Below are 56,771 nucleotides of genomic sequence, written 5' to 3' on the forward strand. Positions count from 1 at the left end.
CGTCCGCTCACGCGTGCCGCGGCGCGGGAGCGCGGAGAGTCCTGCCGCCCAGGGTACGCGCCCGTCTCCCCTCACCGGCGTCCCGTCCCGGGTCAGGCGGTCGGCACCCAGTACCGCAGCTTGTCCCCGCGCCGGTCCTCGAAGACCCCTCCGCCGCCCTCGATGACCTTCCGGGAGGCGGTGTTGTCGTGCTCGCACGTGATCAGCGCCGGGTCGACGCCGAGGGCGCGGGCGTGCACGAGCCCTTCCCGCAGCATGGCCGTGGCGTGCCCGCGCCGCCGCGCGGAGGCGCGCACGTCGTAGCCGATGTGCCCGCCCTGTTCCAGGAGAAAGTCGTTGAGCCGGTGCCGGATCGCGAAGCGGCCGAGGAAGGCGTCACCGTCGACGTACCACAACGTCGTGCACGCCACGTGTCCCGCGGTCCGCACGGTCTCCTCGTGTTCGTCGGCCCGCAGCGCCACGACGTACGCGGCGAACCCGTCCGGCTCGTGCCAGCGAGCGCCGAACTCGTCGATCTCCTGCCCGATGGAGCTGCCGTCCCCGGCGCGTCCTTCGGCCTCGAACTCCTTCATGGCGGCGACGAACGACGCGTGGACGGCGGTGGTGGGAAAGACGAGTTTCGGCATGACGGAAGTCTGCCGACCGTCAGGCGGCGGCACCAACGCTTTTCCGGCTGACGCCGCACGACCGCCCGGGCGGCCCGGCGCCCGGAGGGGCGGGCCGTCTGTCCGTCGCCCGGCCTACCTGTCGACGACGCTCAGCGGCAGCAGTTTCTTGCCGGTGGGCCCGATCTGGATCTCGGTGTCCAGCTGAGGACACACGCCACAGTCGAAGCAGGGGGTCCAGCGGCAGTCCTCGACCTCGGTCTCGTCGAGGGCGTCCTGCCAGTCCTCCCAGAGCCAGTCCTTGTCGAGGCCGGAGTCGAGGTGGTCCCAGGGCAGGACCTCCTCGTAGGTGCGCTCGCGGGTGGTGTACCAGTCGACGTCCACGCCGTACTCCGGCAGCGTCGCGGCGGCGGAGTCCATCCACAGGTCGTAGCTGAAGTACTCGCGCCAGCCGTCGAAGCGGCCGCCGCGGCGGTGGACCTCGCGGATGACGGAGCCGAGGCGCCGGTCGCCCCGGGAGAGCAGGCCTTCGACGATGCCGGGCTTGCCGTCGTGGTAGCGGAAGCCGATGGAGCGGCCGTACTTCTTGTCGCCGCGGATCTTGTCGCGGAGCTTGCCGAGCCGGGCGTCGGTCTCCTCGGCGGAGAGCTGCGGCGCCCACTGGAAGGGCGTGTGCGGCTTGGGCACGAAGCCGCCGATGGAAACGGTGCAGCGGATGTCGTTCGACCGGGACACCTCGCGGCCCTTGGCGATGACGCTGGTCGCCATGTCGGCGATCTGGAGGACGTCGTCGTCGGTCTCGGTCGGGAGGCCGCACATGAAGTACAGCTTCACCTGACGCCAGCCGTTGCCGTACGCGGTGGCGACGGTGCGGATCAGGTCCTCCTCGGAGACCATCTTGTTGATGACCTTGCGGATACGCTCGCTGCCGCCCTCGGGGGCGAACGTGAGGCCGGACCGGCGGCCGTTCCGGGTCAGTTCGTTGGCCAGGTCGATGTTGAACGCGTCGACGCGGGTGGAAGGCAGCGAGAGGCCGATCTTGTCCTCTTCGTACCGGTCGGCGAGGCCCTTGGCGACGTCGCCGATCTCGGTGTGGTCGGCGGAGGACAGCGACAGCAGGCCGACCTCCTCGAAGCCGGTGCTCTTCAGCCCCTTCTCGACCATGTCGCCGATGCCGGTGATGGAGCGTTCGCGGACGGGCCGGGTGATCATGCCGGCCTGGCAGAAGCGGCAGCCGCGGGTGCAGCCGCGGAAGATCTCCACCGACATGCGCTCGTGCACGGTCTCGGCGAGCGGCACCAGTGGCTGCTTGGGGTACGGCCACTCGTCGAGGTCCATCACGGTGTGCTTGGACACGCGCCACGGCACGCCGGAGCGGTTGGGGACGACGCGGGAGATGCGGCCGTCGGCCAGGTACTCCACGTCGTAGAACTTCGGCACGTACACCGACCCGGTCTTGGCCAGCCGGAACAGCAGCTCGTCGCGTCCGCCGGGGCGGCCCTCGTTCTTCCACGCGCGGATGATCTCGGTGATCTCCAGCACGGCCTGTTCGCCGTCGCCGACGACCGCGCAGTCGAGGAAGTCCGCGATGGGCTCGGGGTTGAAGGCGGCGTGCCCGCCCGCGAGGACGATCGGGTGGTCCTCGGTGCGGTCGGCGGCCTCCAGCGGGACATCGGAGAGTTCCAGCGCCGTGAGCAGGTTGGTGTAGCCCAGCTCGGTCGCGAAGGAGACGCCGAGCACGTCGAAGGCGCCGACGGGGCGGTGCGCGTCGACGGTGAACTGCGGGACGTCGTGCTCGCGCATGAGCTTCTCGAGGTCCGGCCACACGCTGTAGGTGCGCTCGGCGAGGACGCCCTCGCGCTCGTTGAGCACCTCGTAGAGGATCATGACGCCCTGGTTGGGCAGGCCGACCTCGTACGCGTCGGGGTACATCAGCGCCCAGCGGACGTCGGTGGCGTCCCAGTCCTTGACGGTGGAGTTCAGCTCGCCGCCGACGTACTGGATCGGCTTCTGGACGTGCGGGAGAAGGGCCTCCAGGCGCGGGAAGACCGACTCGACTGGCATGGGTGGTGTCCTCGGGGCAGGGTGCGGCGTACTCGATGCGGTGACCCCTCAGCGTAACGCGAACGGCGGACCGCTCCTCCGCGCCCGTGGACGGCCAGGAGGGTCCGCGTTCGGTCACCGAGCGCCACAGCTTCGGAAGCCGCTGCTCGTACGTCGCGGCGAGTCCGCTCTCCCGGGCGTGCAGCACCCCATGGGTGAAGGACGGCTCACCGGCATCGTGCGCGGTGAGCCGTCGTGCCGTTCGGCTTCGCTCTCGGTCCAGGTGGCGGTGCCGTTCTCCCATGTCCGGACCGGGTCGCGGTGACCAGGGCCCGTGCGACCTCCGCGAGTACGGTCCTTTCTGCGTCGCCCAGCCGGTGGACGCGGCGCCGAGGGGTCAGCTCCATCACGGGCATCAGGGCCGCGGTCCGCACGCGGGAGCGGACGGGCCTGGTGAGGGCGCGCGGCGGGGCGTCGGCGAGGGGTGCGCGGACCTCGTCGCGTAGTGGCGCCCGACCGGGAGTTTGAGGTGCCAGCCCTCGTCGTCGCCGCCGGTGCGGCGGCGCAGCGTCATGCCGTCGGCGACCAGCCGGCCGTCCTCCGGCACGGGCAACCGGTGCCGGGGAGGGGAGGTGCCCGTGGGCTCGCTAGGCGGACACCGGACGTTGCACCTTGATCGACTGGAGGAGGCCGACGGCGATCCAGACGGCGAACATCGAGGTGCCGCCGTAGGAGACGAACGGCAGCGGCAGGCCGGCGACGGGCATGATGCCGAGGGTCATGCCGATGTTCTCGAAGGTCTGGAAGGCGAACCAGGCGATGATGCCGGCGGCGACGATGGTGCCGTACAGCTCGGTGGTGTTGCGGGCGATGCGGCAGGCGCGCCAGAGGAGCACGCCCATGAGGGCGATGATGGCCGCGCCCCCGGCGAAGCCGAGTTCCTCTCCCGCGACGGTGAAGATGAAGTCGGTCTGCTGCTCGGGCACGAACTGGCCGGTGGTCTGGGTGCCGTCGAAGAGGCCCTTGCCCCACAGGCCGCCGGAGCCGATGGCGATACGGGCCTGGTTGGTGTTGTAGCCGACCCCGCGGGGGTCGAGGGAGGGGTTGGCGAAGGCGGCGAACCGGTTGATCTGGTACTCGTCGAGCAGGCCGAGCATCCAGACCGCGACGGCGCCGCCGATCCCGGTGACGACGAGGCCGACGACCCAGCGGTTGGAGGCGCCGGAGGCCAGGAGCACGCCGAGCACGATGACGACGATGACCATGGTGGAGCCCAGGTCGGGCATCAGCATGATCACGACGATGGGCAGCGCGGCCATGCCGAGGGCCTGGAGCACGGTGCGGTGGTCGGGGTGTTCCCGGTCGCCCGCGTCGACGCGGGCGGCCAGCAGCATCGCCATGACCAGTATCACGGTGATCTTGATGAACTCGGCGGGCTGAAGGGAGAGGCCGCCTCCGAAGTCGAGCCAGGCGCGGGAGCCGTTGATGGTCGCGCCGAGCGGGGTGAGGACCAGCAGGGCGAGGACGACGGAGATGCCGTAGAGCACGGGTACCGCGCCGCGCAGGCGCCGGTGGCCGAGCCACACGGTACCGGCCATCAGGGCGAGGCCGATGAGGAGGCTGAGCAGGTGCCGCCAGAGGAAGTGCTGCGGGTCGCCGTGGTTGAGGGAGTCCCGGGTGCGGGTGGCGGACCACACGAGGAGGGAGCCCAGCAGGGACAGCGCGACGGCGGCCACGAGCATGGGCCAGTCCAGACGCCGCACGAGGCTGTCGCGGGCGGTGGCCCGGCGCCACGCGGACTTCTGCTGCGGCCCGTAGCCGTCGAGGGAGTAGGAGCGGGTGCTCACTCGGTGCCCCCGTCGTCCGTCGGGTCGCCCTCGGCCTTCGCCGCCGCCTTCTGTTCCCGGGCCTCGAACTCCTCGGAGAATCCGGACGCGATCTGGCCGTGCTCGTTGATCTCGGGGAGGGACTTCTGCGGGTCGGGTAGCAGCGCCTTCTTCTTGTCGATCGAGCCGTCCTCCTGGACGCCGTAGATGGCGTCGTAGACGTTGCGGACGGCCGGGCCGGAGGCGCCGGAACCTGTACCACCCTGGGAGATCGTCATCACGATCGTGTAGTCCTCGGTGTAGGTGGCGAACCAGGAGGTGGTCTGCTTTCCGTAGACCTCGGCGGTACCGGTCTTGGCGTGCATCGGGATCTTCTTCTGGGGCCAGCCGACCTGGGTGAAGCGCCAGGCGGCGGTGCCGCGCGTGGCCACGCCTTCGAGGGCGTCGTCCATCTGCTTGAGCGTCTTCTTGCTCAGTGGCAGCTTGCCGTGCGCCTTCGGTTCGATCATCTCGACCTGGGAGCCGTCGGGGCTCACGACGGCCTTGCCGAGAGTGGGGTCGTAGAGGGTGCCGCCGTTGGAGATGGCGGCGTAGATGGTCGCCATCTGGATCGGGGTGACGAGCGTGTCGCCCTGTCCGATCGAGTAGTTGATCGTGTCGTAGGCGTGCAGCTTGAAACCCTCGAGGCAGCCCTCACGCGCCAGCGTGATCTGGTAGCTCTTCTTCTCGGGCCACTTCTCGGCGGTCTTGCACCAGGAGTCCTTGTTGGCCTTCCAGTAGTCCTTCTTCCACTGGCGGTCGGGGACGCGGCCGGTGACCTCGTTGGGCAGGTCGATGCCCGTCTCCTCGCCGAGGCCGAAGTCGTGAGCGGTGCGGTAGAACCAGTCGTCCGTCTTCTTCTTCGGGTCGATCCCGCCGTCCTTCTTCCACTCCTGGTGCGACAGGCGGTAGAAGACGGTGTCGCAGGAGACCTCGAGCGCCCGGGCGAGGTTGATGCTGCCGTGGCTCTGGGACTCGTAGTTCTTGAAGGTGTTGTTGCCGACGGTGTAGGAGCTGGTGCAGGGGTAGCTGCCGTTCCAGTCGTAGCCGGCGCGGACGGCGGCGGCGGAGGAGATGACCTTGAAGATCGAGCCGGGCGCCGCCTGCCCCTGGATGGCGCGGTTCAGCAGCGGGTAGTTGGACTTCTTGCTGGTGAGCCGCGTGTAGTCGTCGGCGGAGATGCCGCCGACCCAGGCGTTCGGGTCGTACTGCGGGTTGGACGCCATGGCGACGACACGGCCGGTCTTGGACTCCATGACCACCATGGCGCCGGCGTCGGCCTCGTAGTTGCGGCCGGTGTTGTGGTCGTGCTGCTTGCGGGCTTCCTTCATGGCCGCCAGAAGCTCGCGCTCGGCGACGGCCTGGATGCGGGAGTCGACACTGGTGATGAGGGTGGACCCGGGTTCGGCCTTCTCGCTGAGCTTCTGTCCCATCACCCGGCCGAGCTTGTCGACCTCGTACTCGGTGACGCCCGCGTCGCCGCGCAGGGCCTTGTTGTAGCTGCGCTCCAGCCCGGAGCGGCCGATCTGGTCGGAGGGGAGGAACGGCGAGTCGGAGTTCTCGGCCTCCTTGATCTCCTCGTCGGTCACCGGGGAGAGGTAGCCGAGGACCTGGGAGGTGTCGGCTCCGTACGGGCTGGGGTAGCGGCGTACGGCCTTGGGCTCGGCGAGGATGCCGGGGAAGTCCTCGGAGCGCTCGCGGATCGTCAGCGCCTGCTGGGCGGTCGCCTCGTCGGTGATGGGGATCGGCTGGTAGGGCGAGCCGTTCCAGCAGGGCTTGGGGGTCTCGGCGTTGCACAGCCGCACCCGCTGCCGTACGTCCTCGGCGGGCATGTCGAGTACCTTCGCCAGCCGTCCGAGGACGGCGTCGCCGCCGTCGTCCATCTTCATCAGCGCGGTGCGGGAGGCGGAGACGACCAGGCGGGTCTCGTTGTCGGCGATCGGCACGCCCCGGGCGTCCAGGATGGAGCCGCGCACGGCGGGCTTGACGACCTGCTGGACGTGGTTTCCCGCGGCCTTGGCCGAGTACTCCTCGCCGTTGCGGATCTGGAGGTACCACAGCCGCCCGCCGAGGGTGAGCAGCAGGGAGAACACCAGGATCTGGATCGCCACCAGCCGGATGGTGACGCGGGGGGTGCGTCCGGTTTCCGGGATGTTGCTCATGCGGCTCCCCTGTGGTCCCTGTGGTCCCTGTGGTCGTCTGGTGCCGGCTCGGCGCTCACAGCCGCTTGACCCCCTTGATGGTGGCGGCCTTGTTGCGGGCGGACCGGCCCAGCAGGGAGCGCCGGGAGTTGCTGGCGAAGGAGGCGGGCCGGCTGCTGCGGACACTGCGGACGCTGCGTCCGGCGAGCAGGCCGGAGCGGAGGCTGGCGCCGGCGGCGAGCCAGCCGTAGGCGCCCTCGCCGCCCTTGGCGCCGCCCGCGGAGCTCTCGGAGCCGAGCGGGTCGCGCGCGGTGCGGCGGGCCAGCGCCATGATGAGCGGGACGGTGAAGGGGGCGAGCAGCAGGTCGTAGAGGATCGCGGTGAGCAGCAGGCCGGTGATGCCGACGTGCAGCGCGGGGGTGTCGCCGACCAGGGCGCCGACACCGGCGTAGAGCAGGGTGGAGCCGACTGCGGCGCCGGCGACGACCAGCATCGGCACCGACGCGGAGCGGTGCTGGCCGTTGTCGGGCTTGGTGAGGCCGGCGGCGTAGCCGACGACGCAGAGCACCAGGGCGTAGCGGCCGACGGCGTGGTCGGCGGGCGGGGCCAGGTCGGCGAGCAGTCCGGCGCCGAAGCCGATGAGGGCGCCGCCGACGTGGCCGTAGACCATGGCGAGGCCGAGAACGGTGAGCAGCAGCAGGTCCGGCACGGCGCCCGGGAGCTGGAGCCGGGCGAGGACGCTGACCTGGATGATCAGGGCGAGGACGACGAGTGCGGTCGACAGCAGGATCCGGTTGGCGCGCATCACGGTCACTCAGCTCCAGGGGCCGGCTGGGCGGGGTCCACGGGTTCGGCGGGCTGCGCCTGGCCCTGCGGGGCGAGGGTGTCCCCGGGGTCGGGCTGCCCGCCGGGGGCGGCGGACTCGCCGGGCGCGGTCTGCGCGTCGCCTTCCTCGCCCGGGGCCGGCGCTCCGGGGGTGGCGGTGACGGTCACCGTGGGGGTGGGCTTGGGCTTCTTGGGCGGGTCGGGGCGCAGCACCTTGTCGCGCGGGTCCTCGCGGGGCGGTTCGACGACGACGCCGACGATGTCGAGCTGGGTGAACTCGGCGAACGGGTGAATGCGCAGGGTGCGGGTGAGGTCGCCGGTCTGGCGCTCGACCTCGGTGACCTCGCCGACGGGGACGCCGGGGACGAACGGGGTGCCGTTGTGGGAGCCGAAGGTGACCAGGCGGTCGCCCTTCTGGACTCTGGCCTTGCCGTCGAGGAGCTGCACGGTCATGGCGTTTCCGCCGCGCCCGGAGGCGAAGCCGAGTTCGGCGCTGCCCTCCATGCGGGTGCCGACGGTGAAGTCGGGGTCGTTGGCGAGCAGCACGGTGGAGCTGGAGGCGCCGACGGTGGTGGTGCGGCCGACGAGTCCGTCGCCGTTGATGACGGTCATGTCGGGGGCGATGCCGTCCTCGCTGCCGACGTCGATGGTGACGGTCCAGGAGAAGCCCTGGGCGGCGCCGATGGCGACGACCTCGGCGGCCTTGATGCCGTAGCCGCCGGCTCCGGCGGTGCGCAGCAGGCCGTCGAGTTCCTTGGCGCGGGCGCGGTTGCGGTCGTCGGAGCCGAGTTCGCGGCGCAGCTCCATGTTCTCCTGCTGGAGCGCCTTGATGCGGTCGTGGCGTGCACCCGAGTCGCGGACGGCGGCGATGGCGTTGCCGACCGGGTCGACGGCGGTCGCCACCCCTTCCTGTACCGGTCCCAGTGCGGAGGCGGTGGTGCGCCGTGCGCCGTCGAGCGGGGACTGCCCGCCTCCCTGGAGGTCCACCGTGATCAGTGCGAACGCGATGGCGACCAGCAGGACGAGCAGCAGCCGGCTTTCTCGGGAATCCCTCACGTGCGGCGGCCGTGCCTTTCTCAGTCGGACCGGGCGGGTGTGGCGGGTCGGTGCCTGGTGGTGCGGTGAAGTTGTGGGTGGTGCGGGCGGTGCCGGTCAGCGGCGCGGCTGGGAGTCCAGGACCTGCTGGAGGGCCTCGAACTCCTCGACGCACTTGCCGGAGCCGAGCGCGACCGAGTCGAGCGGGTCCTCGGCGATGTGGATGGGCATGCCGGTCTCGTGCCGCAGCCGCTCGTCGAGGCCGCGCAGGAGGGCGCCGCCACCGGTGAGAACGATGCCTCGGTCCATCACGTCGCCGGACAGCTCCGGCGGGCACTTGTCGAGGGTGGTCTTGACCGCGTCGACGATGGCGTTGACCGGCTCCTCGATGGCCTTGCGGACCTCGGCGGCCGAGATCACCACGGTCTTGGGGAGGCCGCTGACCAGGTCGCGGCCGCGGATCTCGGTGTGCTCGTCCTTGTCCATGGCGTAGGCCGAACCGATGGTGATCTTGATGCTCTCGGCGGTGCGCTCGCCGAGGAGGAGGCTGTACTCCTTCTTGATGTGCTGGATGATCGCGTTGTCCAGCTCGTCGCCGGCGACCCGGATGGACTGCGCGGTGACGATGCCGCCGAGGGAGATCACGGCGACCTCGGTGGTGCCGCCGCCGATGTCGACGACCATGTTGCCCGTCGCTTCGTGGACGGGCAGGCCGGAGCCGATCGCAGCCGCCATCGGCTCCTCGATGATGTGCACCTGGCGGGCGCCTGCCTGCGTGGACGCCTCGATGACGGCGCGGCGCTCGACGCCGGTGATGCCGGAGGGGACGCAGACGACGACCCGGGGGCGGGCCAGGTAGCGCCGCTTGTGGATCTTGAGGATGAAGTAGCGGAGCATCCGCTCGGTGATCTCGAAGTCGGCGATGACGCCGTCCTTCAGGGGCCGGACCGCGACGATGTTGCCCGGGGTGCGGCCGATCATCTTCTTGGCTTCGGCGCCGACCGCGAGGATGCCGCCGGTGTTGGTGTTGATGGCCACCACGGACGGCTCGTTGAGAACGATCCCGCGACCCCTGACGTACACCAGCGTGTTGGCGGTCCCGAGGTCGACAGCCATGTCACGGCCGATGAACGACATGTTGTTCGCCATAGGATACGTCTGGCCTTCCAGCTGGAGCGATGGGTGGGGGACGGCAGGGGGGAGCTGCGGAAACCGCCACGAGAGGAGCGAGGTTCCATCGTAGACGCGGACCTCGGGAACCGCAGCGAGGGCTCCTCCGCCATTGTCGGCGGAACGCCGTTCGTCCCCCGTATTGGTGACGTCGCGTCCGAGTGAAGCGTTCCCCGGAACAGCCCACAATATGCCTGCGGGCGACCTGAGGGAACAGGTCGCCCCAGGTCACCGGGGTCCCGTGCACTGACCCCGCGTCAGGAGACGAGGCGGTCAGACCGCTTCCGGGAAGAACAGCTTGAGCTCCCGCTCCGCGGACTCCTCCGAGTCCGAGGCGTGCACCAGGTTCTCCCGGACGATCGTGCCGAAATCCCCCCGAATGGACCCGGGCGCGGCGGCGATCGGATCGGTGGGTCCGGCCAGCGCGCGCATGCCCTCGATCACCCGCTCGCCCTCGACGACCATCACCACGGACGGACCGGAGGTCATGAACTCCATCAGCGGGGGGTAGAACGGCTTGTCCGCGTGCTCGCCGTAGTGCTGCTCCAGCAGAGGCCGGCCCAGGGTGCGCAGCTCCAGCGCGGTGATGGCCCATCCCGCCTTGCTCTCGATGCGTCCGACGATCTCGCCGATCAGGCCACGGCGGACGGCGTCGGGCTTGAGCAGGACGAGCGTGCGCTGGCTCATGTGCGGACTCCTCGGGGTACAGCGGTGGAACGCGCGATGTCAGGGGTGGTGAGAGGCTACACGGGCGCTTCGACGGGCCCTCAGGCAGTCTCCGCCTCGGCGGCCGCCGCGCGGGTGGCCTTCGCCTCGTCCACCTTCCGCCCGAAATGCACCGAGGCCCACCACAGACCGGCGAAGCAGGCGCCGAGGAAGAACATGGCGGGGACCACGAAGCCGCTCGCGATCAGGCCGATCTGGAGGGCCCAGCCGAGCTGGACGCCGCCGGGCCGGCCCAGCATCCCGCACAGCAGCAGGGACAGCAGCATGCCGGTGCCGCTCACCGCCCAGACGGCGGTCGTGGAGACGTCGCTGAGCTGCATCGCGACCAGACCGGCGAAGCCGATCACGAAGAACTCGCCGATCAGGGTGCTCGCGCACAGGGTTCGCACTGCCTCTACCCGTTCCTTCCCAGCAGCAGCCGGGCCTCGCCGACGGTGAACACGGAGCCGGTGACGAGCACGCCCGCTCCGGCGTACTCGCCCTCCTCCTCCGCGAGGGTGATGGCGGCCTCCACCGCGTCGTCCAGGCGCGGCTCGACCTGCACCCGCTCCTCGCCGAACACCTCGACCGCGAGGGCCGCCAGTTCGTCGACGTCCATGGCGCGGTGGGTGGCGTTGCGGGTGACGACGACCTCGGTGAAGACCGGCTCGAACGCCTCCAGCAGTCCGCGCACGTCCTTCTCGGCGCTGCACCCGACGACGCCGACGAGCCGGCTGAAGCCGAACGCCTCGCCGATCGCGGCGGCCGCGGCCTGTGCGCCGGCCGGGTTGTGCGCGGCGTCCAGGAGCACGGACGGGGAGGACCGCACGAGCTCCAGCCGGCCGGGGGTGGCGACGGACGCGAAGCCCTGGCGGACGGTGTCCACGTCCAGCTCGCGGGCGTGCTCGGTGCCGACGCCGAGGAACGCCTCGACGGCCGCGAGGGCGACGGAGGCGTTGTGCGCCATGTGGGCGCCGTGCATCGGCAGGAACAGGTCCGGGTACTCCCCGCCGAGTCCGCGCAGCGTGATGAGCTGCCCGCCGACGGCGACCTCGCGGGAGACCACGCCGAACTCCATCCCCTCGCGGGCGACGGTCGCGTCGACCTCCACCGCGCGGCGCAGCACCACGGACGCGGCCTCCACCGGCTGCTGGGCGAGGACGACGCGGGCGTCGGTCTTGACGATGCCGGACTTCTCGACGGCGATCTTCTCCGGAGTGTCGCCGAGCCGGTCGGTGTGGTCGAGGGAGATGGGAGTGATCACGGCGACGTCGGCGTCGATGACGTTGGTGGCGTCCCAGGTGCCGCCCATGCCGACCTCGACGACCGCGACGTCCACCGGTGCGTCGGCGAAGGCGGCGTAGGCCATCGCGGTGAGCACCTCGAAGAAGGACAGCCGGTACTGCTGGCGTTCGTCGACCATCGCCACGAACGACTCGACGTCCCGGTAGGTCTCCACGAAGCGTTCGGCGGACAGCGGCGCGCCGTCCACGCTGATCCGCTCGGTGATCGACTGCACGTGGGGGCTGCTGTAGCGGCCGGCCCGCAGGTCGAACGCACCGAGCAGGGCCTCGATCATGCGCCCGGTGGAGGTCTTGCCGTTGGTGCCGGTGATGTGGATCGAGGGGTAGGCGCGCTGCGGTTCGCCGAGCACGTCCATCAGCGCGGCGATACGTGTCCGGGACGGGTCGAGCTTGGTCTCGCCCCAGCGGGTGGCCAGCTCCTCCTCCACCTCGCGCAGCGCGCGGTCCGTCTCCGGGTCCTCCGGCCGCGCCGGCACGACGTCCGGCTGGGGCGGTCCCGCCTGGGCGCGGAGGGTGCGGCTGCCGGCCTCGATCACGGCCAGGTCGGGGTCGCGGTCGGTCTCTTCGCCGACGATCTCCTCGAAGGGGTCGTCGGGGGTCGGATCGTCGGATGCTGGGGACTGCTCGCTCACGTGCGCCAGTCTACGGAGGAACCCCGGCGCACCGCCGCGGGTGGGCGGGGGCGGGCGGAAACGGGCGCAACGCGGTCACGAACGTGCCCGGGGCGGGCCCTTCCTACCGCCGGGTAGCGCGGTAGGAAAGGTGCCGGAAGGAACGCCGGGAGTCAGCGAGGTGATCCACCCGTGCTGTCCGTGGGCTTGATAACGAGCGACAACAAGCACCTGTCCCACGTGCTGGGACTGGCGCTCGACCGGTTCCACATCGAGATCACGCTGAACGGTGCCACCGCGGGGGAGGCACTGGCCCACCCCGAGGCGTGCGGCGTCGACATCTGGGTCGCCCGGCTGCCCGGGGAACGGGCCGAGACGCTCAGCACGCTGCTGCCCGGTCGCTCCGACCCCACGCAACCCGGCCCGCTCGCCGTGGTCTGCGACGGGAGCCGGACGCAGGTGGCGGCGGCGATGGCGAACGGCGCCTCGGCGATCGTGCTGCCCGACGACACCGTGTTCGACACCGCCGCGGCCATCCACGCTGCGGCCGCGTGCGCGCTGTTCGTCTCGCCGCGGCTGCTGCGCCGGGTCGACGGGCGGCTGACCGACGTGCTGACCGCGCGGGTGCCGAGCCCGAAGGTGCTCACCGAGCGCGAGGAACGCGTGCTCTCGCTGATGTCGGCGGGGATGTCCAACGCGCAGATCGGGCGCACGCTCTTCATCTCGCCGACGACGGTGTCCACGCACGTCGGCAACATCCTGCGGAAGCTGGAGGCCGGCAACCGCACCGCGGCGGTGATCACCGCCCTGGAGATGTCCCTGATCGCACCGCCGGTCCGCCGCCCCTGAGCGGCGACGGAAGTGAGGTTCCGGTGCCGGCGCCCGGCAGGGAGACCCGTGCCGGGCGCCGGCCGTCCGGTGCGGTCAGGGACCGTCCGGTGCGGTCAGGCGAGCGGATGGAAGTCCGAGGCGAACAGGGTGCGCGGCTCCTCGTTCTCCTCGAAGCCCGCCGAGGACACGATGAGGAACTGCACCTCCCGCGCCCCCTCGGGGTGCTCGCAGGAGTGGGTGACGAAGTTCAGCAGCGACAGGTAGGGGATGGTCAGCTGGAGGTACTCGATCCGCTGCTCGTCCAGCGCCACCTGGGTCAGCTCCGAGACGGCGTCCGGCAGCAGCTTCTCCACCCGCCGGCTGGGGTGCCACAGCATGTGGCGCAGCGACCGCCGTTCGATGAGCGGATACTCCTGCCAGGCGGTGACGCCGCCGTCGGCCAGCTTGTCGCGCTTCAGCAGGTGGATGTCGGTCTTCCCCGGGTTCGGCGCGAAGAACGTCGTCACCGGGATCGCCGTGTTGATCGGGTCGACGCGGGTGAGGAACTTCGGCGTCTTCCGGAACTGCTTGGCCACGGTCAGGCCCGCCCAGGACAGCAGCAGCGCGTAGAGCCCCTGGCGGGCGGCCGTGCGCGGAAGCGCGGCCCACGGGGTGCGGGGCACGGGGGTGGGGGTGGTCATGACGGACGGCTCACCTCGTCGTTCCGGTACGGGTCCTGCGGGGCGTCGGCCGTGGTGGCCCGGGCGCGTACCCAGTCCACGGCCCGGACGACGTGGCCCGCGTGCCGCTCGTCGAGCACCAGCGTCTCGTGCCCGGCGTCCTCGGCGACGTCGTGCCGGGACACCTTCGACAGCAGCGCCAGCTCCTCCTGCAGCCCGGTGTGCATCGGGTCGCTGCGTACGGTCTCCCCCGCCGTGAGCACGGCCACCGGCCGGGACGACGGCTCCAGCCGGAGCGCGTCCGGCGACCAGCTGCGCTGCGACTCGGCCAGCTCGCGCCGCGCCGCCCGCCACAGCCCGGGACGGGACACGGCCTCCCTGGTGGCCGGGGCCAGGTCGTCGGGGAGACCGTTCATCTGCTCGGTGCGCCCGGAGTGGCCGAGCAGACCCAGCGCCGCCTGCGCCTGGGTCGTCGCCATCCGCTGCTTGATCCACGGCAGCGCCTCGCGCTGCTTCGGCGAGCGGACGAACTGCTGCGGGTGGGAGGCGTCGACGAAGACCAGCCCGCCGACGAGTTCGGGGTGCCGCAGGGCGAAGCAGCGGATCAGCAGGCCGCCGATCGAGTGCCCGACCAGCACGTACGGCGGCTCCAGCCCGCGCGCGCGGAGCAGGCGCAGCAGGCCGTCGGCCGTCTCGTCGGGACCCTGGCGCCCCCGTGCGGGACTGCTCCAGCCGATGCCCGGCCGGTCGTACGCCAGGTACGGGGTGTCCGGGCCCAGCCCGCGCAGCACCCAGCCCCACTGGGTCGCCGGCGCACCGAGCCCGTTCTCGAAGACGACCGTGGGCCCCTCGCAGCGCGGCTCCTCGGCGCTGCTCCTGGCCAGCGCGTGGACCCGCCGGTCCCCCACCCGGACCAGTTCACCGGGCCGCGCGGCGGTCAGCCGGTCCCGCCGCGCCTTGGCGACGCGTCGGGCGGCGGCCCCGGCGAGCGCCGCGGCGCCCAGGCCGGCCGCGGCGACCGCCGCGCCGCGGGGTGTGGTCGCGGCGCGCACCAGCCCGGCTGCGGCCCGGCCCGGCGCGGCGGTCCACGTCCGGTCGGCTGCCTGCGTGGCGGGCCGTGCGGTCCGGGGCCCGAGGTGGCGGGAGACGTGCGCGAGGGCGGGATAGGTGGAGCAGTAGGACCAGATGAACCGGTTGAGGCCCATGAAGCGGGCGTTGCCGAGGTGGAAGGCGACGCCGGAGGCGAGGATGCCGCGGGCCACCGGCCGGGGAGCCACCAGGACCAGGGGGAAGGCCAGTTCACCGGCGATCGTCCCCCAGGCCACCGCCTTGGCGAGCAGCGGGTGTTCGTGGACGACCCGGTAGAAGCCGGAGTCGCCGAAGGTCGCGGTGCGGAAGATCTCCGGGATCGCCGAACCGTCGCGCCACACCGGAGAGGCCAGCTTCGCGACCCCTGCGGAGAAGTACGCGCCGCACACCTGCGCGGCCAGGAACCACACCAGCGCCTCGCGGGCCCGCCGGTCGTGACCGAACGCCTTCTCCGCCGCGGCGACGAAGTAGTTGACGAACGCGAGGTGGTCGGAGCCGTCGAGGCCGTAGCCGCCCATCCGGGTGTGCAGGCCGTGCGCGGTGGCGCACATCGACGCGGCCAGCGCGCCGCGCTGCGCGCGGGAGGGGCCGGGCAGCACGAGGCCGAGTCCGGACAGGGCACGCGCCTGCACCAGCCCCGTGACGCCGGGGTAGCCGAAGACGCGGTCCAGGCGTTCGTCGCCGAGGCGGCGCCACCACTGCGGGGAGCGCAGCCGCATCACCGGCCAGCCGAACAGGCCGTCGTCGGACAGGGTGTGGGCGGAGGCGAGCTGTTCGAGCGCGCCGATGGTCGACCCGAACGCGGTGCCGACCTCCAGGATGCGCAGCACGCCGTCGATCTCGTCCCGTCCGCCCCGGCCCTCCCACAGGTCGCGGGCGGTGTCGCGGACCTGTGCGGCGAACGGCGGGGTGGGTGACGGGGTGGGCCGTCCCATGATCGTGCTCCCTTCGGCTGGTGGGTGCCCCGGACTGCCGGGGACCCGGCGGGTCCGGCGGGCGTGGAACGCGCCGCCGGGGACCCGCCGGGCGCCGGCGACCGGCCCTGTGGCGGAGGGCCGGTCGGTCAGGCCATGCCCGGGTGCTGGGCGAGCAGGGCCTTGACGGGCTTGCGCGTCGACGCCATACCGTCGGGGTGGGACGCCTCCAGGTCGTGGTAGCCGAACGCCGTCGCGAAGGACGTCGCCGGGCCGAGCGCGCAGCCCACCGCTCCCGCGACCGTCAGCGCGACGAGCGGCGTGAACAGCACCGGCACGACACGGTCGGTGGGGGCGATGTAGTGCTGGTCGTGCGAAGAGGCGTTCTCGTGCGCCCACTTCGCGATCCGGGACTCCCGCGTCAGCGGGGATTCCAGGGTCTGCTTCATGACCCTTCCTTTCGTCGGGGATTGCCACGAGCAAACCACCGGCGGCGGAGCGTCACCATCCTGCATCGTCACCGGAAAAGGGCTGGTGGAACGGGGAGTTCGGAGGATTGACAGCCCGTCGCCTCCTGAGATCTGAGGATGTCCGCGCCCCCGCGGTGTGCGTACGTTCGTGTCCGTGACCGAAGGTGACGGCGACGGAACGGCAGGAGGGCGGCGCATGACGGACGCGACCGGAGAGGCGGCGGCGATGCGAGCCGCCACGGTGTCACTGGTGTACGGCTTCGCCTTCTCCCAGGTGGCCGGCACGGTGGCGCGGCTCGGCGTACCCGCCGCCCTCGGCGAACAGGCCGAACACGTGGAGAAGTTGGCCGCGGCCACCGGCACGCACGCCCCGTCGCTGCTGCGGCTGCTGCGCGCCGCGGCCGGGCTCGGGGTGCTGACCGAGCATCCCGGCGACCGTTTCGCGCTCACCGCACTGGGCGCGGCGCTGCGCGACGAGCCGTCCCTGCGGGCGCTGCTCGACCTGTACGGCGACCGGTCCGTGTGGGCCGCCTACGGGGCGCTGGAGGACGCCGTCCGCACCGGCCGCTCCGGCTTCGAAGCGGCCCACGGCACCGGGCTGTTCGACGTGCTGGAGGAGGACGAGGCGCTGGCGGGACGGTTCCACGGCGCGATGACGGGCGTGACGGCCGCGCAGGTGCCGGCGATCGTACGGGCCTGCGACGTCGCGGCCGGTGCGCACGTGGTCGACGTCGGCGGCGGCGACGGCACGCTGCTCGCGGCCCTGCTGGGGGCCCGGCCCGGCCTGCGCGGCACGCTGGTCGAACGGCCCGGCGCGCTGCCCGCCGCACGGCGGACGCTGGCGGCGGCGGGCGTCGCCGAGGACCGGTGCGCGGTGGTCGAGGGCGACTTCTTCGCCTCGGTGCCGGACGGCGGCGACGCGTACCTGCTGAAGAACATCCTGCACAACTGGTCCGACGCGGACTGCGTGCGGCTGCTGCGCACGTGCGGCCGCGCGGCGGCCGCACGCGGGGGACGCGTGCTCGTGCCGACGCTGGTGCTGCCGGACGGGGACGCGCCGGGCGGCCGGGAGGAGGCGGCGCTGATGGCGCTCAGCGACGTGGAGATGATGGTGCTCACCTCGGGCCGCGAGCGGACACGGGCCGAGTACGACGCGCTGTTCGCCGCGGCGGACCTCGAACCGGGCGCGTCGGTGCCGCTGGAGGGCCTGCCCGGACACCATCTCCTCACGGCTTGGCCGCGCCCCTCCTGACTGACGCGCCCCCTCCTGACTGACGCCCCCGGCCCGTCCGCACGGAGCGGACGGGCCGGGGGGGACGAGCCGGTGTCAGCCGGGCAGGCGGTCGAGCTGGCCGCGGATGCGGGCGATGTCGGCCTCCGCGGCGGACTTGCGCCCCCGGATCTTCTCCACGACGTGGTCCGGCGCCTTGGCGAGGAACCCCTCGTTGCCCAACTTGGCGTCGGACTGCTTGAGTTCCTTCTCCGCGAGCCCCAGGTCCTTCGTGAGCCGCTTCCGCTCCGCCTCGAAGTCGATCGCGTCGGACAGGTCGAGCGCGACCGTGGCGCCGGCGACCGGCAGGGACGCCGTCGCGGAGAAGTCCTCGCCCGCGGGCTGGAGCCGCAGCAGCGACCGGATGGCGTCCTCGTGCGCGGCGAGTGCCGTGCCGTCGAGGTCGAGCCGGGCCGGCACCCGCTGCCCCGGCTGGAGTCCCTGGTCGGCGCGGAAGCGCCGGACCTCGGTGATGACCTGCTGGAGCGTGGCGATCTCGCGCTCGGCCGCCTCGTCACGGAAACCGGAATCGCGCGGCCACTCGGCGACGACGACGGACTCGCGCCCGGTGAGCGTCGTCCACAGCGCCTCGGTGACGAACGGGACGACCGGGTGCAGCACCCGCAGCAGCACGTCCAGGACCTCGCCCAGCACGCGGCGCGAGACCTCGGCCGGGCGCCCCCCGGCCGTGAACGTGGTCTTGGTCAGCTCGACGTACCAGTCGAAGACCTCGTCCCACGCGAAGTGCCGCAGCGCGTCGCTGAGCTTCGCGAACTGGTAGTCGTCGTAGTACGCGTCGGCCTCGGCGACCGTCCGGTTGAGGCGGGAGAGGATCCAGCGGTCCTCGGCCGTCATCTCCTCCGGAGCCGGCAGCGGGCCCTCGACCGTCGCGCCGTTCATCAGCGCGAAGCGCGTCGCGTTCCAGATCTTGTTGGCGAAGTTCCGGGACGCCTTGACCCAGTCCTCGCCGATCGGCACGTCCGTACCGGGGTTGGCGCCGGAGGCCAGCGTGAAGCGGAGCGCGTCCGAGCCGTACGCCTCCATCCAGTCCAGCGGGTCGACGACGTTGCCGAAGGACTTGGACATCTTCTTGCCGTGCTCGTCGCGGACGAGTCCGGTGAGCGCGATGGTGTGGAACGGAGGGGTGCCGTCCATCGCGTAGAGGCCGAACATCATCATCCGGGCGACCCAGAAGAAGATGATGTCGTGGCCGGTCAGCAGGACGTCGGTCGGATAGAACTTCTCCAGGTCCTCGGTGCGGTCGGGCCAGCCGAGCGTGGAGAACGGCCAGAGGCCGGAGGAGAACCAGGTGTCCAGCACGTCGGAGTCCTGGCGCCAGCCCTCGCCCGTCGGGGGCTCCTCGTCCGGGCCGACGCAGCGGACCTCGCCGTCCGGGCCGTACCAGACGGGGATCCGGTGGCCCCACCACAGCTGGCGCGAGATGCACCAGTCGTGCATGTGGTCGACCCAGTCGAAGTACCGGCTCGACATGTCGGCGGGGTGGATCGTCACCCGCCCGTCGCGGACGGCGTCGCCCGCGGCCTGCGCCAGCGGACCGACCTTGACCCACCACTGCAGCGACAGCCGCGGCTCGATGGTGGTCTTGCAGCGCGAGCAGTGTCCGACGGAGTGGACGTACGGGCGCTTCTCCGCCACGACGCGGCCCTGCGAGCGCAGCGCGGCGACGATCGCCGAGCGCGCCTCGAAGCGGTCCAGCCCCTCGAACGGGCCGTGCGCGGTGATGACGCCCCGCTCGTCGAGGACGGTCAGCGACTCCAGGTCGTGCCGACGGCCGATGGCGAAGTCGTTCGGGTCGTGCGCGGGCGTCACCTTGACGGCGCCGGTGCCGAACTCCGGGTCGACGTGCTCGTCGGCGACGACCGGGATCGTGCGGCCGGTCAGCGGCAGCTTGATGCGCCGGCCGACCAGGTGCCGGTACCGCTCGTCGTCGGGGTGGACCGCGACCGCGGTGTCGCCGAGCATCGTCTCGGCACGCGTCGTCGCGACGACGACGGTCTCGTCGCCCTCGCCGTACTGCAGCGAGACCAGCTCGCCGTCGTCGTCCTGGTAGTCGACCTCGATGTCGGAGATGGCGGTGAGGCAGCGCGGGCACCAGTTGATGATGCGCTCGGCCTGGTAGATCAGGCCGTCGTCGTACATCCGCTTGAAGACGGTCTGGACGGCGCGCGACAGGCCCTCGTCCATGGTGAAGCGTTCACGCGACCAGTCGACGCCGTCGCCGAGACGCCGCATCTGGCCGAGGATCTTCCCGCCGTACTCCTCCTTCCACTGCCAGACGCGCTCGACGAACGCCTCCCGGCCGAGGTCGTGCCGCGACTTGCCCTCGTCGGCGAGCTGCTGCTCGACCTTGTTCTGGGTGGCGATGCCGGCGTGGTCCATGCCCGGCAGCCACAGCGACTCGAAGCCCTGCATGCGCTTCCGGCGCGTCAGGGCGTCCATCAGCGTGTGCTGGAAGGCGTGGCCGAGGTGGAGGGAGCCGGTGACGTTCGGCGGCGGGATGACGATGGTGTACGCGGGCTTGTCGCTCTTGGCGCTCGCCTCGAAGTAGCCGCGCTCCACCCAGCGCTCGTACAGCTGCCCCTCTACCTCGGCCGGCGCGTACTGGGTCGGCAGATCTGCGGGGGCTGCGGCGTCGGGCCCGTGCGATGCGGGGCCCTGCTGGGTGTTGTCAGTCACGGGCGCAAGTCTACGGCGGCACATGTAATGGTCTCGAATCGGTTTGTGCCCCGGTGCAGCCGCCCGGCGCCGCGTCCGTCAGGATGTCCGTGCGCATTCACGCACAGCCAACGGAGGGGACGCGCCACCATGAGCCACAACCAGCCGCCACCGGGCCCGTACGGCCAGCAGCCGCCGCAGCAGCCGGGCCAGCCCGGTCCCTATGGTGCGCCCACTCCCCCGCCGCAGGGCCAGCCCGGTCAGCCCGGCTACGGCTACCCTCAGCCGCCGCAGCAGCCGGGCGGCCAGCCCGCGTACGGCTACCCCCAGGGCCAGCCGGGCGTCCCGCCGCAGCAGGGCTACGGCGGCCACCCGACCGCGCCGGGCATGCCTTACGGCCAGCAGCCGGGCCAGCCCTACGGCCAGCCCGGCATGCCCATGCCCCCGGAGGGCGGCGGCAGCAAGACCGGCAAGACCATCGCCATCGTGGTCGGCTCCCTCGCCCTGGTCGGCGCCATCATCGTCGCCATCGTCCTCTCCATGGGCGGCGGCGGTGGCAGCGACATCGCCGACGACGGCGCGCACAAGATCGAGACGCCGGAGACCGTGCTGGGCGAGTACAAGAAGCTCGACGCGAAGACCATCCAGGAGCTGAGCGCCTCCGACATGCAGGAGGCCGGCGTGAACAACGGCACCGCGGTCTCAGGCAACTACAACACGATCGACCCGACGGACCCGAGCACCACTCCGGACGACCTGACCAGTATGAAGGGCCTCGCCCTGATCGGCGCCTACGGCGACGTGGAGGACCCCGAGGGCGCGGTGGACAGCGTCTTCGACGACGCGACGAACACCGGCAACGTGGAACTCGTCGGCAGCGCCGAGGAGCAGGCGCCCTCGAACTTCAGCGGCTACATGAAGTGCCAGGCCGTGAAGTCCACCGGTCAGTCGCTGCCGGGCACGCCCACCGACTTCCAGATCTGCGCGTGGGGCGACAACAGCACACTGGCCGTGGTGACGCTGGGCAACGGCACGGGCAGCATCTCCTCGGACGAGGCCGCCCGGATGACCGCCGACCTCCGCGAGGAGGTCCGCGTTCCCGTCAGCTGACGGCAGTGGATGCGAGAGGGGGCGCCCGGCCGGTGGTCGGGCGCCCCCTCTGTCATTGCTGCGCGCCCGCAGCCACCTCAATCCGGCAGCGCGGAGTTCTGTACGAGGGCCTGGCGGAGCAGTCGGACGCCCGCCTCGAGTTGTGCGGTGCCCGGCGTGCTGACGTAGCTCAACCGCAGGTGTGGGGCGGGCGCTTCGGCCGTGAAGTAGGGGCTGCCGGCGGTGACCGCCACGCCGAGGCGCAGCGCGGTGGCGGTGACGGCGTGCTCGTCGGCACCGTCACGGAGCCGCAGCCACAGGTGGTATCCGCCGTGGGGTGGCCGGTCCGGGACCAGCGTGGGCACTTCGCGGCCCAGTGCGGTGAGCAGGAGGTTCCGGCGTTCCCGGAGCGCTTCCGCCAGCGCCCGGAGGTGTCTGGCCCAGGCGGGAGAGCCGACCAGTTCGAGAGCGGTCTCCTGCAGCGGCCGGGGGACGAAGAAGCTGTCGACGACCTGGACGGCGCGCAGCCGCTCGAACACCGGACCGCGCGCAGCCAACGCCCCGATGCGCAGGCTGGGTGACGCCGCCTTCGTCAACGAGCGCACGTGGACGACGACGCCGTCCGGATCGTCGGCGGCCAGCGGCGGTGGCAGGGAAGGGGAATCGGCATGCACGAGGCGGCGGGCGAAGTCGTCCTCGACCACGAAGGCGCCCGCCGCCCGGGCGATGTCCAGCACTTCCTTACGCCGCTGCGGCGGCAGGACGGTGCCGGTGGGGTTGTGGAACAGCGGCTGGCAGACGAACACCCGCGCCCAAGTGGCCGCGAACGCCCTTCCCAGCAGGTCGGTGCGCACGCCGTCGGCGTCGACGGGCACCGGAACGGGGCGGAGCCCGGCGGCGCGGGCCACGGCCAGCACGCCGGGGTAGGTGGGCGATTCGACCAGGACGACGGCTCCCGGCGGGGCCAGGGCCCGGAGCGCGGTGGTGAGTGCGCCCTGCCCCCCGGCGGTGATCAGGACGTCCGAGGCGTCGAGCGAGCCGTAGGGGCCCGCGATGTCGCGGGCGAACCAGTCCCGTAGTTCGGCCAGGCCCTCCACCGGTGGGCGGGACCAGGTGCCGGGTCGGCGGCCGGCCCTGGCCAGCGCGGCGGCCAGCGCCCGTTCCGGCTGCAGCGCGGCGTCCAGATAGCCGCCGTTGAGGTCGACGACCTCGGCCGGCGGGGCGTTCAGGGTGGCGAGCACCCCGGTCGCGTCGGTGCCGCGGTTCCCCGCGTCGACCGCGGTGTGCGGGAGGTCCGCGGACAGCGCGACCTCCTGCCAGGAGACGTCACCGGAGGCGGTGGTGTCGCGGCGGGCGGCGGCCTTGAAGACTCCGGAGCCGGGACGGGAGGCCACGAGTCCCTCGGCGGCCAGTGCGGCGATCGCCCGCGAGACGGTCACCGGGCTGACCCGGTGACGGGTCACCAGGGCACGGTTCGAAGGGAGCTTCTCTCCTTCCGAGTAGCGGTCCAGTTCCTTTCGCAGGGTCGCGACCAGCTGGCCCACACTGCTACCTTCGTTCATGACAGTTGACGATAGCGCTACTCAGACGATGGCGATAGCGGTCCGCACCGGTACTCTCCTGGCCGCGCTCGGCGTGACGGCGTTCTCCTTCAGCCTTCCCGCCACGGTGTGGGCCCTGGACGGCTTCGGGCCGTGGTCCGCGACCGGCGTGCGGGGCCTGCTCGCGGGCCTGCTCGCGGCGACGTGCCTGTGCGGAGCCCGGGTGCCGGTGCCCGAACGACGGCACTGGCCCGGCCTGCTTACGGTCGCCGGTGGCTGCGTCGTCGGGTTTCCGCTGCTGACCACGCTGGCGCTGCAGACGTCCAGCACCGCTCACTCGGCCGTGGTCATCGGCATGCTGCCGCTGGCGACCGCCGCCGTCTCGACCCTCCTGACCGGGCGGCGTCCCTCCCGTGCGTTCTGGACGGCCGCCGGTCTCGGCGCCCTGACCGTGGCCGCGTTCACCCTCCAGCAGAGCCATGGCCTGCCGACACTCGGAGACGTCTATCTCTTCGGTGCCCTGCTGGTGTGCGCCGCGGGATACGCCCAGGGCGGTCGGCTCGCTTCCCAGATGCCCGGCTGGCAGGTCATCGCCTGGGGCGTCGTCGCCGCTCTTCCCGTGTCCGCTCTGGTGACGGTCCTCGCCCTGCCCGCGGAACCGGTGCACCCGACCGGGAAGGCGATCGCCGGCATGGCCTACATCGCCGCCGTGTCCCAGTTCGCCGGCTTCGTCGTCTGGTATCGCGGCATGGCATTCGTCGGAGTGCTCAGGGCGAGTCAGATCCAGCTGGCCCAGCCGCTGCTCACCCTCGCCTGGGCTGTCGTGCTGATGGGCGAGAGCCTCTCGCCGCTCGCCCCCGTGGCGGCCCTGGTCGTCCTCGCCTGCATCGTGGCCACCCAGCGCACGGGCCGCTCACGGTGACCGGCCTCGCCCGTACCGGATACTCCCACGTGGCCACGGCGACTTCGATGCCGCAGAACGCAGCCACGCGGGTATGAACGCGGGGCGCGCGCCTACGCGCTCTTCTCGTGCGGTTCGCCGTGGCCGCGGCCGCGGTCGCGGGGGACGAGGGTGGGGTTCACGTTGGAGTGGACGACGTCCTCGGTGATGACGACGCGTTCCACGTCCTTGCGGGAGGGCACCTCGTACATCACGGACATCAGCACCTCCTCCATGATGGCGCGCAGGCCGCGCGCGCCGGTGCCGCGGAGGATGGCCTGGTCGGCGATGGCCTCCAGCGCCGGGCGGTCGAAGTCCAGCTCGACGCCGTCGAGTTCGAACAGCCGCTGGTACTGCTTGACCAGCGCGTTGCGCGGCTCCATGAGGATCTGGAGCAGCGCCTCGCGGTCGAGGTTGTGGACGCTGGTGATGACCGGGAGGCGGCCGATGAACTCCGGGATCATGCCGAACTTCACCAGGTCCTCGGGCATCACGTCCTCGAACTGGTTCTTCTCCTCGATCTCCCGCTTGGAGCGGATGTCGGCGCCGAAGCCGATGCCCTTGGCCCCCGCCCGGGACTCGATGATCTTCTCCAGACCGGCGAACGCGCCGCCGACGATGAACAGCACGTTGGTGGTGTCGATCTGGATGAACTCCTGGTGCGGGTGCTTGCGTCCGCCCTGCGGCGGCACCGAGGCGCTGGTGCCCTCCAGGATCTTCAGCAGCGCCTGCTGGACGCCCTCGCCGGAGACGTCGCGGGTGATCGACGGGTTCTCGCTCTTCCGCGCGACCTTGTCGATCTCGTCGATGTAGATGATGCCGGTCTCGGCCTTCTTGACGTCGTAGTCCGCGGCCTGGATCAGCTTCAGCAGGATGTTCTCGACGTCCTCACCGACGTATCCGGCCTCGGTGAGGGCGGTGGCGTCGGCGATGGCGAAGGGGACGTTCAGCATCCGGGCGAGGGTCTGCGCGAGCAGCGTCTTGCCGGAGCCGGTGGGGCCGAGCAGCAGGATGTTGGACTTGGCCAGCTCGATGCCGTCGTCGCGGCCCTGCGGGGCGGCGTTCTCGCCGGCCTGCACCCGCTTGTAGTGGTTGTAGACGGCGACCGAGAGCGCCTTCTTGGCGGCCTCCTGGCCGACGACGTAGCCCTCGAGGAACTCGTAGATCTCCCGTGGCTTGGGCAGTTCGTCCCAGCGCACCTCGGAGGACTCGGCGAGCTCCTCCTCGATGATCTCGTTGCAGAGATCGATGCACTCGTCGCAGATGTACACACCTGGCCCCGCGATGAGCTTCTTCACCTGCTTCTGGCTCTTGCCGCAGAACGAGCACTTGAGCAGGTCGCCGCCATCACCGATGCGTGCCACGAGGTGCTTCCCCTATCGCCTGGGATCCGTCCCGCACGGGACGGACCGAGGTACGTGCACTGAAGACGGTACCCTCCCGCACCGTCGAAGTGTGCCCCCCTTGGTACGACTGCGTCCAAGGGGGGCTGGTGGGGCGGTCAGCCCCTCAGATCGACGGAACTCTTCCTGGTCGACACGATCTGGTCGACCAGTCCGTACTCCAGGGACTCCTCGGCGGTGAGGATCTTGTCCCGCTCGATGTCGTCCCGGATGGTCTCGATGTCCTTGGTGGAGTGCTTGGCGAGCATCTCCTCCAGCTGGGTGCGCATCCGCTGCACCTCGCGCGCCGCGATCTCCAGGTCGGAGACCTGGCCGCGGCCGGTCTCGCTGTACGGCTGGTGGATCAGGATGCGGGCGTTGGGCAGCGCCATCCGCTTGCCGGGGGTGCCGGCGGCCAGCAGGACGGCGGCGGCGGAGGCCGCCTGGCCCATGCAGACCGTCTGGATGTCCGGCTTCACGAACTGCATCGTGTCGTAGATGGCGGTGAGCGCCGTGAACGAGCCGCCGGGGCTGTTGATGTAGATCGAGATGTCACGGTCCGGGTCCATCGACTCCAGGCACAGCAGCTGCGCCATGACGTCGTTGGCCGACGCGTCGTCGATCTGCACGCCGAGGAAGATCACCCGCTCCTCGAAGAGCTTCGCGTACGGGTCGTACTCGCGCACACCCTGCGAGGTGCGTTCGACGAACCGCGGGACGACGTACCGCGCGTCGGGCGACGGCCCGGTGTAGCGCGCCTGCGGACCGGCCGGCAGGCCGGCGCCGGGGACGGGGGGAAGGCTGGTCATCGCGGTGTACTCCTGGTGAAGGGCTGGCTGCGGAGGGCGGATGCTCGGGCCGTGCGGTCGGTGCGCGCTCACGCGCCCGTACCGCCGCCGCCCGGAAGCTGGGCCGCGGAGCCGTACACCTCGTCGATCAGGCCGTACTCCTTGGCCTCCTCGGCGTTGAACCAACGGTCGCGGTCCGCGTCGCGCGTCCACTGCTCGACGGTCTGGCCGGTGTGCAGCGCGGAGAGCTCGGCCATCTTCTTCTTGGTGCGGAGCAGCTGCTCCGCGTGGATCTTGATGTCCGACGCGGAGCCGGCGAGGCCCGCGGACGGCTGGTGGATCAGGATCTCGGCGTTCGGCAGCGCGAAGCGCTTGCCGCGGGTGCCCGCGCTGAGCAGGAACTGGCCCATGGAGGCGGCGAGGCCCATGGCGATGGTCACCACGTCGTTCTTGATGTACTGCATGGTGTCGTAGATCGCCATGCCCGCCGTGATCGATCCGCCGGGGCTGTTGATGTAGAGGTAGATGTCCTTGTCCGGGTCGGCGGCAAGGAGAAGCAGCTGTGCGGTGATCTTGTTGGCGATGTCGTCGTCGACCGGCTGCCCGAGGAAGATGATCCGCTCGTTGAGCAGTCGGTTGTAGACCTGGTCGCCGAGGCCACCACCGAAGTTGGGCTCAGCGGCGGCGGAAGGCATCGGAAGCGTCACGTGTCCACCTGCTCGTGTCCGGACGGCTGCGATTCGGCATGGCCGTCACTGCGTCGTCTTACGGGCGGCAGCTGTCCGTCGTCCTCGCCCTGCGGGCGGGGCCGTGAGGACAGCTTCGCCCTCGTATCTACGGACCCTAACGCGCTGGTCGGCGGGCGCACTCCCGCACGGGTGACTGTTCGCTGTCAGCGTGGCGCGCGGCGTGCGGGGTCCGGGGCGGCGGCGCGCCGCCCCGCCCTCTCGACGGTTGCCGGGGCCGCGCCCCGGACACCGGGTCCTCGATGGCCGGACGGGCTCGACCCGAGCCTGTCCGGGATCTCCCCCACAGCCCTCCGGGCGTGGGAGGTACCCCCATCCACAGCCCCCGGGCGCGGGAGGTGGCCCGGCCGACGGCCGTGCGTGCGGGGAGCACGACGGGCCCCGCGCCGTGCATGGCCGGGGCCCGTCGGAGAGGTGCGTCAGGCCTTGTCGGTCTCGGGCTTGTCGCCCTCGGGCTTGTCGGCCTCGGCCTCGGCGGAGGCGACCTCGGTGTCGTCGGAGGCCTCCGCGTCGGCGGCCACCGTCTCGGCGGTCTCGTCCTCGTCGTCGAGGTCCACGACCTCGCCGTTGGAGTCCTTGACGGTCGCGGCCTCGACCACGACGGCCAGGGCCTTGCCGCGGGCGACCTCGCCGACGAGCATCGGCACCTGGCCGCCCTCGACGACGGCCTGGGCGAACTGGTCGGGGCTCATGCCGGAGGACTGCGCACGGCGCATGAGGTGCTCGGTGAGCTCCTCCTGGCTGACGTTGAGCTTCTCCGTGTTGACCAGTTCGTCGAGCAGGAACTGGGTCTTGATGCCCTTCTCCGCCTGCTCCTTGAGCTCGGCGTCGAAGTCCTCCTCGGACTTGTCCTGCATCTTGAGGTAGGCCGCCAGGTCGATGCCCATCTGGGCGAGCTGGTGGTTGATCAGGTTGTGCTTGCGGGTGTTGACCTCGTCCTCGAGGAGCTTCTCGGGAACGGGGATCTCGGCGAGGCCGATCAGCTCGTCGAGGACCTTCTCCTGGGCCTCGGTCGCCTGCTCGTACTTCTTGGACTGGCCGAGCCGCTTGCGGCTGTCCTCGCGCAGCTCGTCGAGGGTGTCGAACTCGCTGGCCAGCTGGGCGAAGTCGTCGTCCAGCTCGGGGAGTTCACGGGCGGAGACGCTGGTGACGTCGACCTTGACCTCGGCCTCCTTGCCCGCGGCGGAGCCGCCCTTGAGCTCGGAGGTGAAGGTGGCGGTGGCGCCGGCCTCCAGGCCGGTGACGGCGTCGTCGATGCCGTCGAGCAGCTCGCCGGAGCCGATGGTGTAGTCCACGCCGTTCGCGACGCCGTCGTCCAGGACCTCGCCGTCGACCTTGGCCTCCAGGTCGATCTTCACGACGTCGCCCTCGGCGGCGGCCCGCTCGACGACGGAGGTGGAGGCGAAGCGCTCACGCAGCTGCTCCACGGCCTTGTCGACGTCCTCGTCGGAGACCTCGGCGGCCTCGACGGTGACCTCGATGCCGGAGTAGTCCGGGATCTCGATCTTCGGGCGGACGTCGACCTCGGCGGTGAACGCCAGCAGCTCGTTGTCCTTGAGTTCGGTGATGTCGACCTCGGGCTGGCCGAGCGGGTTCAGCTCGCCCTCCTCGACGGCGGACTGGTAGAGCCCCGGCAGGGCGTCGTTGACGGCCTCCTCGAGCACCGCACCGCGGCCGAAGCGCTGGTCGATCACCCGGGCCGGGATCTTGCCCTTGCGGAAGCCGGGCACCGTGACCTGCTGGTTGATCTTCTTGTACGCCGCGTCGAGGTTGGACTTGAGCTCCTCGAAGGGCACCTCGACAGTGAGCCGAACCCGGGTCGGGTTCAGGTTCTCCACGGCGCTCTTCACGGTCGGTCTCCTTGGGGCTGACTGCTGGGGGTATGAGATGGGCGCCCCGTATGCGGCATGAGGAATGCGGACACGACACAGGCACGCGCGATGGGGCCATACTACGTGGTCGGGGTGGCCGGATTCGAACCGACGACCTTCCGCTCCCAAAGCGGACGCGCTACCAAGCTGCGCCACACCCCGTCGGTGCGACACGTAGCGTACATGCCGTACGATGCATTCCGTGCCGCAGCGAAGACGATGCGGACCGTGACGCGGGCCTGTTCACAGGACGTGACCGGTCGGGATCACAGCGGCGCACGCGGGCGTAGCTCAATGGTAGAGCCCTGGTCTTCCAAACCAGCTACGCGGGTTCGATTCCCGTCGCCCGCTCCGCGACGAAGGGCCCCCGGTTCCGCATCGGGGGCCCTTCGTCGCGCGTCAGATGCTGATGTTGTTGATCGTGCTGGCGACGGACTCCAGGAAGTTGTTTATCGGCGGCGCCGCCCCGCTCGCGGCGAGGAAGAAGCCGAAGAGGGCGGCCACGATCGCCGGGCCCGGCTTGATGGAACCGCCCTTGACCATCACGACCAGGACGATCGCCAGCAGCAGGACCACCGACAGCGAAATCTCCACAACCGATCACACCCCTCGCCCTCGTCGGGCCTCGTACGGCTCACCCGGCCGGGGATCCGCCGCCAGAGCCCCGCTTCGCTCCATCGTGCCACCAACACGCCCGCCGGTGCAGGAGGCTGACGCAGGATCGGCCGACTCTCACCCTCGCGGGTATGCCCGTGATGCCCGACAGTCATCCGGTCGGGGTGAATTCGTGCAGGTCAATGCCGTATACAGGTTGCGCGATTCGCATTTCCGCCGTGATCGCTCCGTGATCACGGCCAACACCTGTGGAGTGGGTCACACGACACCCCCCGGTGCACCCTCGCGCGCACCGCTCACGCATTCGACAGAGCGTCTTCGCACTTCGTTCACCACTCTCGCAAACCGCAGGTCAGAGGCCCGTTCTGACAAGACGCGGCGGGAAAGGGGGTGTTGACGGGGCGCCTGATACCCGCTGTGGGCGACATGCTCCGCACCCTGATTTTCGCTCTTCCCGTCCGGCGGCTATGGTGCTGCAGATGTTGCACGCTCGTAATGAGCGGGCCCCGCTCCCCCCGGCCCGCCCCGAGAAGCCGACGGCGAAGACGCCGCCCACTTCCGCCCCGCCGTCGGTGCGCGAGGGCGGAGCCCCGGGAGCGAAGCAACGCGATCCCTTCTTCGACAACGCGAAGTACCTCACGATCCTGCTGGTCGGCATGGGGCACGCCTGGCAGCCGCTGCAGGACGACAGCCGCACGGTCGAGGCGCTGTACCTGGCGGTCTACGCCTTCCACATGCCGGCGTTCATCGTCATCTCCGGCTACCTCTCGCGGACGTTCACCGGCAGACCGCACCAGATCCGGCGGCTCATCACCGGAATCGCCGTGCCGTACCTGGTGTTCGAGACCCTCTACACGCTCTTCATGCGCTGGGCGGACAACCCGGACCGCGAGTTCAGCCTGCAACGTCCGGGGTTCGCGCTGTGGTTCCTGGTCGCGCTGTTCGTCTGGCGCATGACGGCTCCCTTCTGGCACCGGCTGCGCTGGCCCGTGCCGGTGGCGCTCGCCGTCGGTCTGTGCGCGAGCGTGACCGAGAGCATCAGCGGCGACTTCAACCTGATGCGGGTGCTGCAGTACCTGCCGTTCTTCGTGCTGGGCCTCCAACTGCGGCCCCGGCATTTCGAGATGCTCAAGGACCGCCGTCTGCGGCTGCTGTCCGTGCCGCTGCTGCTGGCGACCGCCGTGTTCTCCTACTGGGCGGTGCCGCGGATGAACCAGGCGTGGCTGCTGCACGACCGCCCCGCCGCGGAGATGGGCGTGCCCTCCTGGGTCGGCGCCGTGATGTACCTGGCCCTCTTCGGCTGCGCCCTGGTGCTGACCGCCGCGTTCCTCACCCTGGTGCCGCGCCGCCACATGTGGTTCACGGCGCTGGGTGCAGGCACGCTCTACGCCTACCTGCTGCACGTCTACCCGATCAAGCTCTCGCGGGAGTTCGACTGGTACGACATGGCCTGGGTGGACCACCCGGCCAGCCGGGTGGTCGTCACGCTGCTCGCGGTGGTGATGATGACCGCGCTGTGCAGCGGACCGGTGCAGCGGGCCTTCCGGTTCGTCATGGAGCCGAAGATGTCCTGGTTCTTCCGCGAGGACCCGGTCGAACAGGCACGGGCGCGCAGCGGCGCGCACGGCGGCGGGGAGCAGCCGGACCGGGGACAGGACGGCCGGGAACGGGAACGGCGCCGCGAGACGGTGTCGGCCGGGCGCTGACGTGCACCACGTGGTGTCGGGGCGCCCCCCCCCCGGGGGGGGCGCGCCCCGACACCGTTTCCCGGAGCCGCCCCGTGCTCCGTCGCGGCAGACGCTCAGTCGCGGCAGATCAGCAGCAGCGCCCGGTCGTCGTTGACGTCCTTGGCCACGGCTTCGATCAGATGCCAGGCGGCGCCCTCGAAGCCGCCCGCCACGTAGCGGTCCGCCTCGCCGGTGAGGCGGTCGACGCCCTCGTCCAGTTCGCGTTCGGGGGTCTCGACGAGCCCGTCGGTGAAGAGCATCAGCACGTCGCCGCGTCGCAGGCTGCCCTTCACCGCGTCGAAGGCGGCACCGTCGTAGACGCCGAGCAGGGGGCCGTCGGCCGCCTTCTCCTCCCAGGTGCCGGCGCCCGCGTCGCGCTGGAGGGCGGGGACGTGCCCGGCCGAGTAGAGCTCGTAGTCGCCGGTGTCCAGGTCGAGCACCAGGTGCACGGAGGTGGCGAAGCCCTCGTCCCAGTCCTGGCGCAGCAGGTAGCCGTTGGCGGCGGGCAGGAACTCGTGCGGGGGCAGCGACCCCAGGAGGCCCCCGAAGGCGCCGGAGAGCAGCAGGGCGCGGGACCCGGCGTCCATGCCCTTGCCGGAGACGTCCGTGAGCACCACCTCGAGGGTGCGGGCGTCGGCGCCGGTCCGTGCGGCGACGACGAAGTCCCCGGAGAACGACTGGCCGCCCGCGGGACGCAGCGACATCTCGCGGTGCCAGCCCTCGGGCAGGGCGGGCAGCTTGCTCTGCACGCGGATGCGCTCGCGCAGGTCGAACAGCATCGTCCCGCCACGCCGCCAGGGCACGCCCACCCGGCTGCGGAACTGGGCGACCAGCAGCCCGGACAGACCCACGGCGGCGACGACCAGGATGGTGCCCGGGGTGACGGCGCCGGCGCCGTCCTCGAGTTCGGCGAGCGCCGCCGCCTCCACGATCAGCGCGACGGCGGCCGCCGCGTACAGGGCGAGCAGGCTGGCCGGGCGCAGCAGCAGTCCGCCGGCGATGACGGGCAGGGCGAGGGTCTCCGGCGCGCACCACAGCGGGTTGACGACCGTGGCGAACGTCAGGGCGGGCACGGTGAGCAGCAGCGCGCCGAGGGCGACCCAGTCGGAGCCGCCGCCGCGGAAGTAGTCCACCGCGGAACGGCGCATGCTGGTGCGGACCCGGTGCCACGCCTTGTTCGCCTGGAGCAGCCGGGCCGCCGGGGGTGTGCTGCCCGCGCGCCGTAGTGCCATGTCCTGGGACCTTAGCGACCTCGCCGCCGAAGCGTCGATTCCCGGTGCGGAACCGGACCTTCGGCAGATACCGTGCCCGGGTCCGGGAGGCGGCCGCGGGGCGGTCGCGGCGAGGCGAAAATCACTCGCCTCCGGGTCCGCGCCGCTGGTAGGGATGTCGGGTGACCATCGATCTGCGCACCCTGACGGACGACCCCGGCGAGCACGAGGCGTGGTGGGCGGTGATCCGTGCCGCGTTCGGGACCACGTTCGACCCGGAGAGCCATGCCCTGTGGGCGGCGCGGATGGAGCCGGGTCGCTCGATCGTGGCCTACGACGGCGACGAGGTGTGCGGCACCACGGGGTCGTTCAGCTTCCGGATGACGGTGCCGGGCGGCGCGGTGGTGCCGACGGCCGGCGTGACGATGGTGACCGTGAAGCCGACGCACCGGCGGCGCGGGGTGCTGACGTCGATGATGCGCCGCCAGCTCGAGGAGGTGCGCGAGCGGCGGGAACCGCTCGCGGTGCTGCGCGCCTCGGAGCCCTTGATCTACGGCCGCTTCGGGTACGGCGCCGCCTCCGACGAACTCGGCGCGCGGGTGGACACCGCGCGGACGCGGCTCGCCCTGCCGGCCGGCGCGGACGCCCTGCGGCTGCGTCTGGTGGATCCGCGCGACCCGGCGGTGCTGGCGGCGTGCGAGGAGCTGTACGCGCGCCGGGTGCCGCTGCGGCCGGGCATGCTGGAGCGCCGCCCGGGCTGGGAGCGGACCGTGGTCCACGACCCGGAGGACAAGCGGGACGGCGCGACGCCGATGCAGTGCGTGCTGGCCGAGCGGGACGGGGAGTTGCGCGGCTACGCGCGCTACGCGGTGCGCCCGCACTACGACGCCGCGGACAATCCGGACGGCGAGGTGCTGCTGCGCGACATGGAGGCGCTGGATCCGGCCGCGCACGGCGCGCTGGTGCGCTATCTCTTCGACCTCGACCTGACCTCGACGCTGTGCGTCGAGGGGCGTCCGGTGGACGATCCGTGGCTGCACCTGGTCACCGACCCGCGGCGGTGCGGGATCTCCCGGCGGGACGCCCTGTACGTGCGGGTGATCGACGTCGCGGCGGCCCTGGAGGCGCGCACGTACACGACCGGCGCGGACGTGGTGCTGGAGCTGGAGGACGCCTTCTGTCCGTGGAACGCGGGACGTTGGCGGCTGTCCGGCGGCCCGAAGGGGGCCACCTGCACCCGTACCGGTGACCCGGCGGATCTGGCCCTCTCCGTGCGGGAGTTGGGCGCGGCCTACCTCGGCGGCGTCTCGCTCGCGGCGCTGGCGGGCGCCGGGCGGGTGCGGGAGCTGCGGCAGGGCGCACTGGCGGAGGCGGCGACGGCCTTCCACAGCGCGGTGGCTCCCTGGAACCCGCACGGCTTCTGAAGCGGCCGCCGGTGGCCTCGGAGGGCTTCGGCCGCACCGGCGCGGTTCAGCGCTGCTGGCAGCGGGGGCACCAGAAGAGGTTGCGGGCGGCGAGTTCGGCGGTGCGGATCTCCTCGCCGCACACGTGGCAGGGCTGCGAGGCGCGCCGGTAGACGTACACCTCGCCGCCGTGGTCGTCGACGCGCGGCGGTCGTCCCATGGCCTCCGGGGTGTGCTGCGGCCGCACGGTGTCGATGCGGCCCAGCCGTACGCCCTCGCGCATCAGGGCGACCAGGTCCGCCCAGACGGCGTCCCACTCCGGCCGGGTCAGGTCGCGGCCCGCCCGGTAGGGGTCGATGCCGTTCCGGAAGAGGACCTCGGCGCGGTAGACGTTGCCGACGCCGGCGACGACCTTCTGGTCCATCAGCAGGGCGGCGACGCTGCTGCGGCTGCGCGCGATGCGGGACCGCGCGCGTTCGGGGTCGGCGTCCTCGCGGAGCGGGTCGGGGCCGAGGCGTGCGGCGACGGACCGCGCCTCGTCGGCGGTGACGAGGGCGCAGCGGGTGGGGCCGCGCAGGTCGGCGTACCCGGCGGGAGTGGCCAGCCGCAGGCGGACCTGCCCCACGGGCGCCGGCGCGGGCCCGGTGCCGAAGCGGAACGTGCCGTAGAGGCCGAGGTGCACGTGCACCCGGGCGTCGTCCCCGTCGAACGCGACGAACAGGTGCTTGCCGTGCGCCTCGGCGCCGGTGAGCGTACGGCCGTCCAGCAGGGCGGCGCCGTCCGCGAACCGGCCCTGGGGGCTGGCGGCGTGCACGGCGTGGCCGCCGAAGCGGTCGTGGAGTTCACCGGCCAGGCGGTGCAGGGTGTGTCCCTCGGGCATGGTCTTCCCCGGCGGACGGTCAGTCGTCCTGCTGCGGGTGGTGGGCGGGGATCGGCGGGAGGGTGCCGGTGACCTCGTAGGTGGACAGCATGTCGATGCGGCGGACGTGCCGTTCGTCGCCGGAGAACGGGGTGCCGAGGAAGGTCTCGACGAACGTCACGGCGTCCTCGGTGCTGTGCATGCGGGCGCCGACGCTGACCATGTTGGCGTTGTTGTGCTCGCGGGCCAGCGCGGCGGTCTCCTCGCTCCATGCCAGGGCGCAGCGGACGCCCCGGACCTTGTTGGCCGCCATCTGCTCGCCGTTGCCGGAGCCGCCGATGACGATGCCCAGGGCCTCGCTGTCGGCGGCGGTGCGCTCGGCGGCGCGGAGGCAGAAGGGCGGGTAGTCGTCCTGGGCGTCGTGGAGGTGCGGGCCGCAGTCGACGGGCTCGTGGCCCGCGGACTTCAGCCAGTCGACGAGGTGGTTCTTGAGTTCGTAGCCGGCGTGGTCGGAGCCGAGGTAGACGCGCATGCCGCGCAGTCTAGTGAGGGCTCGGCCCCGGCCGTGTGCCGGTCCCGTCAGTCGCGGCGGCCGGTGAGCTTCCACGCCGTCGGCAGGGCGCCCATGGCGAGCGCCGCTTTGAGGGCGTCGCCGACGAGGAACGGCACCAGTCCGGCGGCCATCGCCTCGGTCGCCGTCATGCCGGTCGCCAGGGCGAGGTAGGGCACGCCGACGGCGTAGATGATCGCGGTGCCCGCGGCCATCGTGCCCACGGTGCGGAGCGGGCTGCGGTCGCCGCCCCTGCGGGCCAGGGCGCCGACGACGGTCGCGGCGAGCAGCATCCCGAGGATGTAGCCGAAGGAGGGCATGCCGAAGCCGGAGGCTCCCTCGGAGAACCACGGCACGCCGGCCACGCCCGCGACGGCGTACAGGCCGAGGGAGAGGAAGCCGCGGCGGGCGCCGAGCGCGGTGCCGACGAGGAGCGCCGCGAAGGTCTGCCCGGTGACCGGCACCGGAGAGCCGGGCACCGGCACGGAGAGTTGCGCGGCCAGTCCGGTCAGCACCGCGCCGCCGAGGACGAGCGCGGCGTCGCGCACCCGGGCGCGGCCGGCGCTCGTGGCGGGGAGCACGTCGGCGAGGACGGCGCCGGGGCGGGTGGTGGTGGCGGGGCTGGACAGCGCGGACATGCTTCACTCCGGTACCTGGTTGCTACACGCGGACGGACCGACGCTAGCCGACCTGCGCGGTGCTTCCGGCCGTCGGACGGCGTGACGTTGGCGACACCGCGCGCACAGACGTCGTGGAGGTCCGCTGGTCAGCGGCGTGACGGCGGGGTGTCCGGATGCTGGAACGTCATGGTCGACTATTGATGTTTCTCCGGGGCCTGTCGACACTGGGCCGTCGGAACGATCAGTTCCGCAGTCCATCCGCCCGGCAGCACCAAGGAACGGCACCTCCTTCATGACCGCAACGGAAAAGTCGACGCCCCCGACCGGGGCCGACGACGCGGCTCAGTCCCCCACGCACCTCTCGCACGGCCTCAAGCAGCGCCATCTGTCGATGATCGCCCTCGGCGGCGTCATCGGCGCCGGTCTGTTCGTCGGTTCCGGCACCGCCATCGCCGCGGCCGGCCCGGCGGCGATCCTCGCCTACGCGGCCTCCGGCCTGCTGGTGATGCTCGTCATGCGGATGCTGGGCGAGATGTCGGCCGCACACCCCTCCTCCGGGTCCTTCTCCACGCACGCCGAGCGGGCGATCGGCCCGTGGGCGGGCTTCACCGTGGGCTGGATCTTCTGGTTCCTGCTCTGCGTCGTCGTCGCCATCGAGGCCATCGGCGCTGCCGCGATCATGACGGGGTGGTTCCCGGGCACCGAGTCGTGGATGTGGGTCGCCCTCTTCATGGTGCTCTTCACCGGCTCGAACCTCACCGCGGTCAAGAACTTCGGCGAGTACGAGTTCTGGTTCGCGCTGCTGAAGGTGCTGGCCATCGTCGGCTTCCTGGTGCTGGGCGTGCTGGCCGTGCTCGGTCTGCTGCCGGGCACCGAGTCGCCGGGCGGCAGCTTCCTCTTCGGTGAGGGCGGCTTCTTCCCGAACGGCTCGGAGGGCCTGATCCTGGGCCTGCTGGCCTCCGTGTTCGCCTATGGCGGTCTGGAGACCGTCACCATCGCGGCCGCCGAGTCGGAGAACCCGGTCCGCGGCGTCGCCAAGGCCGTGCGCACCGCGATGTGGCGCATCGCGATCTTCTACGTCGGCTCGGTCGCCGTCATCGTGACGCTGGTGCCGTGGAACTCCGAGGCGGTCGCGGGCGGCCCGTACGCGGCCGCGCTGGACTCCCTGAACGTGCCCGCCGCGGGCACGGTCATGGACGTGGTGGTGCTGATCGCGCTGCTGTCCGCGATGAACGCCAACATCTACGGCGCCTCCCGCATGTCGTACTCCCTGGCCACCCGCGGCCAGGGCATGGCCTTCCTGGGCAAGGCCTCGGGCGGCGTGCCGCGCCGCACGGTGCTGGCCTCGTCCGTGTTCGGCTTCTTCGCCGTGCTGCTGAGCTTCTGGTGGCCGGACACCGTCTTCACCTGGCTGCTGAACATGATCGGCGCGGCCGTCCTCGTCGTCTGGGGCTTCGTCGCGGTCTCCCAGATCCGCAGCCGTCGCCGGCTCGAGCGTGAGGCGCCGGAGAAGCTGGTCGTCCGCATGTGGGCGTTCCCCGTGCTGACCTACGTGGCCCTGGCCGCGATGCTCGCGGTGTTCGTGCTGATGGCCCGCGAGGAGGGCACCCGGACGCAGCTGTACTTCACCGGCGGCCTGACCGCCGCGCTGGTCGTCGCGGGTCTGATCCGGCAGAAGCTGCTGGGCGGGTCGGCGTCCGTGTCGCCTGCCGGGCCGCGTTCCGCGGCTCCGGCTTCGGCCGCTCCGGACGTCCCCCTCGCCAAGACGGAGGCGAAGGCCGACGCCGAGGCGCAGAAGGACGCGGACGAGCAGGACGCGACCGAGAAGGAGACCGCGGCGGCCCGTAGGAGCTGACCAGCGCGTTTCCCCGGCAGCGGAGCGGCCCCTTCACTCGGAGGGGTCGCTCCGCTGCGTTGCGCCCTCTTGCTGATAGCTTCTTCTTGCAAGACCATTGCAACAAGGCTGGGAGGGAAAGAAGGAAGCATGGCGACCTACTCACTGCCGGAACTGCCGTACGACTACGCTTCGCTGGAGCCGGTCATCAGCGGCGAGATCATCGAGCTGCACCACGACAAGCACCACGCGGCGTACGTGAAGGGGGCGAACGACACCCTCGAACAGCTCGAGGAGGCCCGCGACAAGGACCAGTGGGGCACGGTCAACGGCCTGGAGAAGAACCTGGCCTTCCACCTGTCCGGCCACATCCTGCACAGCATCTACTGGCAGAACATGACCGGTGACGGCGGTGGCGAGCCGCTGGAGAAGGACGGCACGGGCGAACTCGCGGACGCCATCGCCGAGTCGTTCGGCTCCTTCGCCCGTTTCAAGGCCCACCTGTCCAAGGCCGCCGCGACCACGCAGGGCTCCGGCTGGGGCGTGCTGGCGTACGAGCCGGTGAGCGAGCGCCTCGTCGTCGAGCAGGTCTACGACCACCAGGGCAACGTCGGCCAGGGATCGGTGCCGATCCTGGTCTTCGACGCCTGGGAGCACGCCTTCTACCTGCAGTACCGCAACCAGAAGGTCGACTTCGTCGAGGCGATGTGGCGCGTCGTGAACTGGCAGGACGTCGCCGCCCGCTACACCGCCGCGAAGCAGCGCGCGAACACGCTGCTGCTGGCGCCGTAACCGGCGCCCCCGGGACTCCCGCTCCTCGTGATCGTCTTCTCACCTTTCACCGGGCACGGCGGGAGAACAGAAAAAGGGGCGGCCCCGGTGTGGATGTGACACACCGGGGCCGCCCTTCTGCGCGTGCAGGGTACGCGAGCCGTACTCAGTCGAAGCGCGGCGGCTCGTCGCGGGTGCGCTTGATCTCGTAGAAGCCGGGCGTGGAGGCAACCATCAGGGTGCCGTCCCACAGCCTCGCGGCCGCCTCGCCCTTGGGGGCCGGGGTGACGACCGGGCCGAAGAACGCGATCCGTTCGCCGGCCGCCCCCGGCACCGCGATCACCGGGGTGCCGACCTCCTGGCCGACCAGGTCGATGCCCTCCGCGTGGGAGGCGCGCAGCTGCGTGTCGTACTTGTCGGAGTCCGCGGCGTCGGCGAGGGCGGCGGGCAGGCCGGCCTCCTCCAGGGCCGCCTCGACCGTCGCACGGTCCTTCTCCAGGGCCTGGTTGTGGAAGCGGGTGCCCAGCGCGGTGTACAGCCCGCCGAGCACCTCGGGGCCGTGCTCCTGCTCGGCGGCGATGCAGACGCGGGCCGGTCCCCAGGCCGTCTTCATCAGTTCCCGGTACTTCTCCGGCAGGTCGTCCAGCTTGTCCTCGTTCAGCACCGCGAGACTCATCACGTGCCAGCGGACCCGCACGTCCCGCACCTTCTCGACCTCGAGCATCCAGCGGGAGGTCAGCCATGCCCAGGGGCACAGCGGGTCGAACCAGAAGTCGGCGGTCGTCTTCTCGGGCATGCCGGTGGTCTCCTCGCCAGTCGGTGGTGCGGTGGGTCTACCGTTCCGCCCGGGGAAACGTACCGGCGGCCGAGGGCATTCCCCGCTGTGGGGACCGAAACGGGCATGCGATGATCCCACGGTGTCCGGTGTTCGATGTTCGGTATGCGAGACGAGGGAGTCACGACGTGCCCGGTGAGAATCTGACCCGCGAGGAGGCCGGGCGGCGTGCGGAGCTGCTCGCAGTGGACGGATACGAGGTGGCGCTCGACCTGCGCTCCGCGCGGGAGGCGGCCCCGGCGAACGGCGTACGCACCTTCCGCTCCACCACCACGATCCGCTTCCGCTGCACGGAGCCCGGCGCGTCCACGTTCGTGGACCTGATCGCCCCGGAGCTGCACTCGGCGACGCTCAACGGGCGCTCGCTCAACCCGGACACCGCCTTCGACGGCGCCCGCCTCACCCTGGACGGCCTGGCCGCGGAGAACGAGCTGGTGGTCGACGCGCGCTGCGCGTACAGCCGGACCGGCGAAGGGCTGCACCACTTCCTCGACCCGGAGGACGGCGAGGTCTACCTCTACACCCAGTACGAGCCGGCCGACGCCCGGCGGGTGTTCGCCAACTTCGAGCAGCCCGACCTCAAGGCGCCCTTCGACTTCGTCGTCACCGCGCCCGCGTCCTGGACGGTGCTGAGCAACGACGTCCGGACCGGCGAGGCCGAGCCGCTGGACGACGGCGCCTCCTCGGTGCGGCGCTTCGCCCGCACCCAGCCCATCTCGACGTACATCACGGCCGTCGTCGCGGGCCCGTACCACCACGTCACCGACGTCTACCGGCGCCGGTTCGACGACGGCACGGAGCTGGAGATCCCGCTCGGCGCGCTGTGCCGCAAGGGCCTCGCCCGGCACTTCGACGCGGACGACATCTTCACGATCACCCAGCAGGGCCTGGACTTCTTCCACGACCACTTCGACTTCCCCTACCCCTTCGGGAAGTACGACCAGGCGTTCGTCCCGGAGTACAACCTCGGCGCGATGGAGAACCCGGGCTGCGTCACCTTCCGCGAGGAGTTCGTCTTCCGCGGCAAGGTGACGCAGGCGTCGTACGAGAGCCGGGCGAACGTCATCCTGCACGAGATGGCGCACATGTGGTTCGGCGACCTCGTCACCATGGAGTGGTGGGACGACCTGTGGCTCAAGGAGTCGTTCGCCGACTTCATGGGCTCGCTGTCGATGGTCGAGGCGACCCGCTTCTCCGACGGCTGGATCACGTTCGCCAACCGCCGCAAGTCGTGGGCGTACCGCGCCGACCAGCTCCCCTCCACGCACCCGATCACCGCGGACATCCGCGACCTCGAGGACGCCAAGCTCAACTTCGACGGCATCACCTACGCCAAGGGCGCCTCGGTGCTCAAGCAGCTCGTCGCCTACGTGGGCCGGGACGCGTTCCTGGAGGGCGCACGGCGCTACTTCAAGCGGCACGCCTGGGGCAACACCCGCCTGCACGACCTGCTGTCCGTGCTGGAGGAGACCTCCGGACGCGACATGGGCGAGTGGGCGAAGGCGTGGCTGCAGACCGCCGGCGTCAACTCACTGACCCCCGAGGCCACATACGACGCCGAGGGCCGGCTCGCGGAACTCGCCGTCGTGCAGGACGCGCCGGAGGACCACCCGGTGCTGCGCCCGCACCGCGTCGCCGTCGGCCTCTACCGGCTCGACGAGAGCGGGGCACTGACCCGCTACGCCCGCGCGGAGGCCGACGTCACCGGCATGCGCACCGAGATCGCGGAGCTGGCCGGGGCCGAGCGTCCGGACCTGATCCTGCTCAACGACGAGGACCTGACGTACTGCAAGGTCCGCTTCGACGACGCCTCGCTGGCCACACTCCGCGAACACCTCGGCGCGATCACCGACCCCCTTGCGCGGGCGCTGTGCTGGTCCGCGCTGTGGAACATGACGCGGGACGCGCTGATGCCCGCCCACGCCTTCCTCGGCATGGTCCTGCGGTTCGCGGGCGACGAGACCGACATCGGCGTCCTCCAGATGCTGCACGCCTGGTCGCGCACCGCGCTGGTGCACTACAGCGCCGCCCGGCGGCGTGCGGAGAGCGGCCGTGCGCTGGCCGAGGGCGCCCTGCGCCTGCTGCGCGCCGCCGAACCGGGCAGCGGCCACCAGCTCGCCTGGGCCCGGTTCTTCGCCGCGCTGGCCGAGTCCGACGACGACCTCCGGCTGCTGGAGGGCCTCCTCGCCGGAACCGAGCGCATCCCCGGACTGGACGTCGACCAGGAGCTGCGCTGGACGCTCCTGGAGCCGCTGGCCGTGCACGGCCGGGCGGACGCGGCCGTCCTCGGCGCCGAACTGGACCGCGACGACACCGCGTCCGGCAAGCGGCACCAGGTGCGGCTGCTCGCCGCCCGCCCCTCGGCGGAGGTCAAGGAGCAGGCGTGGGACGCGGTCGTGGCGACCGACCGGCTCTCCAACGCGCTGGTCGAGGCGACCATCGCGGGCTTCCACCAGCCGGAGCAGCGCGAGCTCACCGCGCCGTACGCGGCCCGGTACTTCGCGGCGCTGGAGGAGGTGTGGGAGTCGCGGTCGATCGAGATCGGCATGTCGCTCGTGCGCGGCCTCTACCCGTCGCTCCAGGCGGAGCAGGCGACGCTGGACGCGACCGACGCGTGGCTGACCTCGCACGAGGACGCGGCACCCGCACTCCGCCGCCTCGTGCTGGAGGCCCGCGACGACCTCGCCCGCGCCCTCCGCGGCCGCGCCTGCGACGAGACGGGCGCCGCGTAGACCGTACGCCGGGCCGCGCCGCTCTCCGCTGAGCGCGGAGGCGCTGAGCCGTCCCGGCACGGAGGTACCCGCTCTGCGGGGTACCTCCGTGCCGGGACGCCCGACCGATGCTCGAACATGCGTACTTTAGTGCAGCCTTGTCCGGCTTTGTCGACGACCGCGTAACAGCGGTTATCCCGGCCCGCCTGTGCGGGAATCGCACGATCATGACGTACGACATCCCCCTCACTCCCCGCCCCTTCCAGCAGCTCAACCGGCTCGACCGGCTCGGCCACCCCGGCTCGCACGCCGACGGCCCGGTCGGCGCGGCCGGCGCGTCGCCCGCCCGCGTGCTCACCGCCTCGATGCTGCGGGCGCACGGTGTCGGCGCGGCGGAGGCGAGCGAGCACTGCCGGCCGGGCGGCCCGTGGCGGATGCTGCTCCCCGGCGTCTTCCTGCTCCACCCCGGCCCGCCGACCAGCGAGGACCGGCTGCACGCCGTGCTGCTCTACACCCTTCGCCGGCAGACCATCCCCACCCAGAGCGGCCACGGCACGGCGGCCCGCACCACCGCGCACGGCATCGATGCGATGATCACCGGGCCCGCCGCCCTCGCGCTGAGGGGCTTCACCTCCGCGCGCCCCCTGCCCGCGCTGGACCGCATCGACGTGCTGGTGCCCGTCACCCGGCGGCTGCGTTCGGCGGGCTTCGCCCGCGTCGTGCGCGGGGGCGACCTGCCGGAGCCCGAGCAGATCGCCGGACTTCCCGTCGCCCCCGTCGAACGCGCCCTCGCCGACACCGTCGCCGACCTCGACGACGCGGAGACGGTCGGCAGGCTGCTGACCGAGGCCGTGCGGGACGGCCACTGCGAGGCCCAGACGCTCATGCGGGAGCTGGAGGCCGCACGCCTGCTGACCGCCCCGCACGTCGCGGACGCCGTCGACCGGCTCGTCGCGGAGGGACGTACGGTCGCCGAGGCGCGCCTCTACGACCTGGTGCGCACGCAGGGCGTGCCTGCCCCGTGCTGGAACGTGGACCTGCGGCTGCCCGGCGGCCCGCACCTGGGCGGCGTGGACGCCTACTGGCCGGACGAGGCGGTGGCGCTGTCCATCGACGCCCGCACCCACCGGCACATCCCCGGGGACGAGAGCGGGACGGAAGGGCTCTGGGACGCGTACGCCCAGCAGCGCGAGTCGCTGGAACGGCTCGGCATCACGGTCGTGCACCTCACGCCGCGTGCGCTGCGCGAGGCGCCCGAGCTGCAGGCTGCGGTGGTGCGGACGGCCCTGATGGCCGCCGAGGACCGTGAACCCGCCGCGTACGTACTGGTGCTGCCGCGCTGAGGGGTCCGGTACCGAGGCGCCGGCGCTGTCAGGAAGCGCCGGCGCAGAACTCGGCCTCCAGCAGGGCGCCGGTGCCGTGCGGGGCCCAGTCGGCGTTGAGGTTGAACGCCGCCCCGTGGCCGCCGTCCCGTGTGGCGGCGACGGTCGAGAGCGAGCCGTGGATGTCGCCGACGTGTCCCCACACCGTGGTGCCGCAGGGCAGTTCGCGGGCGCGGATGCCGAGCCCGTAGCGGTCGGAGCGCCCCCGCAGGGAACCGCTCGTCGGGACGGTGTCGGTCAGCTCGGCAAGCTGTTCGGCCGGCAGCAACCGTCCACCGAGCAGCGCCCGGAAGAAAGTCAGGAGGTCTCCGGCGGTGGAGATCATCTCACCGGACGCGCCGGCCACCGAGGGGTCGAGCGCCGTCACGTCGCGCACCGGCCGTCCCCGGCCCTCGTCCGGGCGTCCCCGGTAGAACGTGGAGTACGCCCTTCCGTGCGGCCGGGGCAGCGTGACGGCCGTGCCGGGCAGGGTGGTGCGCCGCAGTCCGAGAGGGACCAGCACCCGCTGCTCGATCTGCCGCGCGTAGCTGCGGCCGGTGACGGCCTCCACGACCATCCCGGCGAGCACGTAGTTGGTGTTGCTGTACGCCCACCCGGTGCCGGGGCGGAACGACGGCGGGTACCGCATCGCGATCCGGACCAGCTCGCGAGCGGTCCGGGTGTCGAAGCGGTGGTCCAGGAACCGGCCGCTGAGGTACCGGTCGCGGAACGCCGGGTCGTGCGTGAAGTCGTGGATGCCGCTGGTGTGGTTGAGCAGCCGGCGCACCGTCACCCGGCGGCCGTCGTTGCCGTGGCCGCGGACGACGCCGGGCAGGTGGACGGCGACCGGGTCGTCCAGGTCCAGGCGTCCCTCCGCCTCCAGCTGGAGCAGCACGGTGGCGACGAAGGTCTTGGTGATGCTGCCGATCCGGAACCGGTCGGCGGGACGGCGCTCTCGTCCCGTGGTGCGGTCGGCCACGCCTGCCGCGTCGTGCCACACCTCGCCGTCGTCCTCGGCGCGGGCGAGCACGCCGGGCACCCGCGCCCGTTCGACGAGGTCCTCCATGGCCTCCCGGGTGGGGGCGTGCCGGAGGTCGGCGGCGGTGGAGGAGTGCACGGAGACCACGACCACGGCGGCGGTGGCCAGCACGAGGGCGACGGCGGTGCGGAGGGACATCGGCGCCGACGTTAGACGATCTTGCGCGTCCCGCCGCCGTCGCACGCGGTCCGTGCCCGGTATCCGCACACGTTCGTCACGCCCCGTCACCCTCGTCGCGCACGGGGGTGGCGTCCGGGTCAGGTCCGGGGCAGCAGCAGCTCCGTGTTGCGGTCCCCCGGCTCCCCGGCCAGCGTCGTACGGCGGCCCGGCGCGTTGAACGCCAGCTCCCGGTAGAGGGAGGCGAGGCCGCTCCGGCTCAGGTCGCCGTGCTCGACGCCGTGCGGGGCCGCGGACTCGATCAGCGTGGTGAACAGCGACAGGGTGCCGTCCCCGTTGTCGGTCAGCTCGATCGTCCGTGCGAGCTGCGGGAAGTCGACGTGCGAGGCGGTGGAGACCTCCCAGAAGGTGCCGTGCGGGGTGATCTCGTTGCGGTGGCTGTGGCCGTTGATCCAGGCCACCACCTGCGGGTTGCGGCGCAGCAGCGCGACCAGTTCGGCCCCGCCCCCGGGCGTCGTGCGGGAGGTGTGGTGGCTGAAGACCAGCACCCGGTCGTCGCGGTGCTCCCGCAACGTCCTCTCCAGCCAGCGCAGTTGCGTGCGGCCGACGGCGCCGGTGTAGTGGCCGCCGCGCCGGGTGGTGTCGAGGCTGACGCCCAGGACGCCGTCGGCGATGCGGAAGCTGTAGTAGAGCCGGTCCTCGGCGAGGTTCGCCTCGCCGTAACCGTGCCCGGCCGGGCCGGGACCGGTGAAGCGCGGGTCCAGGTGGGCGCGGACGTAGTCGGCCGGCGTGTACGGCGCCCGGCGCGGGTCGGGCGTGACGGTGCGCATGTCCCGGGCGTGGGCGCGCAGCAGGTCCTTGAACAGCTCGCCGTCCGGGTCCAGGCCCTCACGGATGCGCCGGTGCAGCTCGGCGGCCTCGTCCGGCGGCAGGGAGAAGAGCTTCCGGTCGCCGACGGCGAACTCGGTGAGGAAGTCGTCGCCGTTCGCGTAGCAGCCGCCGGGCAGCACGTCGTGGTTGCCAACGGTGCCGTACCAGGGGACGGTGAGGCCGGGGCTGCGCACCGGGCGGCGGGCGGCCTCCAGATAGCCGTCCAGGCGCGGGAAGCCGAGGTCCTTGTGCGCGTCGCGCCGCCCGGACTCCGGGTGCCAGTACACCGGAAGCCCGCTGTCCTGCACGCCCTCGTAGCCCGCCGGGTCGCCGGTGTCGGGGATGACGCGACCGCCGCTCATGGCGGTGAGGAACCACTCCAGTTCGGCGGTGCAGTTGTTGTCGGTGTTGTCGCCGGTGGTCATCACGAAGTCGAGCGGCGCGCCCGTCGCCGGGCCGCCGTCCAGCGCGTTGACCTGCTCGATCAGGGAGACCACTCCGGCGACGGAGAGCGCCTCCTGCGGGCGCCAGCCCTTCGTGCCGGCGAAGCGGAGGTACTCGCTGCGCAGCGGATGCTGCACGTCGACCACGTGCAGGTCGGTCAGCTGCACGCACGACGCCAGCACCGTGCGCCGTTCCGCGCGGGTACGACGGGCCGCGGCGAGGTCCTCGCGGACGACGCGGCCCCAGCCGGCGCCCGCGGCGAGCCGCCGGTAGGTGCCCGTGCCCTGCGGGGCGGCCGCGGTGGCCAGGGTGGAGGGCGCCGGTGCAGACGGTGCTGCGGCGGCGGCCCGGGCGGGGCGCGCCTGCGGCGGGACGGCGGGCGAATCGTTCGCCGTCCCGCCGCCCGCGCCGACGGCGGTGCCCAGGCCGGCGGCGACACCGGTGGCGCCGAGCGCGGCGAGCAGGGTACGGCGGTCGGTGCCGGGCCGGTGCGGCCGTGTGCGGGTCATGCGGTGTCTCCCCGGGGTCGCAGTACGGAGGGGCGCCGGTCGAGGCGCTGGCCAGGGGCCGCCGGAGGGTCCCCTGCGGATGCTGCTCAGCGGGAGTGGCGGCCGCCTGAACGGGCCCGGAACGCCCGACGCCGATCGCACGGCATGGATCACCGCCGCGCCGCACGGACCCGCCCGCACGGCCCGCCCCGCGCCCGGCGTCCCGACCGGGAAGCCCTCCCGGCCAGGGGGCTGCGGGAGATATGGGCGGCATGCGGTCTTCGCCGCATGGAAGGATGGCGGGACCGTTGACGAAGAGGGAGTGACCGAAGTGCCTGGGACGAACCTGACCCGCGCCGAAGCGCAGGAGCGGGCGCGGCTGCTGACCGTGGACGCGTACGAGATCGAGCTCGACCTGAGCGGCGCCCAGCAGGGCGGGACCTTCCGGTCGGAGACCACCGTGCGGTTCGACGCCGCCGAAGCGGGCGACACCTTCATCGACCTCGTCGCGCCGACCGTGCACGAGGTCGTGCTGAACGGGACCGCCCTGGATCCCGCGAAGGTCTTCGCGGACTCCCGGATCGCCCTGGAGGGCGTGACCCCCGGCCGCAACGAGCTGCGGGTGGTGGCCGACTGCGCGTACACCAACACCGGTGAGGGCCTGCACCGTTTCGTCGACCCGGTCGACGAACAGGCCTACCTCTACACCCAGTTCGAGGTGCCGGACGCGCGGCGGGTCTTCGCCTCCTTCGAGCAGCCCGACCTGAAGGCCGTCTTCTCCTTCACGGTCACCGCCCCGGAAGGCTGGACGGTGATCTCCAACTCGCCGACGCCGAAGCCGGAGGGCGACGCCGGCACCGTGTGGCGCTTCGAGCCGACGCCGCGCATCTCCTCCTACATCACCGCGCTGATCGTCGGCCCCTACCACGCGGTGCACAGCACCTGGGAGGGCGACGGGCGGAGCGTGCCGCTGGGCCTCTACTGCCGGCCGTCACTGGCCGAACACCTGGACGCGGACGCGATCTTCGAGGTCACCCGGCAGGGCTTCGACTGGTTCCAGGAGCAGTTCGACCACCCCTATCCCTTCGCGAAGTACGACCAGCTGTTCGTCCCGGAGTTCAACGCGGGCGCGATGGAGAACGCGGGCGCGGTGACCATCCGCGACCAGTACGTCTTCCGTTCCAAGGTGACGGACGCCGCCTACGAGGTGCGGGCGGAGACGATCCTGCACGAGCTGGCGCACATGTGGTTCGGCGACCTGGTCACCATGGAGTGGTGGAACGACCTGTGGCTGAACGAGTCGTTCGCCACCTACACCTCCGTCGCCTGCCTCGCGCACGCGCCCGGCAGCCGCTGGCCGCACGCCTGGACCTCGTTCGCCAACCAGATGAAGACCTGGGCCTACCGGCAGGACCAGCTCCCGTCCACGCACCCGATCATGGCCGAGATCCGCGATCTGGACGACGTGCTGGTCAACTTCGACGGGATCACGTACGCCAAGGGCGCCTCCGTGCTCAAGCAGCTCGTCGCCTACGTCGGGCGGGACGAGTTCTTCCGCGGCGTGCAGGCGTACTTCAAGCGCCACGCGTGGGGCAACACCCGGCTCACCGACCTGCTGACCGCCCTGGAGGAGACCTCCGGGCGCGACCTGAAGGCGTGGTCGAAGGCATGGCTGGAGACCGCGGGCATCAACATCCTCCGCCCGGTGATCGACGTGGACGGGGCGGGGAACATCACCTCCTTCGCCGTCCGCCAGGAGGCGCCGGCCCTGCCCGAGGGCGCCACCGGTGAGCCGACGCTGCGGCCGCACCGCATCGCCGTCGGCCTCTACGACCTGGAGTCCACCGGCGACGGCGAGCGCCTGGTCCGCACCGACCGGATCGAGCTGGACGTCACCGGCGAGCTGACGCAGGTCGCCGAACTGACCGGCCGTCCGCGTCCGGCCGTCGTGCTGCTCAACGACGACGACCTGTCGTACGCCAAGGTCCGCCTCGACGACGAGTCGCTGGCCACCGTCACCCGGCACCTCGCCTCGTTCACCGAGTCCCTGCCGCGCGCGCTGTGCTGGTCAGCGGCCTGGGACATGACGCGGGACGGCGAGCTGGCCACCCGCGACTACCTGGAGCTGGTGCTGTCCGGCATCGGCCGGGAGTCCGACATCGGCGTGGTGCAGTCGCTGCACCGCCAGCTCAAGCTCGCCCTCGACCTGTACGCCGCCCCCGAGTGGCGCGAGGCCGGGCTGCGGCGCTGGGCGGACGCCGCCCTGGAGCACCTGCGGGCGGCCGACGCCGGCAGCGACCACCAGCTCGCGTGGGCGCGTGCGCTGGCCTCCGTCGCCCGCACCGACGAGCAGCTCGACCTGCTGGCCGGCCTGCTCGACGGCACCGCCTCCGTGGACGGCCTGGCCGTCGACACCGAGCTGCGCTGGACGCTGCTCCAGCGGCTCGCGGCCATGGGCCGCGCCGACGAGGCGGCGATCGAGGCGGAGCTGCGCCGCGACGCCACCTCGGCGGGCGAGCAGCACGCCGCCACCGCGCGCGCCGCGCTGCCCACCCCGGAGGCCAAGGCCGCCGCGTGGGCCTCGGTCGTCGAGTCGGACACGCTGCCGAACGCCGTGCAGGAGGCCGTGATCTCCGGCTTCGTCCAGACCGACCAGCGCGACCTGCTGGAGCCGTACGCGGAGAAGTACTTCACCTCGCTCAAGGGCGTGTGGGAGTCGCGCAGCCACGAGATGGCCCAGCAGATCGCCATCGGCCTCTACCCGACGGTGCAGGTCTCCCCCACCACGCTGGAGGCCACGGACCGCTGGCTCGCCGACGCGGCCCCGACGGCGGCGCTGCGCCGCCTGGTCACGGAGTCCCGCGCGGGGGTCTCCCGCGCCCTCGGCGCGCAGTCCGCCGACGCGGCCGCCGCGCCCCGCTGACGGCCCCCCGTCCCACCCGCCCGCCCCCGGCCGCTTCCCGCGGCCGGGAGCGGGCTTCATTTTATAGGGGTACACTTTTGAAAACTGTAGCCCTACAAAATGGGGAGCCCGGGTGGAGAAACCTCCGGAGATGTTCGACCGCGACCACGAGTGGGCCGCGCTGACCCGCTTCGTCACGGACGGCCAGCCCGGCGCCACGCTCGGCGTCGTCTCCGGCCGGCGCCGCCAGGGGAAGACGTTCCTCCTCGACTCCGTGTGCCGGGCCGTGGGCGGGTTCTACTTCGGCGCCACCGAGGCGACGGACGCCGAGTCGTTGCGCCGACTGAGCGAGGCGCTGACCGCGTTCGTACGCCCGGCCAGCCCCTTCCACCTCGCCGACTGGCGGGAGGCGGTCGACGCGCTCCTCGCCCTCGGCCGGGACCGGCCCGTGCCGGTGGTGATCGACGAGTTCCCCTACCTCGCCCGCGCCAACCCGGAGCTGCCGTCGATCGTCCAGGAGGCGTTCCGCACGCTACGGGAGGAGCGGAGCCGCTCCCGTACCCGGATGCTGCTCTGCGGCTCCGCACTGTCGTTCATGGGAAAGCTGCTGTCCGGGAACGCCCCCCTTCGCGGACGCGCCGGGCTGGAGCTCGTGGTCCGCTCGCTGGACCACCGCCTCGCGGCGGAGTTCTGGGACCTCACCGACCCCCGGCTCGCCCTCCAGGTCAACGCCGTCGTCGGCGGTACCCCGGCCTACCGGCGGGAGTTCGCCCGGGGCGACACGCCGTCAGGAGCCGAGGACTTCGACGCCTGGGTGATCCGCACCGTCCTCAACCCGGAGACCCCTCTCTTCCGCGAGGCGCGCTACCTACTCGCCGAGGAACCGGACCTGCGCGATCCGGCCCTCTACCTCTCCGTGCTCGCCGCCGTCGCGTCCGGCAACGCCACCCGCGGCGGCATCGCCGGCTTTCTGGAGCGCAAGGCGGTGGACATCGCGCACCCCCTCAACGTCCTCGAGGACACCGGCCTCCTCCAGCGCGAGCAGGACGTCTTCCGCGCCAACCGGTCCACCTACCGCATCGCCGAGCCTCTGATCACCTTCTACGGGGCCGTCATGCGCCCGGTCTGGCCGCAGCTGGAACGCCCCGGCGCCGCGGCCCGCGTCTGGAAGGCGCGCCGCCGCCGCTTCGTGAGCAATGTCCTGGGCCCGCACTTCGAGCAGGTGTGCCGCGAGTGGGCCCTCCACCACGCCGGCGCCGCCCTCCTCGGCGGGCTCCCGGCCTCCGTCGGCCAGGGCGTGGTCCGCGACCCCTCCGCCCGCACGGGTCACGAGGTCGACGTCGCGGTGGTCGGCGTCGGCGACGGCGGGAAGACCCCGCTCCTCGCCCTCGGCGAGGCCAAGTGGAACGACACCATGGGCCTCGGGCACCTGGACCGGCTCCGCCGCATCCGCGACCTCGTCACCGCCGCCGGCCGCTACGACACCGGCGACACCCGCCTCCTGCTCTTCAGCGCCGCCGGTTTCCACGACCGCGTCCGCGACGCCGCCCGTTCCGCCCCGGAGGTCGTCCTGATCGACGCCGCCCGCCTCTACGCCGCCACCCCCGCCTGACTCAGCGCGAGCAGAGCACGGTGACGAGGGTGAACGACGCGTAGAAGGGGCCGTCGGCGAGGGACGCGAACCAGCGACGGCCACGCTCGACGTCCACGCAGCCTGCGTCGATGGCCGCCTGCATGTTCCGGCCGAGACCGAGGGTGTGGTCGGCGTCGTAGAAGTCCCGGAACACCGGCGTGCTCGCCGCCACCGTCTCCACACGGAAGCCCGCCCGCTCGGCGTACCGGGCGAGGCTGCGGCCGACCGTCGCGTTCCGCACCACCGCGTCGGAGGTGTACCGGGTGAACGCCCGACTCGTCTCCAGGTCCTCGGCGTCGACCACCATGCTGTCCCAGTCCGGCTCGACCAGCCCGACGAGGGCTCCGTCTCGCGTGACCTCGCCGAGTTGCCCCAGCACCTCAACGGGGTCGGTGACGTGCATCAGCACCCGGTCGATTTTCGCCCTGTCCACCGTTCCCCGACCGACGGGCAGGGCGTGGGCGTCGCCCTCACGCAGCTCGACGCCGGGCAGCCCCTTCGTCCGACTGCGGGCCGCCGCCAGCATCGCCGGGTCACGGTCGACACCGATAACGGTGCCGTTGGCGCCGGCACGCTCCACGAGAGCCGGCAGGTCGGTCCCCGGCCCGCACCCGACGTCGAGCACGGTGTGTCCCGGCCGCACGTCGAGCAGCTCGACCAACCGTCGCTTGTAGGCCCGCCCCGCCTCCCCCTTCGCTGCGCGCAACATGTACCCCGCCTGCTCGGGCCGCCCCGCCCCCAACGTCCGCTCCATGCCGCCCAGTCAACCACTGCACCGCGAGTCGAGACCGGCGCCGGGGGCGGGCCAGGCCGTTCACCCGGTCCCCCTGCACTACGCGGCGACGTCCCAATACTCGGGGTCCGGTTTGATGTTGAGCTCGCACCAGACGAACTTGCCGCGTGCGCCGAAGATGTCGTCGCCGAGAAGGAACCATCCCCACGCATCGGCGCACGCGTTCACCAGCAGCAAGCCACGACCCGACTCCCTGTCAGCTACGGGAACCTGATCGGCGCCGGCGGGTGGTGTGGGGTCCGTGTCCCACACACCGAGGCGGAGCCTCCCGCCGCTGCAACGCAGGCGCAGCGATGCGGGTCCACCGGAGTGGAGGTAGGCGTTCGTCACCAGCTCGGTCGCCAAGAGCGTCGCGACGTCCAGAAGTTCAGGCAACCCGTATCGCACGAGCACGGCGTGCAGGGTGGAGCGTGCGATGCCGATCGCGCGGGCGTCATGAGGAATGTGCAAGGTGTACTCCCAGCGCTCTTCACCGGGGCAGGGTTCGGCAGGAGTGTCGGCAGCCATGTCGGGTCTCCGTTATCAGTGTCCGGATTCCGCCGTCGCGACTGGCGGCGCCTCGCGGTGGCATTGCCGTGGGTCCCCCGCCGCGGGCAGGGCGCTACGGTGCGCTTCCGTCTTGCAGGCACTCACACGGTGAGCGGCGCGTGACAGACAGTAGGGCATAAGGTTAGTACGTCGCAACCACGTGAACGCTCGACGGACGCTCGGCCAGGACGAGAGGGAAGCCATGCCCCCGAGGACCCAACCCACGGCGCGTCAGGAGCGATTGGGCGCGGAACTCCGCAGGATGCGCGAGGCCTCAGGCCGAACTGCCCGCGAAGCAGCCGCCCTCCTCGGTACCAATCCCATCCAGATGAGCCAGATGGAGTCGGGCAAAGCCGGCATCAGCGAGGAACGCCTGCGGCGTCTGGCCTCGCACTACGCATGCGACGATGCGGCTCTACTCGAAGGGCTGGTCGCGATGGCCACGGGCCGCACGCAGGGTTGGTGGGACGAATACCGCGGTGTCCTGCCGCCCAGCTTCCTCGACCTCGCGGAGTTGGAGCATCACGCGGCATTCCTGCGCATCATCAGCGTGGTTCACGTCCCGGGCCTACTGCAGACGTCGGACTACGCCCGCGCCGTGTTCTCGTTCATGGTCCCGGAGCTGCCGCCTCAGGAACTCGAACCACGCGTCGAGCACCGCGTACGACGCCGGTCGGTTCTCGCAGGCAGCCGGAAGACGCCCTACACAGCGGTCATCCACGAGTCCGCGTTGCGGATCAAGGTCGCCGACCACACCCTCATGCTTCAGCAATGGCGGGAGCTCATCCGTGCGTCCGAGCAGCCGCACATCACCCTGCGCATCATCCCTTTCACCGCGGACGGTTTCGGTGGAGCGAATTGCTCGATGCTCCACGTCGGAGGCGTCGTTCCTCAGCTCGACACCGTGCAACGCGACACGGCGCACGGCAGTGGCTTCGTCCACGCTGCGGCGGAGTTGGTCAGGCTTCGTAAGCTGTTCGACAAGGTCGAGGCAATGGCCCTCGACGCGGACGCGTCACGAGACTTCCTGTACGGACTGACCCGAGAGGCATGAGCCGTGTACCCACTGAACAGCATCGAATGGCAGAAATCGTCCTTCTCCGGCGGCGGAGAAGGAGCCGAATGCCTCGAAGTCTCCCAGGGGGGTCACGGTTACCACGCGCTCCGTGAGAGCGATGATCAGGACATCCACGTCCATGCCTCGCCTGCGGCACTGGCGGGACTCATACGTCACGTCAAACGTCCTCGTTGACGACCTGACGAGTGGGAAGAGTGTGTGTGTCGTCATGCGGCTGCGGCAACGGTAGCCGTCGGCGAGCGGCTGTCTGTCCGCCGCGACGGGCTGACGTCGGCGCAGCGGGCCGGTGATCGCGCGGCCCGTCGGGCATGCGCTGCAGGCGGACTCCGCTGCCCGCGATGAGATTGCGGCGCGAGGATCGTCTCTCCGTGTACCGGCCCGCCCACGCCTCAGGGAAGGAAGCACCCGCCATGCACGTCTCCCACGTCCTCGCGGTCGCCCCGGTACGCGACGTCGAGACCTCCGTGCTCTGGTACGAGCGGCTGATCGGCAGGCCCGCCGACACCCGGCCGATGCCGAGCCTGGCCGACTGGCACCTCACCCCCGACGGGTGGGTGCAGGTCTTCGAGTCCCCGGAGCACGCCGGATCGACCCTGCTCAACCTGACGGTCGCCGACCTGGACGAGGCCCTGGCGGAGCTCGCCGCGCGCGGCCTCGCCGCAGGGCCCGTGCAGTCGGGTGGCGGCGGAACGGTGCGCTTCGCCGCGTTGCACGACCCCGACGGCAACCGCATCACGCTCGTCGAGAACCCGGTCGCGTGAGCAGGACCCGTGGTCGCCGCCGTGCGCCGTTCCCCGCGGCGGCGGAGCGCGGGACACCGGAGCCAGGGGGTCGGGTCCGGAAACCCGGCACCGTTCCGTCGGCCCCAACCCGCAGGTGGCGCCGGCGACGTCAGTCGGCTGTGCCGCGCGGGACCACCCAGCGCGTGGGCTGACCGGTGACGGCCGCGATCATGTCGTAGTCGCCGTCATAGTGGAGGACGACGGCGCCGTGGCGTTCGGCCGTCGCGGCGATCACCAGGTCCGGGAGGGACACGGCTCGCCAGTTCCCGGTGTCGATCAGCCGCTGCTGCATGTCGAGGACCCGGTCCCACACCTCGTCGGGAGTGGGAAGCCAGTCGAAGCCGGTCAGCTCCTCCCGCACCTGCTGCGCGTCTCTCCGGCTGCGCACGGAGTAGAGGAGTCCGGCTTCCACGGCGCCGCAGACGGCAAGGAGTCCGGCGTCGTGGAGGGGCCGGATCGCGGCGCGGACTGCGGGCTTTCCCCAGCGGGCGAAGGCCGACTTGTCGATGAGGTGACGCTCGGTCACGCTGCCGGGTGCTCCGCCCCTGCGTCGTCCTCGCCGGGCTCGATGGGACCGGTGAGATCGGGGAGGAGGCCTGCGTCGAGCCGGTCGAAGAACGCCTGGCGCTTGCGACGGTTCACCACGTCTGCCAGTGCGGCGTTCACCGTGGCGACCTTCTTGTCCGTGCCGAGTATTCCGGCGGCTTCGGCGAGCAGCTTGTCGTCGATGTCGATGACTGTGCGGGACACGCGCACCACCCCGTTCGATATCGCCCTCTCGCGAAAACGATATCAGAACGGGGTGCCGTCGGGTCGTCAGTCCCGGGGGGCCTGCTTGGCGGGCCGGTCGCCGACCATGACCAGGGCGGCGATGACCAGGAAGAGCGCGACGGGGGCGACGACGAAGAGGCCCAGGGTCTCGATGATGCTCAGGCCGGGGCCCGGGTCGTCGCCGTCGTCGCGGACGAGGGCGAAGGCGGGGGAGGTCAGCAGAGCCGTGAGGGCCGCGGTCCCGGCGGTGAGGGTGCCGGCGCGCAGGGCCTTCGTCTTAGCGTTCGTCTTCACGCTTCGAAGGTAACCAATGCCCCGGCGCGGCGCGCGACCGGGGTCGCTCAGCCCGCCACCTCGCCGTCGACGCGGGTCTCCACGCCCTCGCCGTGGAAGCAGAGATGGTCCGCGACGCGGACCGCGTCCTGGAGCGGTTCCGGGTACCAGAAGACCGTGTCGGGCAGGGAGAGGGCGCCGACCCGGAGCGACCGGTAGGAGGCGCGGCCCTTGTACGGGCAGACCGTGTGCGTCGCGCTCGGCTCGAGGTGTTCCACGCGGACGTCGCGCCGCGGCACGTAGTAGCGGTTGGGCAGGCCCGTCTCGGACAGCAGCATCGCGTGCCGGGTGGCGGCGATCTCGACCCCGTCCGCGACGACCCGCACGTCGCGGGAGGTGGGACGGACGTCGACGCGGTGGTACGGGTCGCGGAGGTGGCCGTGGATCTCCTCGTCCTCGTCGAACCAGGCGTCCATGCGGTCGAAGTAGGGAGCGACCAGCCCGGCGAGCCAGCGGGCCTCGGGCAGCGGGTCGGGGTAGTGCCAGAAGGCGTTCTCGGCGGTGCGGTCCCCGGCCGTCACCGAGTAGTAGCGCGCGTCGCCCTTGAACGGGCAGTGCGTGCGGTGGTCGGTCGCGGTCAGCAGGCTGTCGTCGACGTCCTCACGGGGCACGTACAGCTGCGGCGGCAGGCCGGTCTCGTGCAGCAGGGCGCCGCGCACGCTGTCCAGGACCGTGCGGCCGCCGAAGTGGGCGCGGACGCGGCGGGGGAAGGAGTGCTGGAAGAGGCGGTGGGCGGGGCCGTCGACGCGGTAGTTGACGGTGTCGGGAGACCGCCGCGCCAGCGGCCCGCCGGGGAGGGTGAGCGACATGCGTTCGGTTCCTCGCGTTCTGTTCGGACTGTTGCTGTCGGGCCGGTCACCGGGCGAGGGCGGCGCGCAGGTCCTCGAAGAGGACGTGCACCCGCGGAGTGGCGGCGAGGGTCTCCAGGGAGACGGGTCTGCCGTCCGCGTCGGAGACCGGGAGCCGCCAGTTGGGGTACGCGTCGCAGGTGCCGGGCACGTTCTGCGGACGGTGGTCGCCGACGGTGTCGGGCAGCCACACGCCGACCATACGGGCGGGGGTGCGGGCGAGGAAACGGTGCGCCGCGAGCAGCGCGGCGTCCGGAGCGTCGGCGTCCGGGAGGCCGGCTTCGCGGGGGCAGTCGGGGCCGTCGTCGGGGCCGTGCCCGGGGAGCAGCCCCAGCGCGCGGAAGCAGGCCAGCCAGCCGGCCGTCTCCGCGGCGTCGGCGTGCTCCGCGTCGCCGAGCAGACCGCCGAGCAGGCCGAGGCCGTGCCGGAGGGCGACGTGTCCGCCGCTCAGGCGGGAGGCGGTGGGCGGCAGGTCGTGGGTGGTGACGGTCGCCAGGCAGTCCGCGCGCCACGCCTCCGGCGGCAGGGGCGGGGGCACGTGGTCCGCGTCGTCCTCCGCCTCGGGCGCGTGCGCCGCACCCGCGCGCGCCTCGCGTGCGCCCGCGGCGGCCCAGTCGCGTTCGAACCACAGCACCGAGGTGCCGAGGATGCCGCGGGAGGCCAGCTCCTCCCGTACGCCGTCCTCGACCGTGCCGAGATCCTCGCCGATCACCGCGGCACCGGCCCGGTGGGCCTCCAGGGCGAGAGCGCCGAGCATGGCCTCGGCGTCGTACCGCACGTAGGCGCCCTCGGTGGGCGGCCTTCCCTCCGGCACCCACCAGAGCCGGAAGTGGCCCATGACGTGGTCCATCCGGACGGCGCCCGCGTGCCGCAGCAGGCCGGCGACGACCTCGCGGTAGGGGCCGTACCCGGAGTCGGCGAGGGCGTCGGGCCGCCAGGGCGGCAGGCCCCAGTCCTGGCCGTGGGCATTGAACGCGTCGGGCGGGGCGCCGATCGACATGCCGCGCGCGAAGGCGTGCTGCTGCGACCAGGTGTCGGCACCGTGCGGGTGGACGCCGATCGCGAGGTCGTGCACCAG

General features: G+C 71.9%; 50 protein-coding genes and 2 tRNA genes (1 of these 52 cut by a window edge). 16 read left to right on the forward strand and 36 right to left on the reverse strand.

All coding sequences use genetic code 11. From position 1 onward, the window contains the following. Positions 1-92: 92 nt before the first annotated feature. From RM572_RS02160 to folC, 11 genes are all read right to left on the reverse strand, one after another. Entirely contained in the window at positions 93-626 is a 534-nt protein-coding gene (locus RM572_RS02160) for a GNAT family N-acetyltransferase (RefSeq protein ID WP_311671532.1), read from the reverse strand. 114 nt (positions 627-740) lie between these two features. Further along, positions 741-2,669, reverse strand: coding sequence for a TIGR03960 family B12-binding radical SAM protein (locus tag RM572_RS02165; RefSeq protein ID WP_311671533.1), 1,929 nt, complete (start codon positions 2,667-2,669; stop codon positions 741-743). Positions 2,670-3,063: 394 nt separating this feature from the next. After that, complete coding sequence (locus tag RM572_RS02170; RefSeq protein ID WP_311671534.1) at positions 3,064-3,255, reverse strand: hypothetical protein; 192 nt, start codon at positions 3,253-3,255, stop codon at positions 3,064-3,066. Positions 3,256-3,295: 40 nt separating this feature from the next. Then, entirely contained in the window at positions 3,296-4,495 is a 1,200-nt protein-coding gene (gene rodA / locus RM572_RS02175; protein WP_311671535.1) for a rod shape-determining protein RodA, read from the reverse strand. Beyond that, entirely contained in the window at positions 4,492-6,675 is a 2,184-nt protein-coding gene (gene mrdA, locus RM572_RS02180) for a penicillin-binding protein 2 (RefSeq protein WP_311671536.1), read from the reverse strand. The genes rodA and mrdA overlap by 4 nt, the downstream gene beginning before the upstream one ends. Before the next feature lie 55 nt (positions 6,676-6,730). After that, entirely contained in the window at positions 6,731-7,459 is a 729-nt protein-coding gene (gene mreD, locus RM572_RS02185) for a rod shape-determining protein MreD (protein ID WP_311671817.1), read from the reverse strand. A 5-nt stretch (positions 7,460-7,464) separates the two neighbouring features. Beyond that, positions 7,465-8,535 (reverse strand): rod shape-determining protein MreC, encoded by a 1,071-nt coding sequence (gene mreC, locus RM572_RS02190; protein ID WP_311671537.1) that lies wholly within the window; start codon positions 8,533-8,535, stop codon positions 7,465-7,467. Between the two features lie 96 nt (positions 8,536-8,631). Further along, the gene (locus tag RM572_RS02195) at positions 8,632-9,651 is read right to left on the reverse strand and encodes a rod shape-determining protein (protein ID WP_027763633.1); all 1,020 of its coding nucleotides are present in this window, start codon (positions 9,649-9,651) and stop codon (positions 8,632-8,634) included. A 306-nt stretch (positions 9,652-9,957) separates the two neighbouring features. Then, positions 9,958-10,371, reverse strand: coding sequence for a nucleoside-diphosphate kinase (ndk, locus tag RM572_RS02200; protein WP_027763634.1), 414 nt, complete (start codon positions 10,369-10,371; stop codon positions 9,958-9,960). An 80-nt stretch (positions 10,372-10,451) separates the two neighbouring features. Beyond that, positions 10,452-10,799: a DUF4233 domain-containing protein gene (locus RM572_RS02205; protein WP_311671538.1), complete on the reverse strand. Its 348-nt coding sequence runs from the start codon at positions 10,797-10,799 to the stop codon at positions 10,452-10,454. A 5-nt stretch (positions 10,800-10,804) separates the two neighbouring features. Next, positions 10,805-12,325: a bifunctional tetrahydrofolate synthase/dihydrofolate synthase gene (folC, locus tag RM572_RS02210; RefSeq protein ID WP_311671539.1), complete on the reverse strand. Its 1,521-nt coding sequence runs from the start codon at positions 12,323-12,325 to the stop codon at positions 10,805-10,807. Positions 12,326-12,496: 171 nt separating this feature from the next. Here folC and RM572_RS02215 point away from each other — a divergent pair, with 171 nt between their 5' ends. After that, positions 12,497-13,153 carry a response regulator transcription factor gene (locus tag RM572_RS02215; protein ID WP_311671540.1) on the forward strand — a complete coding sequence of 219 codons (657 nt, stop codon included), beginning with the start codon at positions 12,497-12,499 and terminating at the stop codon, positions 13,151-13,153. Between the two features lie 95 nt (positions 13,154-13,248). Here RM572_RS02215 and RM572_RS02220 read toward each other — a convergent pair whose 3' ends face one another. The 3 genes from RM572_RS02220 to RM572_RS02230 form a co-directional block, all read right to left on the reverse strand. Next, on the reverse strand, positions 13,249-13,815 hold the full coding sequence (locus RM572_RS02220) for a hypothetical protein (protein WP_311671541.1): 567 nt from the start codon (positions 13,813-13,815) through the stop codon (positions 13,249-13,251). Then, on the reverse strand, positions 13,812-15,818 hold the full coding sequence (locus RM572_RS02225) for an alpha/beta fold hydrolase (protein WP_311671542.1): 2,007 nt from the start codon (positions 15,816-15,818) through the stop codon (positions 13,812-13,814). Before RM572_RS02225 ends, RM572_RS02220 begins: the two co-directional genes overlap by 4 nt. Positions 15,819-15,946: 128 nt before the next feature. After that, positions 15,947-16,246, reverse strand: a complete 300-nt coding sequence (locus tag RM572_RS02230) for a hypothetical protein (RefSeq protein WP_311671543.1) — start codon at positions 16,244-16,246, stop codon at positions 15,947-15,949. Positions 16,247-16,463: 217 nt separating this feature from the next. On the opposite strand from RM572_RS02230, the gene RM572_RS02235 reads away from it, so the two are divergent. Next, positions 16,464-17,519 carry a methyltransferase gene (locus tag RM572_RS02235; RefSeq protein ID WP_311671544.1) on the forward strand — a complete coding sequence of 352 codons (1,056 nt, stop codon included), beginning with the start codon at positions 16,464-16,466 and terminating at the stop codon, positions 17,517-17,519. Positions 17,520-17,594: 75 nt separating this feature from the next. Here RM572_RS02235 and RM572_RS02240 read toward each other — a convergent pair whose 3' ends face one another. Then, the gene (locus tag RM572_RS02240) at positions 17,595-20,234 is read right to left on the reverse strand and encodes a valine--tRNA ligase (RefSeq protein WP_311671545.1); all 2,640 of its coding nucleotides are present in this window, start codon (positions 20,232-20,234) and stop codon (positions 17,595-17,597) included. 129 nt (positions 20,235-20,363) lie between these two features. Between RM572_RS02240 and RM572_RS02245 the strand changes: the two genes are divergently transcribed. Further along, positions 20,364-21,323 carry a hypothetical protein gene (locus tag RM572_RS02245; RefSeq protein WP_311671546.1) on the forward strand — a complete coding sequence of 320 codons (960 nt, stop codon included), beginning with the start codon at positions 20,364-20,366 and terminating at the stop codon, positions 21,321-21,323. A gap of 77 nt (positions 21,324-21,400) precedes the next feature. Here RM572_RS02245 and RM572_RS02250 read toward each other — a convergent pair whose 3' ends face one another. After that, on the reverse strand, positions 21,401-22,864 hold the full coding sequence (locus RM572_RS02250) for an aminotransferase-like domain-containing protein (RefSeq protein WP_311671547.1): 1,464 nt from the start codon (positions 22,862-22,864) through the stop codon (positions 21,401-21,403). Positions 22,865-22,892: 28 nt separating this feature from the next. Between RM572_RS02250 and RM572_RS02255 the strand changes: the two genes are divergently transcribed. Then, positions 22,893-23,765 carry a DMT family transporter gene (locus RM572_RS02255; RefSeq protein ID WP_311671548.1) on the forward strand — a complete coding sequence of 291 codons (873 nt, stop codon included), beginning with the start codon at positions 22,893-22,895 and terminating at the stop codon, positions 23,763-23,765. 92 nt (positions 23,766-23,857) lie between these two features. Here RM572_RS02255 and clpX read toward each other — a convergent pair whose 3' ends face one another. The 5 genes from clpX to RM572_RS02280 all read right to left on the reverse strand — a co-directional run bounded on the left by clpX (position 23,858) and on the right by RM572_RS02280 (position 28,732). Continuing rightward, positions 23,858-25,147, reverse strand: a complete 1,290-nt coding sequence (gene clpX / locus RM572_RS02260) for an ATP-dependent Clp protease ATP-binding subunit ClpX (RefSeq protein ID WP_027763644.1) — start codon at positions 25,145-25,147, stop codon at positions 23,858-23,860. Between the two features lie 137 nt (positions 25,148-25,284). Further along, positions 25,285-25,974, reverse strand: a complete 690-nt coding sequence (locus RM572_RS02265; protein ID WP_027763645.1) for an ATP-dependent Clp protease proteolytic subunit — start codon at positions 25,972-25,974, stop codon at positions 25,285-25,287. A 68-nt stretch (positions 25,975-26,042) separates the two neighbouring features. Next, positions 26,043-26,648: an ATP-dependent Clp protease proteolytic subunit gene (locus RM572_RS02270; RefSeq protein ID WP_106965565.1), complete on the reverse strand. Its 606-nt coding sequence runs from the start codon at positions 26,646-26,648 to the stop codon at positions 26,043-26,045. A 470-nt stretch (positions 26,649-27,118) separates the two neighbouring features. Beyond that, positions 27,119-28,549: a trigger factor gene (gene tig, locus RM572_RS02275; protein ID WP_311671549.1), complete on the reverse strand. Its 1,431-nt coding sequence runs from the start codon at positions 28,547-28,549 to the stop codon at positions 27,119-27,121. Between the two features lie 106 nt (positions 28,550-28,655). Then, a tRNA-Pro gene (locus RM572_RS02280) sits at positions 28,656-28,732 on the reverse strand. Between the two features lie 118 nt (positions 28,733-28,850). Here RM572_RS02280 and RM572_RS02285 point away from each other — a divergent pair. Next, positions 28,851-28,921 (forward strand) — tRNA-Gly (locus RM572_RS02285). Positions 28,922-28,969: 48 nt separating this feature from the next. On the opposite strand, the gene RM572_RS02290 is transcribed toward RM572_RS02285, so the two are convergent. Then, a complete protein-coding gene (locus tag RM572_RS02290; protein WP_027763648.1) occupies positions 28,970-29,164 on the reverse strand; it encodes a hypothetical protein in 195 nt (64 codons plus the stop codon). Between the two features lie 500 nt (positions 29,165-29,664). On the opposite strand from RM572_RS02290, the gene RM572_RS02295 reads away from it, so the two are divergent. Continuing rightward, entirely contained in the window at positions 29,665-30,891 is a 1,227-nt protein-coding gene (locus RM572_RS02295) for an acyltransferase family protein (protein ID WP_311671550.1), read from the forward strand. Positions 30,892-30,986: 95 nt separating this feature from the next. On the opposite strand, the gene RM572_RS02300 is transcribed toward RM572_RS02295, so the two are convergent. Then, entirely contained in the window at positions 30,987-32,144 is a 1,158-nt protein-coding gene (locus RM572_RS02300) for a PP2C family protein-serine/threonine phosphatase (RefSeq protein WP_311671551.1), read from the reverse strand. 161 nt (positions 32,145-32,305) lie between these two features. On the opposite strand from RM572_RS02300, the gene RM572_RS02305 reads away from it, so the two are divergent. Further along, positions 32,306-33,547 carry a GNAT family N-acetyltransferase gene (locus tag RM572_RS02305; RefSeq protein ID WP_311671552.1) on the forward strand — a complete coding sequence of 414 codons (1,242 nt, stop codon included), beginning with the start codon at positions 32,306-32,308 and terminating at the stop codon, positions 33,545-33,547. Positions 33,548-33,593: 46 nt separating this feature from the next. On the opposite strand, the gene RM572_RS02310 is transcribed toward RM572_RS02305, so the two are convergent. Genes RM572_RS02310 through RM572_RS02320 form a run of 3 tightly spaced genes read right to left on the reverse strand, consistent with a single transcriptional unit; the run spans position 33,594 to position 35,573 of the window. Further along, complete coding sequence (locus RM572_RS02310) at positions 33,594-34,406, reverse strand: Fpg/Nei family DNA glycosylase (RefSeq protein ID WP_311671553.1); 813 nt, start codon at positions 34,404-34,406, stop codon at positions 33,594-33,596. Positions 34,407-34,425: 19 nt separating this feature from the next. Further along, on the reverse strand, positions 34,426-34,917 hold the full coding sequence (locus RM572_RS02315) for a ribose-5-phosphate isomerase (protein WP_311671554.1): 492 nt from the start codon (positions 34,915-34,917) through the stop codon (positions 34,426-34,428). Positions 34,918-34,964: 47 nt separating this feature from the next. Then, positions 34,965-35,573 (reverse strand): biotin transporter BioY, encoded by a 609-nt coding sequence (locus tag RM572_RS02320; protein WP_311671555.1) that lies wholly within the window; start codon positions 35,571-35,573, stop codon positions 34,965-34,967. Positions 35,574-35,847: 274 nt separating this feature from the next. Between RM572_RS02320 and RM572_RS02325 the strand changes: the two genes are divergently transcribed. Further along, positions 35,848-37,410, forward strand: a complete 1,563-nt coding sequence (locus RM572_RS02325; protein WP_394813493.1) for an amino acid permease — start codon at positions 35,848-35,850, stop codon at positions 37,408-37,410. Positions 37,411-37,539: 129 nt separating this feature from the next. Beyond that, positions 37,540-38,181: a superoxide dismutase gene (locus RM572_RS02330; protein ID WP_027763654.1), complete on the forward strand. Its 642-nt coding sequence runs from the start codon at positions 37,540-37,542 to the stop codon at positions 38,179-38,181. A gap of 145 nt (positions 38,182-38,326) precedes the next feature. On the opposite strand, the gene RM572_RS02335 is transcribed toward RM572_RS02330, so the two are convergent. Beyond that, positions 38,327-38,956 (reverse strand): mycothiol-dependent nitroreductase Rv2466c family protein, encoded by a 630-nt coding sequence (locus RM572_RS02335; protein WP_311671556.1) that lies wholly within the window; start codon positions 38,954-38,956, stop codon positions 38,327-38,329. Between the two features lie 167 nt (positions 38,957-39,123). Between RM572_RS02335 and pepN (RM572_RS02340) the strand changes: the two genes are divergently transcribed. Both pepN (RM572_RS02340) and RM572_RS02345 read left to right on the forward strand, forming a co-directional pair. Beyond that, positions 39,124-41,727 (forward strand): aminopeptidase N, encoded by a 2,604-nt coding sequence (gene pepN, locus RM572_RS02340; protein WP_311671557.1) that lies wholly within the window; start codon positions 39,124-39,126, stop codon positions 41,725-41,727. 206 nt (positions 41,728-41,933) lie between these two features. Next, positions 41,934-43,049 carry a hypothetical protein gene (locus RM572_RS02345; RefSeq protein WP_311671558.1) on the forward strand — a complete coding sequence of 372 codons (1,116 nt, stop codon included), beginning with the start codon at positions 41,934-41,936 and terminating at the stop codon, positions 43,047-43,049. 28 nt (positions 43,050-43,077) lie between these two features. Here the strand turns inward: RM572_RS02345 and RM572_RS02350 are convergent, their stop codons facing one another. Continuing rightward, positions 43,078-44,244, reverse strand: coding sequence for a serine hydrolase domain-containing protein (locus RM572_RS02350; RefSeq protein ID WP_311671559.1), 1,167 nt, complete (start codon positions 44,242-44,244; stop codon positions 43,078-43,080). A gap of 119 nt (positions 44,245-44,363) precedes the next feature. Next, positions 44,364-46,046 (reverse strand): TIGR03767 family metallophosphoesterase, encoded by a 1,683-nt coding sequence (locus RM572_RS02355; RefSeq protein WP_311671560.1) that lies wholly within the window; start codon positions 46,044-46,046, stop codon positions 44,364-44,366. Positions 46,047-46,356: 310 nt separating this feature from the next. Here RM572_RS02355 and pepN (RM572_RS02360) point away from each other — a divergent pair, with 310 nt between their 5' ends. Both pepN (RM572_RS02360) and RM572_RS02365 read left to right on the forward strand, forming a co-directional pair. After that, on the forward strand, positions 46,357-48,948 hold the full coding sequence (pepN, locus tag RM572_RS02360; protein WP_311671561.1) for an aminopeptidase N: 2,592 nt from the start codon (positions 46,357-46,359) through the stop codon (positions 48,946-48,948). A 112-nt stretch (positions 48,949-49,060) separates the two neighbouring features. Next, positions 49,061-50,539 (forward strand): AAA family ATPase, encoded by a 1,479-nt coding sequence (locus RM572_RS02365; RefSeq protein ID WP_311671562.1) that lies wholly within the window; start codon positions 49,061-49,063, stop codon positions 50,537-50,539. A 1-nt stretch (position 50,540) separates the two neighbouring features. On the opposite strand, the gene RM572_RS02370 is transcribed toward RM572_RS02365, so the two are convergent. After that, positions 50,541-51,314, reverse strand: coding sequence for a methyltransferase domain-containing protein (locus tag RM572_RS02370; protein WP_311671563.1), 774 nt, complete (start codon positions 51,312-51,314; stop codon positions 50,541-50,543). Positions 51,315-51,392: 78 nt separating this feature from the next. Next, complete coding sequence (locus RM572_RS02375; protein ID WP_311671564.1) at positions 51,393-51,860, reverse strand: ATP-binding protein; 468 nt, start codon at positions 51,858-51,860, stop codon at positions 51,393-51,395. A 223-nt stretch (positions 51,861-52,083) separates the two neighbouring features. Here RM572_RS02375 and RM572_RS02380 point away from each other — a divergent pair, with 223 nt between their 5' ends. The 3 genes from RM572_RS02380 (at position 52,084) to RM572_RS02390 (ending at position 53,720) form a co-directional block, all read left to right on the forward strand. Then, a complete protein-coding gene (locus RM572_RS02380) occupies positions 52,084-52,935 on the forward strand; it encodes a helix-turn-helix domain-containing protein (protein ID WP_311671565.1) in 852 nt (283 codons plus the stop codon). A gap of 3 nt (positions 52,936-52,938) precedes the next feature. Beyond that, complete coding sequence (locus RM572_RS02385) at positions 52,939-53,133, forward strand: DUF397 domain-containing protein (protein WP_311671566.1); 195 nt, start codon at positions 52,939-52,941, stop codon at positions 53,131-53,133. Between the two features lie 236 nt (positions 53,134-53,369). Continuing rightward, positions 53,370-53,720: a VOC family protein gene (locus tag RM572_RS02390; RefSeq protein WP_311671567.1), complete on the forward strand. Its 351-nt coding sequence runs from the start codon at positions 53,370-53,372 to the stop codon at positions 53,718-53,720. Between the two features lie 130 nt (positions 53,721-53,850). On the opposite strand, the gene RM572_RS02395 is transcribed toward RM572_RS02390, so the two are convergent. From RM572_RS02395 to malQ, 5 genes are all read right to left on the reverse strand, one after another. Continuing rightward, complete coding sequence (locus tag RM572_RS02395; protein WP_311671568.1) at positions 53,851-54,267, reverse strand: PIN domain nuclease; 417 nt, start codon at positions 54,265-54,267, stop codon at positions 53,851-53,853. Then, positions 54,264-54,491: a type II toxin-antitoxin system VapB family antitoxin gene (locus RM572_RS02400; protein ID WP_311671569.1), complete on the reverse strand. Its 228-nt coding sequence runs from the start codon at positions 54,489-54,491 to the stop codon at positions 54,264-54,266. Before RM572_RS02400 ends, RM572_RS02395 begins: the two co-directional genes overlap by 4 nt. Positions 54,492-54,557: 66 nt before the next feature. Further along, positions 54,558-54,806, reverse strand: coding sequence for a hypothetical protein (locus RM572_RS02405; RefSeq protein ID WP_311671570.1), 249 nt, complete (start codon positions 54,804-54,806; stop codon positions 54,558-54,560). A gap of 47 nt (positions 54,807-54,853) precedes the next feature. Then, positions 54,854-55,654 carry a DUF427 domain-containing protein gene (locus RM572_RS02410; RefSeq protein ID WP_311671571.1) on the reverse strand — a complete coding sequence of 267 codons (801 nt, stop codon included), beginning with the start codon at positions 55,652-55,654 and terminating at the stop codon, positions 54,854-54,856. 46 nt (positions 55,655-55,700) lie between these two features. Beyond that, positions 55,701-56,771, reverse strand: the 3' portion of a protein-coding gene (malQ, locus tag RM572_RS02415; RefSeq protein ID WP_311671572.1) for a 4-alpha-glucanotransferase. Its footprint extends 1,122 nt past the window's final position; only the last 1,071 of its 2,193 coding nucleotides appear in the window; the start codon falls outside the window, past its right edge — the gene reads right to left on this strand; its stop codon occupies positions 55,701-55,703.

The sequence above is a fragment of the Streptomyces hazeniae genome (assembly GCF_031845485.1).
GTDB lineage: Bacteria > Actinomycetota > Actinomycetes > Streptomycetales > Streptomycetaceae > Streptomyces > Streptomyces hazeniae.

What these genes read in the sequence shown, in the direction of transcription:
- RM572_RS02160 (WP_311671532.1), bottom strand. Translation starts at nt 626, where the DNA reads ATGCCGAAACTCGTCTTTCCCACCACCGCCGTCCACGCGTCGTTCGTC.
- RM572_RS02165 (WP_311671533.1), bottom strand. Translation starts at nt 2,669, where the DNA reads ATGCCAGTCGAGTCGGTCTTCCCGCGCCTGGAGGCCCTTCTCCCGCAC.
- mrdA (WP_311671536.1), bottom strand. Translation starts at nt 6,675, where the DNA reads ATGAGCAACATCCCGGAAACCGGACGCACCCCCCGCGTCACCATCCGG.
- mreD (WP_311671817.1), bottom strand. Translation starts at nt 7,459, where the DNA reads ATGCGCGCCAACCGGATCCTGCTGTCGACCGCACTCGTCGTCCTCGCC.
- RM572_RS02195 (WP_027763633.1), bottom strand. Translation starts at nt 9,651, where the DNA reads ATGTCGTTCATCGGCCGTGACATGGCTGTCGACCTCGGGACCGCCAAC.
- ndk (WP_027763634.1), bottom strand. Translation starts at nt 10,371, where the DNA reads ATGAGCCAGCGCACGCTCGTCCTGCTCAAGCCCGACGCCGTCCGCCGT.
- RM572_RS02220 (WP_311671541.1), bottom strand. Translation starts at nt 13,815, where the DNA reads ATGACCACCCCCACCCCCGTGCCCCGCACCCCGTGGGCCGCGCTTCCG.
- RM572_RS02225 (WP_311671542.1), bottom strand. Translation starts at nt 15,818, where the DNA reads ATGGGACGGCCCACCCCGTCACCCACCCCGCCGTTCGCCGCACAGGTC.
- RM572_RS02230 (WP_311671543.1), bottom strand. Translation starts at nt 16,246, where the DNA reads ATGAAGCAGACCCTGGAATCCCCGCTGACGCGGGAGTCCCGGATCGCG.
- RM572_RS02235 (WP_311671544.1), top strand. Translation starts at nt 16,464, where the DNA reads ATGACGGACGCGACCGGAGAGGCGGCGGCGATGCGAGCCGCCACGGTG.
- RM572_RS02245 (WP_311671546.1), top strand. Translation starts at nt 20,364, where the DNA reads ATGAGCCACAACCAGCCGCCACCGGGCCCGTACGGCCAGCAGCCGCCG.
- RM572_RS02250 (WP_311671547.1), bottom strand. Translation starts at nt 22,864, where the DNA reads ATGAACGAAGGTAGCAGTGTGGGCCAGCTGGTCGCGACCCTGCGAAAG.
- RM572_RS02255 (WP_311671548.1), top strand. Translation starts at nt 22,893, where the DNA reads ATGGCGATAGCGGTCCGCACCGGTACTCTCCTGGCCGCGCTCGGCGTG.
- RM572_RS02265 (WP_027763645.1), bottom strand. Translation starts at nt 25,974, where the DNA reads ATGACCAGCCTTCCCCCCGTCCCCGGCGCCGGCCTGCCGGCCGGTCCG.
- RM572_RS02270 (WP_106965565.1), bottom strand. Translation starts at nt 26,648, where the DNA reads ATGCCTTCCGCCGCCGCTGAGCCCAACTTCGGTGGTGGCCTCGGCGAC.
- RM572_RS02295 (WP_311671550.1), top strand. Translation starts at nt 29,665, where the DNA reads ATGTTGCACGCTCGTAATGAGCGGGCCCCGCTCCCCCCGGCCCGCCCC.
- RM572_RS02300 (WP_311671551.1), bottom strand. Translation starts at nt 32,144, where the DNA reads ATGGCACTACGGCGCGCGGGCAGCACACCCCCGGCGGCCCGGCTGCTC.
- RM572_RS02310 (WP_311671553.1), bottom strand. Translation starts at nt 34,406, where the DNA reads ATGCCCGAGGGACACACCCTGCACCGCCTGGCCGGTGAACTCCACGAC.
- RM572_RS02315 (WP_311671554.1), bottom strand. Translation starts at nt 34,917, where the DNA reads ATGCGCGTCTACCTCGGCTCCGACCACGCCGGCTACGAACTCAAGAAC.
- RM572_RS02320 (WP_311671555.1), bottom strand. Translation starts at nt 35,573, where the DNA reads ATGTCCGCGCTGTCCAGCCCCGCCACCACCACCCGCCCCGGCGCCGTC.
- RM572_RS02325 (WP_394813493.1), top strand. Translation starts at nt 35,848, where the DNA reads ATGACCGCAACGGAAAAGTCGACGCCCCCGACCGGGGCCGACGACGCG.
- RM572_RS02330 (WP_027763654.1), top strand. Translation starts at nt 37,540, where the DNA reads ATGGCGACCTACTCACTGCCGGAACTGCCGTACGACTACGCTTCGCTG.
- RM572_RS02335 (WP_311671556.1), bottom strand. Translation starts at nt 38,956, where the DNA reads ATGCCCGAGAAGACGACCGCCGACTTCTGGTTCGACCCGCTGTGCCCC.
- RM572_RS02345 (WP_311671558.1), top strand. Translation starts at nt 41,934, where the DNA reads ATGACGTACGACATCCCCCTCACTCCCCGCCCCTTCCAGCAGCTCAAC.
- RM572_RS02350 (WP_311671559.1), bottom strand. Translation starts at nt 44,244, where the DNA reads ATGTCCCTCCGCACCGCCGTCGCCCTCGTGCTGGCCACCGCCGCCGTG.
- RM572_RS02355 (WP_311671560.1), bottom strand. Translation starts at nt 46,046, where the DNA reads ATGACCCGCACACGGCCGCACCGGCCCGGCACCGACCGCCGTACCCTG.
- RM572_RS02370 (WP_311671563.1), bottom strand. Translation starts at nt 51,314, where the DNA reads ATGGAGCGGACGTTGGGGGCGGGGCGGCCCGAGCAGGCGGGGTACATG.
- RM572_RS02375 (WP_311671564.1), bottom strand. Translation starts at nt 51,860, where the DNA reads ATGGCTGCCGACACTCCTGCCGAACCCTGCCCCGGTGAAGAGCGCTGG.
- RM572_RS02380 (WP_311671565.1), top strand. Translation starts at nt 52,084, where the DNA reads ATGCCCCCGAGGACCCAACCCACGGCGCGTCAGGAGCGATTGGGCGCG.
- RM572_RS02390 (WP_311671567.1), top strand. Translation starts at nt 53,370, where the DNA reads ATGCACGTCTCCCACGTCCTCGCGGTCGCCCCGGTACGCGACGTCGAG.
- RM572_RS02410 (WP_311671571.1), bottom strand. Translation starts at nt 55,654, where the DNA reads ATGTCGCTCACCCTCCCCGGCGGGCCGCTGGCGCGGCGGTCTCCCGAC.